Below are 57,671 nucleotides of genomic sequence, written 5' to 3'. Positions count from 1 at the left end.
ACGAGGGATCCTGAATTACGTTATACGCCAACTGGAGTAGCAGTTGCTAACTTTAACATTGCTGTTAATCGACCTTTCACAAACCAACAAGGTAATCGTGAAGCTGACTTTATTAATGGTGTCGTATGGCGCAGACAGGCCGAAAACCTAGCTAATTACATGAAAAAAGGTAATTTAATAGGTGTCGATGGCCGTGTGCAAACACGTAATTATGAAGGACAAGATGGCAAGATGGTTTATGTAACAGAAATTGTTGCTGAAAGCATTCAATTTCTAGAATCAAAAGGCTCCTCAGGGGGCGGACAAAGTTCATTAGGCCAAAATCAGAACCAATTTAATCCAAATCAAAACCAAAATCAAAATCAAAATCAAAATCAATTTAACCAAAACCAATTTCAACCAAATCAGAATCAACCAACCGAGGATCCATTTAAAAATAATGGTGAACCGATTGATATATCAGATGATGATTTGCCGTTCTAATGGTTTAAAAAGACAGTGCAACTGACTTGGGCCTACAGGATGTAGGTCAGTTCGGTGTTGCGATAGGACGTCGCGTTTTTAACCGAACTTCCCCTAAGGCTATCACCGAAAGGCTTGATGACAGCCAAGTCTTCTAAATAAATTTTATAAAGGAGTGTTTCGAATGGCAGCTCGTCGCGGACGTGCAAAGCGTCGTAAAGTGTGTTACTTCACAGCGAACGGAATTACACACATTGACTACAAAGATGTTGATTTATTAAGACGTTTCATTTCAGAACGTGGAAAAATTCTTCCTCGTCGTGTAACTGGAACATCTGCTAAATACCAACGCAAACTTACAATAGCTATTAAACGCGCTCGTCAAATGGCATTATTGCCTTACGTAGCAGATTGATTAAAAACCTCTAAATCATGCCTAATGGTCGATTTAGAGGTTTTTTGTATTATTATTTAACGATTTTTTCTTCTTATAGGGTAATGGTGAATCATCTTAATGATTAGAGCAATCGAATAGATGAAGGAAAATAGTAAATAAATATCATTTACGGGGAACACAAGTGCAAGAATCGTATATAAAAGAAACGGAATCGTTGTTGTAAATGAACTGATTTTCCATAAAAGAGAGTAGTGTAGTTTCCTTTTTGTTAATCTAGCAATGATCTTACCTATGTATGCTATACCAGAAAGGATTACAAATACAATAATTGTAATTGGGAGATAATAAAACATGAAGAAATATATCAGTGTAAATATAACATTCATGTCAGCTCCAATTGCATTTGTATCGGTTAATCGTTTGATAAGTGATGGAAGAGAAACAATAAATAGTAACAAAAAGTTATAAAAAACTGCATGATCAAGCCCAACACGATTTAATTTGAACATTGCCTGTTTATTTGGCAATTTAATACTATTAACAAAGATATTCCAGACAATCATTTTCTTCAGTCCTTACTAATAAAAGTTATCTCTAACCATAATTAGAATAAGTATTTACTTGATGGAAATATTCCTTACCAAACTATTATAATAGATTATCTAAGTAAAAGCTTTCAAAATGAAATGATGTTTCTTCAATTTATAACAAAAAATGACAGTCCTATAGCGGCGTTCTATCAGTTATAATGGATTAGAGACTAATGAGGATTGATATAGCGAATAATGTAAACTGGTAACATTATACCTATTATTCATGGTATGATGGAATATGTTAAATCTACTTTTTAGATACTTTGGACGAGGTGCTATAGCTATATGAATCAATCGAAAAAAATTACAGATGGTGCATTAATATTAGCGATATTTATGGTATTGCTTGTCATTTCATTAATTATTCCTTTTTTATCATCGATCATCCTGTTCTTATTGCCAATACCGTTTATTATCTATGCATCGAGATATGGATTTAAGCCGTCTTTACTCATGTTTATAGCTGCCTGTATCTTAACAGCTATATTTGCTACAATCATGTTATTGGCAACCATTGTAATGGGAATTGGTGGACTCATGATTGGGAGTGGGATTCATAAGCAACGCTCTGCTTATGAAACGCTAGCTGGAGGAACACTTGGTTTTATTGTTGGTTTGTTACTGTTATTTGTGATTACACAAACGCTACTGGATATTAATTTTAATTTTCAAGATATCGTAACAGATTCTGTTGAGATGAGTGCAGGCCTTTTTGAACAATTCGGTGTGGAAGAACAAGCCGGTCAAATAGAGGAGATTATCGAGTTACAGATTAGTTACATGTCGATGTTAATTCCAGTATTTCTAGTTGCAGTCGCATTAGTAATGGCATTTATTAGCCAATGGATAGGTTATAAATTCTTAAATCGAGTGGATAAGCAGAAACTGAAGTTTCCACCGTTTCGAACATTACGTTTTCCATCGTCAATCATATGGGTTTATTTGATGGCATTGATTCTTTCCTTCTTGATAACCGACCCATCAAATTTCCTATATATTGCGGTTCAAAACATGTTAATCCTTACTGAATTGATCGTATTAATACAAGGTTTTTCCTTTATTTTCTTTTATACGCATCATAAGAATATCTCGAAATTTATAGCTGTACTGATTACTGTTATTGCATTATTTATTCCTATCATGCTTTTTTTCATCACATTCTTAGGTATAATGGATATAGGCTTTAAATTTAGGGATAAATTGATAGAGAAAAAATAATAGGCAAAGCTGGTGCTTTATAGGAGCTGAAAAATATGCCAGATATTCAGAGAAAGCCTACACTTAGCAGGCATTTATGGGTAATTTACATCTTATCCATTATTCTCTTAGCGTTTATATGGTATCTTGAATGGGTGCTAGGGATTATTATGACACCTCTCTTAGCAGCATCTTTTTATTATACTGTGAAAACAGAAAAAGCACTACTTGATAAAACAGAGGCATATATTTCTGCAATTTCACATCGAATAAAAAAAGTAGGCGAAGAAGCGTTATTAGAAATGCCCTTTGGAATTATTTTATACAATGATGATTATCAGATTGACTGGTCAAATCCGTATATGAATAAATTTACTGGGGAAGATTCCCTTGTTGGTGAATCACTTCATATTCTATCTGAAACGTTAATTCCAATGATAAAGGAAAATAAAGAGGAAGTATGGATAGAAATTGATGATGTTAAATTTCTAGTCCTCGTAAAAAAAGAAGAACGTCTATTGTATCTCTTAGATCGTACAGAACAAATTGAATTAGAGACGTTATATGAGAATGATCAAACGGTTTTAGCTTTTATATTCCTAGATAATTATGAAGAAATCACGCAAAACATGGATGATACAGCTAAAAGCCAGTTGAACTCAGAAGTTACATCGGTACTAAATAAATGGGCGAGTGATTATGGTTTATATTTAAAACGAACATCACAAGAAAGGTTTCTCGCTGTAGGTACCAAGAAAATTTTACAAAATCTTGAAAAGGTAAAATTTGATATTCTTGATGAAGTTAGAGAAATGAACGGCGAACAGAATAATCCAGTCACACTAAGTATTGGTGTTGGGACAGGGGAATTGCAACTTCCTGCATTAGGTGAACTAGCGCAAACAAGCTTAGATTTAGCGCTAGGGCGTGGTGGTGACCAAGTCGCAATTAAGAATGATAATGGTAAGGTTCGTTTCTATGGTGGGAAAACAAATCCAATGGAGAAACGAACCAGAGTAAGGGCAAGGGTTATTTCACACGCGTTAACAGAGCTTATTAGGGCTAGTGACAACATTATTATTATGGGACACAAGTCACCTGATATGGATTCGATTGGTGCTGCAATTGGTATTTTAAATATTGCAAGGACGAATAATGTAAATGGTTATATCGTTGTAGACCCAGATGATATCGATACGGGTGTGTATCGGCTTATTGAAGCACTTAAGGCTGATAGTGAGGTATGGCAGCACTTTATTGAACCGTTTGAAGCTGAAGAAATAGTGACGAGTCAAAGTTTGGTGGTCGTTGTTGATACACATAAACCAAGTATGGTTGCTGATGCCAGTCTTTTAAATAAGACAGATTATAAGGTTGTCATTGACCACCATCGCAGGGGAGAAGATTTTATTGATAACCCCACATTGGTATACATGGAGCCTTATGCATCATCTACTGCTGAGTTAGTAACGGAATTACTAGAATATCAACCTAAAGGATTAAAGTTAAAAATGCTCGAGGCAACAGCATTACTAGCTGGAATTATCGTTGATACGAAAAGCTTCACATTGCGTACTGGATCAAGGACATTTGATGCTGCTTCTTATTTGCGATCTAAAGGTGCGGATACCGTACTTGTACAGAAATTTATGAAGGAAGATTTAGACCTGTATATCAAGCGGAGTAAGTTAATTGAGCGTGCCGAAGTGTATAGGGATTCTGTTGCCATTTCAAAAGCTGATTCTGGTATAACGTATGGTCCTGTACTTATTGCACAAGCAGCTGATACATTACTTACGATGAGTGGAATAAATGCCTCATTCGTTATTTCTGAAAGAGAAGATGGTAAAATAGGAATAAGTGCAAGGTCACTTGGTGAAGTGAATGTCCAAGTTGTTATGGAAAAGATGAATGGCGGAGGACATTTAACGAATGCTGCCACACAAATAGAAGATACAAGCCTTGTCGAGGTAGAAGTCTTGTTAAAACAAATTCTTGAAGAGTATTTTGAAGGGAGAGAAACGTAATGAAAGTTATTTTTCTAAAGGATGTTAAAGGCAAGGGGAAAAAAGGCGAAGTTAAAAACGTTTCTGATGGATATGCTCGTAATTATTTATTGAAAAATAAATTAGCGGAAGAAGCAACTACTGGAAGCCTAAAAGTATTAGATGCAAAGAAACGTAAAGATGCAGAACTCGAACAAAAGGAAAAAGATGAGGCAATCCAATTAAAGGAAAAGTTAGCTAGTCTTACTGTAGAAATTAAAGCAAAAGCAGGTGATGGTGGACGTTTATTTGGTTCCATTACAAGTAAACAGATAGCCGAAACACTTGAGAAACAACAAGGAATTAAAATTGATAAGCGAAAAATGGATTTAGCACAACCGATTCGTGCATTAGGTTTTACCAATGTACCAGTGAAGCTCCATAATGAAGTATCGGGAGTAATTAAAGTTCATGTTGAAGAGAAATAAGTATTTTAATAGATGTAATATGTAGTAAGGAATCGGTATGGGAAATTGCCGATTTCTTCTACTTTTCAGGTCGTAGTTACGCTTCAATTCATAAACCTTCATGTAAACCTCAGACTATTACTCGAGTCCTTCTTAGGCAAAGGGGAGATATAAATGAATCAATCATTAAATGATCGTACACCACCGCATAATTTAGAAGCAGAGCAGTCCGTTATTGGTGCCATATTTTTAGAACCTGAGGCGTTCTCTACTGCTTCAGAATTATTAGTTGCAGAGGATTTCTATCGTGCAAGTCATCAACGGATCTTTGCAGCAATGATGAAACTATCTGACCGTGGTGAACCAATAGATGTTGTTACCATTACAACCTATTTAAATGATGTGAAACAACTTCCAGAAGTTGGAGGGGTCGCATACCTTACTCAAATTGCAGAAAGTGTGCCTACTGCTGCTAATATTGAGTATTATTGTAAAATAGTAGAAGAAAAGGCATTGCTCCGAAGATTAATTCGTACAGCAACAGATATTGTTACTGCTGGTTTTGAAAGAGAAGATGAAGTAGAAGATGTACTAAGTGAGGCAGAAAAGGGAATTTTAGAAGTATCTGGAAAGAAAAATTCTGGAGCTTTTAAATCCATTAAAGATGTACTAATTGATGTTTATGATAAAATTGAGCAGCTTCATGAACAAACTGGTGATGTAACGGGTGTTCCAACTGGTTTCCATGATTTAGATAAAATAACGTCTGGATTCCAGCAGAATGACCTCATTATTATCGCAGCTCGGCCATCTGTAGGTAAAACAGCATTTGCACTTAATGTCGCACAAAATGTTGCCGTAAATACAGATACGAATGTTGCTATTTTTAGTTTAGAAATGGGTGCTGACCAACTCGTTCAACGTATGCTTTGTGCGGAAGGGAATATTGATGCACAACGACTTCGTAATGGACAATTAGAAGCGGAGGACTGGAGTAGGTTAACAATGGCGATGGGTTCTTTATCGAATGCTGGGATTTACATTGATGACTCACCAGGGATACGTGTAAACGAAATACGCTCTAAATGTCGTAGATTAAAACAAGAGCATGGTTTAGGCATGATTTTGATTGACTATTTGCAGTTAATACAAGGAAGTGCCAATTCAAAAGAAAACCGCCAACAAGAAGTTTCAGAGATTTCTCGTCAACTAAAAGGATTAGCTCGTGAATTACAAGTACCACTAATTGCATTATCACAGCTTTCACGTGGAGTAGAACAACGTCAAGATAAACGACCAATGATGTCTGATTTACGTGAATCAGGAAGTATTGAGCAGGATGCTGATATTGTTGGATTCCTATATCGTGATGACTACTATGATAAAGAATCAGAGAAACAGAATATTATAGAAATCATTATATCAAAACAACGTAATGGTCCAACAGGAACTGTGGAGTTAGCTTTTGTAAAAGAATATAATAAATTTGTAGATTTGGACCACCGCTATCAGAATAGTGATGTACCGCCTGTACCTGCCTAGAATGAGAACAGCCTAAATTTGGGCTGTTCTTTTTGTGTCTATTTTTAATAGATATTTATCTTTTACAAGATTGAGCTGTGACGTAAAAGATATAAAATGCGCAGTAATTGAGATAGTACATCTTCGACCGTTCCGGCAATACACTTCGCTTTTCGCGGGCGGCTGGTGAGCCTACTCCGTGCTAACGCACTACGTAGTCTCACCTAGGCCTGTCCTCCCGCAGAAGTCTACGTGTATTGCCTCCACTAGGATTGTGCTATTCAACTTACTAATAATGTTATTGCTAGTATGTGGTTGATTGGAGCGGAGGGCCGCCAGTCGACTCCTGCGGGAAAAGCACGTGTCCGAAGACTCCAGAAGAAGCGCTCTTTGCTTCTTTGGAGGCTGAGGCCGTGCCCGCGGAAAGCGTACTGGCTGCTCGGAGCGGAAATCAACAAAGCACTTATTGCGCATTTTATATCAATAGCGACAATCAATTCGATAAGAGCCTATTTACAGTCCTTTCATCATTATCGGATATAAATTCCCTCCAAGTGCAAAGGAAGCTTTCCCAGTTTCCTCTGAAACAATTAGAACAAGCGCATCAGTTTGCTCAGATAATCCGATACCAGCACGGTGTCTTGTTCCAAGCTTTTTCATACCAACTTTATGATCGGATACTGGCAAAACATTAGAAGCAGAGATGATTTTATCGTTACATATTAATACAGCACCATCATGTAATGGACTATTCCTATAAAAGATGGTTTCTAGAAGTGGAAAGGTTAGTTTAGCATGAATAGGAATACCAGAATGAACGAAATTTTCAAGGTTGTCTTTACGTTGAATAACAATTAAAGCTCCATGATTCCGTTCAGATAAATGTTGGATAGCGATAGATATTACCTCAAACTGTTCTGTAAACGGTGCTAAGTAAGATTTTAAGTAATAGGATGCAGTGCTTACCTGAACATCATGAAAAAGATGATGGATCTCTTCAAATTCATTGAGTAAATTAGATTTCTTCTGATCCACCGTATGTACTAATTGATTTATCTCAAATGATAAGTTCTCTAGATTGCTTTTTAATTTATTCGCTAATGCAATGGATAGTCTAGGTTCATTTAAAGACATTCTTTCACCTCGTATATCTAACACCGTTTAAGCTTTTAACCTATTATTTGTTTAACGGCTTAAATTATTCTGCTTCGTATCACCTAAATAAGGAAATAAAATATTTATCCGTACATTAACAATCTTTTTGAGATAATCGTTCGTCTTTTGTGTTGACATCTGTTTTAGCCATTGTTAAAATTATTGTAGTTATTAATAAAATCATACTTTAAAAATACAGTGGAGGTGCACAATGTCCTCAGTAGTTGTAGTTGGAACACAGTGGGGCGATGAAGGAAAAGGGAAGATTACTGACTTTCTATCGCAAAATGCTGAAGTCGTTGCTCGTTATCAAGGTGGTAACAATGCTGGACATACCATTAAATTTGATGATGTTACGTACAAACTACATTTAATCCCATCTGGAATATTTTTTGAAGATAAGATTTGTGTATTGGGTAATGGAATGGTAATTGATCCAAAGGCTTTCGTCCAAGAAATATCGTACTTACATGAACGTAATATTCGGGCGGATAATCTTCGTATTAGTAATCGTGCTCACGTTATTTTGCCTTACCACTTGCAGTTAGATATGTTACAAGAAGAAGAAAAAGGCAGAAATAAGATTGGTACAACGAAAAAGGGAATTGGACCTGCATATATGGATAAGGCAGCACGGGTGGGAATTCGTGTTGCAGATTTAATGGATAAATCCGCATTTCGAGAAAAATTAGAGCAAAATGTAAAAGAGAAAAATCGTTTATTTGAAAAGGTTTATGAAGCCCAGGCAATGCAAGTAGAGGACATCCTGCAGGAGTATTTTGAATACGGTAGGAAGATGGCACCTTATGTTTGTGATACTTCGGTCGTACTAAATGATGCACTTGATGCGGGCCGCCGTGTATTATTCGAAGGTGCTCAAGGTGTTATGCTCGATATTGACCAAGGAACATATCCGTTTGTAACTTCTTCAAACCCAATTGCAGGTGGTGTTACTATTGGTTCTGGGGTAGGCCCAACAAAAATAAATCATGTTGTTGGCGTGTCAAAAGCATATACAACTCGTGTTGGAGATGGCCCATTTCCAACTGAATTACATGACGAAATTGGGAACCAAATTCGCGAAGTTGGCCGTGAGTATGGAACAACTACTGGTAGAGCGCGTCGTGTTGGCTGGTTTGATAGTGTTGTAGTAAGACATGCACGTCGTGTAAGTGGCATTACCGATCTATCTTTGAATTCATTGGATGTACTAACTGGTATTGAGGCGTTAAAAATTTGTGTAGCATATCGTTATAAAGGGGATATCATAAAGGAATTCCCTGCTAGCTTGAAAGTGTTAGCGGAATGTGAACCTGTATATGAGGAAATGCCTGGTTGGACAGAAGATATTACAGGTGTGAAAAGTATAAATGAATTACCTGTAAATGCTCGTCATTACTTAGAACGTATCGCACAATTAACAGAAATACCTTTATCAATCTTTTCTGTTGGTCCTGATCGCACGCAGACAAATGTCGTTAGAAGTGTATATCGTTCGTAAGTATAATATGTATCTGTAAAGGCGCTTCGATTCTAGGCGTCTTTTTTTGTTTGAATTGCTTGTATTTTAGAAAACATTGTTAAAAAATGGAGACAATAATACAATTTTATTACATTTCTAGGTAAGTTATTTCTAATTAAATCTACCTATGTTAGGATTTAATAGGTGGAAAATGAATCTGTTAATAGATACAAAGGAGTACAATTTATGTCTTATTTACATACCAGTGGAGAAAAAACTGCGGGAAATATGCGAAAAATGACGAAATTTGGATTCGTAAAGACGATTGCTATGACGACATGTTTAGGGCTTGGATTAACAATAAATACTGCTTATGCAGAGGAAGTATCTAATCTTGAGACCATTTTTCATGTATATGTAGATGGTGAGCATATTGGAAAGGTGAATAATCAAGATATTGCTGAAAACATAATGACAGATAAGCTTGATGAAGCGAAGGAAAACTATGAAAATACTAATCTAATTATCGGAGAAGATATAGATTTAATTTCTGAAAAGGTATTTAACCCGTCATACAACAATGATAAGGTAGCAGAGGCTTTAAAGCAAGAGGTCACCGTGATGGCGGATGTATTTGAACTGAAGATAGCAGATGAAACGATTGGCTATTTCCATGATAAAGAATCTGCAGATGAGGTCATCAGATTATATAAAATGAAATATGTAGATGAAGCGATACTCGAAGAAATTGAAGTAGACAAACAGCAAGATGATGTTTCTCTTGAACCTGGCGAAACGTTAGTTAAAGATGTCATTCTTTCTGAGGGAGTATCTATAAATAAAGGGAAATCACTACCTAGTGAAGTTATGTCAATCGAACAAGGAATAACATTGCTTGAGAAAGGAACACTTGAAGAAAAAGTCCACACCGTACAAGAAGGAGAAGTTCTTGGTGCTATAGCGGGTAGCTATGACTTATCAACGGATAGACTTTTTGATTTAAATCCGGAGCTTACAAAAGATTCGGTAATACAAATTGGTCAGGAAATTAATGTAATGGATTATAAGCCATTTGTTCATGTAATTGTAAAGGAAGAAAAACGTGCGAAAGAGACGATTCCATACGAAACGGAGATTATAGAATCGGATGACCTTTACAAAGGAGAAGAAGAAGTTAGACAAGAAGGACAAGACGGCACCAAAGAAGTTCTTTATGCAATTGAAAAAGTAAACGGAAAACAAACAAAGAAAGATATTATAGAAGGAAATATTGAATCAGAAGCGGTAAAGAAAGTTATTGTTAAAGGAACGAAGGTAATCCCATCTAGAGGCACAGGTGAATTTTCTTGGCCAGCTGTTGGAGGCTATATTTCTAGCCATGTAGGTGAGCGCTGGGGAAGAATGCATAAGGGGATTGATATAGCGAGGCCATCAAATCGGAATATATTAGCTGCAGACAACGGTGTGGTTGAATCAGCTGGTTATCTAGGCGGTTTTGGTAATAGAATCGTTATAAACCATAATAATGGAATGAAAACCATCTATGCACATCTTTCATCAATTGATGTTTCAGTGGGCCAAACCGTTGAAAAAGGGAAAAAGATAGGAATAATGGGTTCAACAGGCAACTCAACTGGAATCCACTTACATTTTGAATTATACAAAGATGGTGTATTACAAAACCCATTAGATTATCTTTAATAAATTCAGGTAACACGAAAGAAGGAAGGAATTATTTGCCTTCTTTCTTTTTGTTATAGGTACAAATTCCGTTATTTGGGGGAATATACAAAAAAGCAGGATTTCCCATCAGCTTTGGCGAATTATTGCAGGTAAAGACAGATTGATTAATTTACGATAAAATAGAAGTAGCAATGGTGAAAAGGAAGTGACGATAATGAGTCAGAAAATCTTAGTTGTAGATGATGAACAACCAATTGCAGATATATTGAAGTTTAATTTGGAAAAAGAAGGGTATCAGGTGATTTGTGCTTATGATGGTGATGAGGCCATTCAACTAGCTCAAGGTGAAAAGCCTGAATTGATCTTATTAGATGTCATGCTCCCTAACAAAGATGGGAATGAAGTACTCAGAGAAATAAGGAAAACGCAGACGATGCCGATTATCATGTTAACTGCAAAGGACTCTGAGATTGATAAGGTGTTGGGGCTGGAACTCGGAGCCGATGACTATGTAACTAAGCCTTTTAGTAACAGGGAATTGATTGCAAGAGTGAAAGCTAATCTACGGAGACGACAAGTTCCTGAAGAGTCTACGAAAGAAACAAAGGATATTGTGATTGGCAACTTGACAGTTCATCCGGATGCATATGTTGTGTCGAGAGATGGTGTCCAAATTGAACTCACACACCGTGAGTTTGAACTACTTCATTATTTGGCCCGTCATATTGGACAAGTAATGACACGTGAGAACTTACTTGAAACGGTGTGGGGTTATGACTATTTTGGAGATGTTCGAACGGTAGATGTTACGGTACGAAGGTTACGTGAAAAAATTGAAGAAAATCCAAGTAACCCTACGTGGATTGTAACAAGACGTGGGGTCGGCTATTATTTGCGTAATCCTGAACAGGAGTAAATTTGGATGAGTAAAGTCGGTTTTTTTCGTTCGATCCAATTAAAATTTATTATTATTTATATTTTATTATTAATCTTAGCAATGCAATTAATTGGTTCATTTTTTATGTCAGAGTTGAGAGATAATCTAATGGAGAACTTCACCGATTCGATAGATGATCGGATGGAGTTGCTAAGTTACAATTTAGAACAAGCCTTTAGTAGAGAACATAATGACGTCTTGGAAGGATTGTCATTAGGAGAAGAGGTCCAGCAAATCGTTGATGAAATTAATATAAATTCCACAACGACGAGTATACAGGTGATTAATAATCAAGGGAGGATACTAGCCACAAATGATATTAATGACCGAGGAGATGTTGGAAAGAAAGCAACAAGGAAGATTATTGAAAATGCTCTCTTCTTCAATCCACCTGACCCAGACGTTAAGTGGGATCAAGAAAATGAAGAATTATTATATATACAAGCTTTGCCGCTTTATAATGATGGCGATATTGTTGTTGGTGTTATTTACGTTGAAGCCCTCATTCAAAGTGTTTATGATCAATTAGAGGAAATAAGTGGAATATTCCTGAGAGGTTCCATATTGGCTATAAGTGTTGCGGCATTTTTAGGTATATTGGTAGCTAGAACCATTACAAAACCAATAAAGGAAATGCGAAGGCAAGCACAGACCATGGCTAAAGGGGATTTCACGAAAAAGGTTAATATATATGGTAAGGACGAAATTGGTCAGCTTGCAGAGACTTTCAATGATTTAAATGGACGCTTGAAACATTCCTATGCAACGATTGAAGAAGAACGAAGGAAACTGAGTTCGGTCCTATCCAATATGTCAGATGGGGTAATTGCTATCGATAATTCAGGGGCGATTACACTCATGAATGAAGCAGCTGGAAGACTGATTAGCCAAAACCCAGATGATCTAATTGGAGATTACTTATTAGATGTATTACAACTAGAAGATCGTATCGTTGATATTACAGCTCTTCAAGATTCGGGATCCATGATCATTGATTTCAGTGAAGATGATGAGCTATTTTTATTACGCGCAAGCTTCTCGAATGTTCTAGACGATGAGGAAGAGATTACCGGGTTTATTGCGGTATTAAGTGATGTCACAGAACAAGAGAAAATTGAACAAGAACGACGGGACTTTGTATCGAATGTCTCACATGAACTTAGAACACCACTTACAACAATGAAGAGCTATATAGAGGCACTGACTGACGGAGCTTGGGAAGATAAGGATATTGCTCCCAAATTCTTAGGGGTTGCTCAAAATGAGACAGACCGTATGATTCGAATGGTCAATGATCTATTACAGTTATCTAAAATGGATGCTGATGAATATCCAATGCACAAGGAGCGTACAGAGTTTATTGAGTATTTCCACCAAGTTGTTGATCGTCTTGAAATTAGTATCCCAGAACATATTACCTTAAAACGTGAATTACCAAAATCCGGTAAATTAAACGTTTGGATTGATAAGGATAAAATGACACAAGTGCTCGATAATATTATTTCTAATGCCATTAAATATTCTCCAGAAGGTGGAGAAATCCGATTAAAGGTAGAGAATAAACGCCACTTCCTTTTAGTAAGTGTTCAGGACCAAGGAATAGGTATAGCTTATGATAAGCTGGAAAAAATATTTGAACGATTCTACAGGGCGGATAGAGCGAGAACAAGAAAGCTCGGTGGAACAGGGCTAGGATTAGCCATTACGAAAGAATTAGTAGAAGCGCATCACGGGAAGATATGGGCAAAAAGTAAAGAAGGTAAAGGGACTACAATTCTCTTTACACTTCCGCTTATGAGTCAAAAGCGGAGGGGGAACCGATGAGAATGGAAAGAGCAAAATCCTTTATTCTAGTTTTATTAATTGGTATTAGTTTTATTCTTACATTTGGGCTATGGAATTATCAACCTAATATAGCTGACATATCAGATGGGGATGTTATTGATGAAGCGGATTTAGGTGGGATTGAAGAAACAACACGAACACTTATCCAGCCTAGCAAAATTATCTTCCATACCGGACAGAAATATTATGGTTTTATAGATCCCAAGGAACAAAAAAACTTGTATGAAGAGATGATTGGTTTTCGTTTATATGACTTTAGGATGGAACAGTATGATGCTAATGAAACAGCCTCTCATGATGTTGAGGTGATTTTCCCAACAGAACTGCCAATGGAAATATTAAATAGTCTTTTCCATTTTAATAATGCAGAAGTACAGTTACCAACATGGTCATTCCAGCGTATTTACTTTACCTTTAATAACCATACATCATCCATAAATTTAGAGATTGTATCCATCGATGGTAGTAAGAAGGCAACAGCGGTTATAAATGACTCAAGCCACTACGAGTTTCTAAAATCTTATATGGATGATGGCAGTAATTTACAAGAATATGTGTTAATTACCGAGTCGGGATCAACTATTTATATACCGAAGGACCCAGCAAATATCAAGCGCCTTAGGACAACATATCGATTTATTGATGAAGAAACGGCAAAAAATGTTTTATTTAATGACCCGTCTATTGTAAATCAATCAAACTCTTCTATTCGGGGGATTACTTATTTCACCGATAGTAGCCAGCTTCGTATTTTACAGGATGGTTCTAGAATGCTATTTGTCAGTCCAGATTCAGAGGATACAAGATTACTTTCTTTTGTGGAATTATTGAATAGAAGTATTGTGAATATAAATGGCCATGATGGATGGACAAATGACTACAACTTAATGGAATTTAATATGGCAGAAAATATGATTCGATATCAAATGTATTATCAAGATTATCCAGTATTTAGCTCATCTAATCTAAGTATCATTGAACAAAGGTTTAATAGTCAACGGTTGGTTGAGTATAACCGTCCACTTATTCGTCTGGATTCTAATTTCCCTGGAGATGAAGTGGATTTAGAATCAAGTGAAGTAATTATTCGTTTCTTATCTGAACAAGGTTACTTAGAGAATATTACGGATATACGGATAGGATTTCGATTGAGTTATCAAACCCAAGCAGATGATGAATATATCCTTGTTTTTGAGCCCGGCTGGTTTATGAAGTATAACGATTCCTGGACAGAAATTAATCTAAATGATGGTAATTCATCACATAAAGGAGGGGACTAGAGGATGCAGTGGGGGCACATAAAAACACTATTTATCCTTAGTTTCCTTTTATTAGATATTTATTTGTTATTGCAGTTTATTGATAAGACAAAAGAGGCTGATTTTGGAATATTAGATAGGCAAGAAGCATCGATTGAAGATCAATTACAGGCTGAAAATATTTCCATAAATGCAGACTTAGAAATGAATAATGTTACAGAGGAAACGTATATACTAGCTTCTCAGGAAAGCTTTGAAGAAGTAGAAATTGCCCAACTAGAAGGGTTAAAGGGTCAAACATCAACAGTTATTAGTAACAAATTTATTGTTTCTCAATTTGACAGGCCAATTGCTGTTGATAAAGATATTTCGCAAGAGGGGGTCAATCAGCTTTTAGTTGACAAAGTCTTACATTATGATGCTTATACGTTTTGGGATTGGAATAAGGATTTAAATATTATGATTTTCTTCCAAAAGCAAGGCATTAGACCAGTATACTTCAATGAGAATGGAATATTGCTTGTTTACTTAAATAGTGATAATGAAATGACACATTATACACAGACCCTCTTAGGTGAACCAAAGCCCCAAGGTGGAGGGACAAAGGCTCTTATTCCACCAATAGAGGCAATTGAAGTACTTTATAACAATAATCATTTAAAACCAGATGATGCGATAACAGATGTTGGAATTGGGTATTATTCAAGGTTCACCTCTGAAGTTGAGCAGGTTTTTGCCCCAACGTGGAGGGTAACGGTTAATGAGGAAAGAAATTACTTTGTAAATGCAATGGAAGGTTTTGTCTTTTCTAGTAATGATATGACGTTTTTACAGGAAACAGTTAGTGATATAATGATGAAGCTACATGCGTTGAACGATGAGAATGAAGTGAAGGAACCATTTTTAAATATACTTCAGCAGATGCTAGAGACAGAAAATCGGAGTGAAGAAGAATGACATTACGCTTTAGTGTATTGGCATCAGGCAGTACAGGAAATGCATTTTATATTGAGTCTGAGCAAGAAAAAATTATGGTAGATGCTGGCTTAAGCGGGAAGAAACTAGATACTTTATTTAACAAAATTAATGTTGATCCTTCAAAGCTTTCAGGAATATTAGTTACACATGAGCATAGCGATCATATAAAGGGGTTAGGTATATTTGCGCGAAAATATAATCTACCAATCTATGCAAATGAAAAAACATGGAAAGCAATGAATGGAAACATTGGAAAACTATCCATTGATCAGAAGTTTGAATTTAAAATGGAAGAAGTTAAAACATTTGGAGATATGGATATCGAATCATTTGGTGTTTCTCATGATGCAGCAGAGCCAATGTTTTACACTTTTAGGCAGGGTGAACAGAAAGTTGCGCTCGTAACGGATCTTGGTTATGTATCGGAACGGATAAAGAAAACAGTTGAAGATGCGGATGCATATGTATTTGAAGCAAATCACGACGTGGAAATGTTGCGAATGGGACGTTATCCTTGGAGTGTGAAGCGTCGTATTCTGGGAGATTCAGGTCACGTATCCAATGAGGATTGTGGACTAGCCTTATCTGATATAATAAGCAATCGTACGAAGCGAATTTATTTGGCTCATTTGAGTTTAGATAATAATATGAAGGATCTAGCACGTATGTCCGTTCATAATGTGCTGCATGAAAGAGGAATTGATATAGATTTATATGACACGGACCCAGAAGAGCCTACCCCTTTATTTGAGGTAAGCTAATATATAGAGTGATTTTAATTTCGACCTTACAAATTTATTCAATTGTAGGGTCATTTTTGTTAAGGTTGATATAGAAATGCGAGGTATACTACCGGAGTGATAGAACATGTACTATTTCAAGTTTATGTTACAGTTTATATTTCAGATAAATGCAACCTTTGTTTATGACATTTTTTCTTTTATTTTCCCTAAAGAAGGTAATACTATCATGGACATCAATTTGATAAGGGGAAAATAATAATGGGATATTACCGAGATCGCAAAAGTAGTAAAGGGAAATGGATTCTGTCGCTATTATTAGTTGTTACATTAGGCATTTTTATTGTTACTGAAGTTATCCCGTCTTTCCAAGGATCTAATGTTGCAAATGACAGTACGAACAAGATAAGTGGGACGAACAATAAAGAAGTAGGACAAATCATTAATACTTCGGTAAATGTGGATGTATCAACACAGATTACAGAAGTTGTGGAAGATGTAACACCAGCAGTTGTTGGTGTTACAAATATTAGGCAGCAAACGAATTACTGGCATCAGGAAGAAGGCTACGAAGCAGGCACTGGGTCAGGGGTTATTTATAAGGTATCCGATGGGGTAGCCTTTGTTGTGACAAATCATCATGTAATTGATGGGGCAGATACAGTTGAGGTTATTTTATACGATGAGACCTCCATTCCTGCTGAAATTGTGGGGAGTGACATATTTACCGATTTAGCAGTATTACGTATGGATGCTAGCCAAGTAGATAAAGTAATTGATATTGGATCTTCAGAAAATGTAAAGGTAGGAGAGCCTGCGATTGCAATTGGAAACCCGCTTGGCCATATGTTTTCAAGTACGGTAACACAAGGTGTCATCAGCGGTACCAACCGGACAATTCCCCAGGATTTTGACCAAGATGGGCGTGCTGATTGGCAGGCAGAAGTAATCCAAACAGATGCTGCAATAAATCCAGGCAATAGTGGCGGTGCATTAATTAATATTTATGGCCAGCTCATTGGTATTAACTCCATGAAAATTAACCAAGAGGCTGTAGAAGGGATTGGTTTCTCCATACCGATTGATTATGCATTACCAGTTATTTCTGAACTCGAGTCAACAGGTGAAATGGTTCGACCATATTTGGGTGTTGAGATTTACTCTCTTGATGAAGTACCACATGTAGAGTGGGGTAAAACGTTAAATCTCCCAAATGACATCGATGGTGGTGTATATGTGTGGAGTGTTGAGCCTCTATCTCCCGCAGACCAAGCTGGATTACAAAGATTAGATGTTATTACAGAGCTTGATGGAAAGGGCATTATGAATATGATTGATTTACGTAAAATCCTTTATCAGGAAAAGGAGATTGGTGAGGAAGTAGAAGTTACGTATTACCGGAATGGTGAGCGGTATGATACAACAATCATATTAGGAACACAATGACGAAAAGAGCTGTTTCCTCTTTGAAGGAGATAGCTCTTTTTGTTTATTTTCCACAAATCTTGTACACAGCATGTGGATAAAATTGTAGATAATTACAATATATAGTGTAGAATATATATTCTATAACAAAATACCTGCGAACATTTGTGCATATGTTGATAACTTTGTGGATAAATTGAATATTTGTTGACAAAAAGGAGAGTTATTCATAATTTATCCACAAATTTACTTTAGTCTAAGATTCTTCCAAACAATGACTAGTAAAATAAGCATGACAATATCTAGTCTTGCTTCAAAAGCAAACGTGAGAAATCCTCCATTTGCCAGGATAGGAAGTTTAGTTAGAAACAGTGCTCCTAACATAATTATAATGAGTGGTGGTGTTGCATGTTTAATATACATTCCTGCAGCAATAAGCATCCCACATGCTACTTCAATCATTGCTATCACATATAACGTAAATTCCGGAAAAGGTATTCCTAAATTAATAAATATTCCTATAAAATCATGATTAACTAATTTCATAATACCAGACGTAATAAAAACATAGCCAATTGCATAACAGACCCATTTGTGTATTTGAAAATGCATGTATTTGTCCACCTCCATATTGTACTTTATTAATACATATGCAATGGGAGGGACAACTTTGACAAGCAGTTTTTTAAAGTTTAACTTATTGCTAATTAAGTCTATACACCTTATAATTTGCTTTAGACTTAAGAAAAGGGGAGTGCAACACTTGATTCGTCGTTTTTTGTCCTATTACAAACCACATAAACGTTTATTTATTGTAGATTTTACTGCAGCAGTAATTGTTGCAATTCTTGAGCTTGCTTTCCCTGTTGCTGTTCAATGGTTCATTGATGATTTACTTCGGGGCGATGATTGGAACATCATTGTTACGGTAGGTGTGTTGCTTCTACTTGTCTATATCGTAAGTACGTATTTGCAATATGTCGTTACCTATATCGGTCATAAGCTTGGTGTAAACATTGAAACAGATATGAGAAAAGACTTATTCCATCATGTTCAAAAGCAATCTTTTCGTTTTTTTGATAATACAAAGACAGGTCATATTATGAGTCGTATAACTACAGACTTGTTTGATTTAGGTGAGCTTGCCCATCATGGACCTGAGGATTTCTTTATATCAATTATGACCTTTCTAGGTGCATTTGCTATTATGTTTACGATTAATCCAGTATTGGCTTCTGTTATTTTAATAGCAATACCGATTCTAATTTTCCTAATTACATTTGGGAACATTCGCATGAACAAATCTTGGAAGACAATGTATGAGAATATTGCTGGAGTAAATGCCCGTGTTGAGGATGCCGTGTCGGGTGTTCGAGTAGTACAATCCTTTACAAATGAGAAATTTGAAATGGAACGTTTTGGAGTGGATAATAACCACTTCCGTAAGGCGAAAATTGGTGCCTATAAGACAATGGCCGTGGTTCACTCTAACATCTATTTATTAATGCGTCTTATTACATTGGTTGTATTAGTGGCAGGTGCATGGCTCACGTTTAATGGGAGATTGTCGTACGGGGAACTTGTTAGTTTTATCTTGTTTGTTAATGTATTGACAACCCCAATTAATAAAATTACAGCCCTTTTAGAAATGTATCCAAAAGGAATGGCTGGATTCAAACGCTTTACTGAATTAATGGACGTTGCCCCAGATGTTCGTGACAAGGATAATGCAGTAAGTATAGAGAACCTACAAGGAGATATCGCGTTTCACAACGTAACATTCGGTTACGAAGATACGCAAAAGCCTGTACTTAACAATATAAGCTTTGACATTCATGCAGGAGAAACGGTTGCTTTTGTTGGTCCATCTGGTGCTGGTAAAACAACCATTTCATCACTTATTCCTAGATTCTATGATGTGAATGAGGGAAGTATTAGAATAGATGGAATTGACATTCGTGATATGAAGAAAGATTCCTTAAGAAGACAGATTGGCGTCGTGCAGCAAGATGTGTTCTTATTTACTGGTACTCTAAGAGAGAATATTGCTTATGGCAAATTAGATGCAACCGATGAGGAAATTGAGTTAGCAGCCCGTCGTGCCCATATGGAAGGATTTATTCGTGAATTACCGAATGGGTATGAAACACAAGTTGGAGAACGGGGCTTGAAACTTTCTGGTGGACAAAAGCAACGTATTGCTATTGCGCGTATGTTCTTAAAGAACCCACCAATTTTAATCCTAGATGAAGCAACATCAGCTTTAGATACAGAAACAGAAATGATTATTCAGCAAGCATTAAATGAGCTTGCAAAGGATCGCACAACACTCGTGATTGCGCATCGATTGGCAACCATTAAAAATGCAGATAGAATAATGGTTGTAACCAAAAATGGTATTGAAGAAGAAGGCAGCCATGATGAATTAATCAAGCAAGACGGATTGTTTGCACATCTTCATAATGTACAAATGAACTAAGTAATGAGAGAAGGTATAAGCTTACATGTAAGCTTATACCTCTTTTTTTAATTCCTTATCCACAGTCTGTTTATAAAATGTTAATAATTCCAAAAATTTACATATATCTTACTTTTGGAAGGTAAATGTTGTAAAATATTGTCGATATTCCCCAGGAAATGAAATTTAATCATAAAGATGGTCAACTAAGTTGAAATTTTTAATAGACCATCTATCCTTTGTATATTGAATGTTACTAATACATGCATTCATTAAGGCTGTCTTTCCGTAAGCTATTTCACCATTTGATAAGTTATGTAAGATTGTCATAATAACTGCACCATGTGCTACTAGAAGGACGCTTTGGTTTGGATATGCTGCATTTATGTTTTGTATGCCTGATAATACTCTATCCGTAAAAGGCTCTATCTTTTCCTCGTTAGGGAAATTTCGATTTTGATATTTTTCTTGTCGTTCCTTTAAGGTCATCCCCTCTGCAACTCCAAATGAGCGTTCGGCAAAGTCAGCCATTTCAACAATGGGTAGGTTTAGTTTGTTATTTATAATATCTGCAGTTTGCCTTGCGCGCTTTAATGGACTAGAAATAAGTAAATCAAAATCAGATGGGTTTAAGTATGCTGCACATTGTTCTGCTTGCTTTATTCCCATTTGATTTAGCGGTATATCCGTTTTTCCTTGAATCTTTCCTAAAGCATTCCATTCCGTTTCACCGTGTCGAACGAAACAGATTTTAGTCATAAAATCTTCCTCCCTATTTTTAGGCATACGAATAATTTTTAAATAACCAACACATTCTATAAAAAAGGGGGATATATGATGTCGTCAAAATTTTTCCTTGCAATTGGAATTTCAATCCTTTTAACTTCAAGTAATTTTAACCCAATCATTTCCCAGGAATATATCAATAAACAGAATGAAGGTATCCCATCATATGCAAAATGGGGACGACTTGCAATGCAGGAAACAAAAGCAAAATATCCGAATGACCAAATTGTTGACTATTTGCATATTGGTAGTGAAAGAAAAGGTGAAACAACCATTGAAAAGTTTAAATTATGGCTTAAAGGTACAGATAAGGAATTTGGTGTTTTTATAGATATTGAATTTAATACGAAAACAGAAGAAGTCTTATCTGTTACGTTTACTGAAACCGATCGTTGAAAGTTCGTTATTAATGAGATGCTTGGTGTGCTCTGGTATTTCCTGAAGAGCATTTCGTAATACGACAGGGTACAATTCACATTCTTTTAAAGAATCTATTGGGAACCATCTGTAAATCAGGCGATTTCCTTCCATGCCAAAAAAATCTCTCTTATTCATGAAGGAAGTATCTTCTGTCGTGATACCGTAGTAAAATCCTATCTCATGAAAATCTTTCTCGTCGTAACGAAAGAAGTTCTCAATAACCCAGTAAAGCTTATCAATCGTTATTTCTACATGAAGTTCCTCTTGAAATTCCCTCTTTAGACTTTGATATGTATCTTCCATCGTAACGACACGTCCCCCAGGAAGAGACCAGTTTGTATCGTTTACATCCCTGTGTAGAAGAACATAGCCATCATTGATCCAGATTCAAGCAACTCGGAAATTAAATATGGCGTGATTAGTATCAAATGTGATATCCATTATCAATCACTTCTTTTCCCAGTCGTTCTTCAACATGCCGTAAATGACATGGTCAACATAGTGGTCATATAACCACTCCGTCTGTCTAATACGGCCTTCTTGGATGAAACCTAAGCGTTCTGGGAGTGCACGACTCTTGTTATTTTCGTAAGCAGCACGAATATCAATGCGATTTAATCCTAAATCATAAAAGCCATAATCAATTAATGCACGTACAGCGTCCGTCATCAAACCAAGACCCTGATAGTCTTTAGAAAGCCAGTAACCAATAAAACCGATTTTGTTTGTCCAATCAATGCTGTTATAACTAATTGATCCAGTTAATTGTTCCTTATAGAATATTCCAAACGTTATTCCTCGCTTAGCTTCAAAAGATTCCAGCGTGTGTTCGATAAATGCGAGTGAGTCTTTAACGGTAGTTGTACCATCCACCCATGGTAACCATTCACGCAAGTAATCTCGAGAATCATCTGTGCGTTGGAACAATTCTTTGGCATCTGTCTTTTCTAATTGCTTTAAAACAATATGTTCATTTACTTCGATACGAATCAATTTGTTCATGCCTCCTTTTCTAGTACTAAATTTGTAAGAATACTATAACATATTTATGTTCAGAAAAAATAAAATATTGAGTGATAATCATAATAATGCTATATTTAAAATAAAATTCCTAATATTTTAAATATAGGAATCAAAAGTTTATGTTTTTGGTGTCTATGAATCGTCGTATCGGACAGAATGTTTTTATATGTTAAAAAAGGTGGAAAAGAAAATGTTTAATAGAAACTATATATTTCCTATTCTTCTACTTGTTCCTTTGATCATATTTATTGTGCTATCTATGGGAAATAGTGAGCATGATACATTATTGACGTCCCCGCAAGTAGATGAGTTAAAAAGTACAATAGTAAATGCAGAGGAAACTACTACAAGCACGTTAGAGGATAAGCTAGATAAAATCGTAAATGATGAGCGGTTAAAGGGTGCAATGATAGGTATCAGTGTTCGAAAGGCTGATACTGGTGAAGAGATTTATCATAATCATGGAGATACACGCTTGCATCCTGCCTCAAATATGAAAATCTTAACCGTAGCTGCTGCACTTGATACGCTTGGTCCAGAGTACCGGTTTATAACGGAAGTATTGACAGATGGAGAAATAAACGGAAATGCTCTAAATGGAAATCTTTATATAAAGGGTAAAGGTGATCCTACGCTTTTAAATGAAGACCTAAATCAACTTGCTGGTGATTTAAGGGACCAAGGAATTGAAGCCATTGAAGGAAATTTGATTGGGGATGACAGCTGGTATGATGCTATTCGCTTATCCCAGGATTTAAATTGGTCTGACGAACCCTATTATACAGGTGCACAAGTGTCGGCGCTTACGCTTTCCCCTAATTCAGATTATGATACTGGAACAGTAATTGTAGAAGTTTATCCTGGAAACGAAACGGCTATAGATGCTCAAATAAAGGTGATACCAAATACGGATTATGTCAAGGTTATCAATAAAACAGAGACGGTTGCTGCTGGTGGATCAAGAGATATATCAATTGAGAGGGAACATGGTACCAATAACATTGTTGTGGAAGGAACAATACCATTAGATGGGAACATGTATCGCTCATGGGCTTCAGTATGGGAACCTACTAAATATGTATTAGATGTTTTTAAAACAGCCTTAAAAGAAAATGGAATAAGTGTGAAAGGGGTGAAAACAGGCGTAACACCAGACGGGGCCGAGCTATTAACCTCAAGGAAATCAATTCCATTGAAAGAGATCGTTATTCCTTTTATGAAATTAAGCAATAATGGTCTTGGAGAAGTATTGACAAAGGAAATGGGGAAGGTCGTACATGGAGAAGGAAGCTGGGATAAAGGGCTAGAAGTAATTCGTGATGTTGCGGCTACATTAAATGTTGACCCTAATACAATTCTCCTACGTGATGGTTCGGGTATGTCGCATAAAACATATATTCCTGCCAGTGAAATTACAAGCCTTCTTCATACGGTGCAGGGAAAAGAGTGGCACCCAGTGTTTGAATCATCCCTTCCTGTAGCGGGGAACCTTGAGCGTTTAGTCGGTGGAACATTGCGAAATCGGATGACATTCCCACCTTTAGCTGGAAATGTAGTGGCAAAGACTGGCACATTAACTGGAGTACTTACTCTATCCGGTTATGTAACAACAGTGAATGGAGAGAAATTAATCTTCTCTATTTTAAATAATAATCATATTATCGATAATGCTGAAGTTGCAGCTTTACAGGATGAGATGGTAACAATTCTAGCTACCCATGAATTTAAGTAAAGAAGGGATTTAATAATATTATTTTCCTCCTATGTAGTTTAGAATAGAATTATCAAAGTTTTTAGGATTTGTAAGTTATTGTAAAAGGAAGGTACATATGGCTGAAGATAATATAACAAGGCTACACCTTAATGGAAAAGAAATTATCCTAATTGGTACGGCACACGTATCGAAACACAGTGCAGAGCAAGTTAAAGAAGTAATTGAATCGGAAAAACCAGATTCAGTTTGTATTGAGTTAGATGAAGGTAGATATCAATCTATTATGGATGGAAACAAATGGAAGGATATGGATATTTTTAAGGTAATTAAGGATAAGAAAGCATCATTGTTATTAATGAACCTTGCTATTTCATCCTTTCAGAAGAGGATGGCGAATCAATTTGGTATAAATGCTGGTCAGGAAATGATACAGGGAATAGAATCGGCAAAGGAAAATAATGCAGAATTAGTACTTGCTGACCGCAATATCCAAGTGACCTTTTCAAGAATATGGGGAAATCTAGGGTTAAAAGGGAAGGCAATGCTTCTAACACAGATTATCGCAAGTATATTTAGTAGAGAGGATATTTCTGAAGAAGAATTAGAGAAGATGAAGCAGCAGGATACAATTAATGCAATGCTGCAAGAATTTACAGAGCATTTCCCAAGATTAAAGAAACCATTAATTGATGAACGTGATCAGTATTTGTCACAAAAAATAAAGAATGCACCAGGTGAGAAAGTTGTCGCAGTTTTAGGGGCGGCTCATGTACCAGGTATAACAAAACAGATTCATAAGGATCATGATTTAAGGAACTTATCAAAGCGACCTCCGAAATCGAAGGTACCTAAAATTATTGGTTGGTCAATCCCGATTATTATTATCGCTATGATTGCTTATACTTTTATTTCTAATCCAGAAGTTGGCATGCAGCAAGCATTAAGTTGGCTATTATGGAATGGTGGACTATCAGCAATTGGTACGTTGATAGCATTTGGACATCCATTAGCTATTCTTACTGCTTTAATTGCAGCACCAATTACATCATTAAACCCATTACTAGCAGCGGGGTGGTTTGCAGGGGTTGTGCAAGCATATTTTAGTAGGCCAACTGTTAGAGATTTCGAAACGATTTCTGACGATGTTACGAGTGTGAAAGGTTTCTGGAATAATAAGGTAACGAGAGTGCTCTTAGTTGTTGTGTTAGCAAATTTAGGAAGTTCACTAGGAACATTTATTGGTGGAGCAGATGTAATAAGATTGTTTATTAGTAACTTATTCAATTGATAAGTTAGTCTGATTCAAAAACTTTTCTATACTTATAAAATACTCTATAATTAAATATAATTCGCCCAAAGTACAAGGAGGAAATTTTAGTGATCATTGCGATCATCTTGTTATTATGTGTTTCATTTTTCTTTTCAGGGAGTGAGACCGCACTCACAGCAACAAATAAGATGAAGTTACAAACAAAGGCAAAGGGTGGAGACAAAAAGTCTGAGAAACTTTTGGATTTGGTTTCCAAGCCTAGTCAGTTTATTACATCAATCTTAATCGGGAATAATATTGCAAATATTGTTCTACCAACACTCGTAACAACACTCGCCATTCAATATGGGTTTGATGTTGCACTTGCAACGGCAATTCTTACGGTTGCCATCATTATCTTCTCAGAAGTTATCCCTAAGTCTGTGGCTGCTGCCTTTCCAGATCGGATTTCTTATCTAGTTTATCCTGTCATACGAGGAGTAGTTGTTGTTTTAAAGCCAATTACAATTGTTTTGAATTGGCTAACTGGGATTATCACAAAAGCACTTTCTAAAGGGCAGCCGAACGATGTATCCATCTCCAAAGAGGATTTCCGTGCAATGATTGATATTGCCGATTCGGAGGGAACATTTCGTAAAGATGAATCATTTCGAATCAAGGGTGTTCTCGATTTTCATAATTTAAATGTAAAAGATGTACTTAAGACACCACGTGTTGAGATTATCTCTCTACCAAGTACAGCAACATATGATGAAGTTAGAGATATAGTTATACATAATCCCTTTACGAGATATCCTATTTATGAAGAAGATATCGATAATATAATTGGTGTTTTTCACTCAAAATATCTAATCCAATGGTCTACCGAACCAGAGAAATCGCTTCAATCATTTAGTGATATGGATCCATTAATTGTGTACGAATTTCATTCCATTGAATGGGTATTCCGCCAAATGACGAAAGATAAAAAGCATATGGCAATTGTTCTAGATGAATATGGTGGAACAGAAGGTATTTTAACCCATGAAGATGTTATTGAAGCAATGATTGGTCTTGAAATTGAAGATGAAATGGATTTAGAAACCGATACAATGGTTGAAAAGTTAACTGATACAGAAATTATCTGTGACGGCAAAATAACGTTACATCGTCTGAATTCCATCTTCCATACGGAAATACCTGAGGAAGAAGATGTTCTTGCGGGCTATCTGTTAAAGGAATTTAATGATTTTCCAGATGCAGAAGCTACAATTGAGAGAAATAATCTAACCTTTAAGATTATGGAAGTCGAAGGTAGAATGATTCGTAAGGTACAAATTATTAAATAGACTTAAATCGACTCACCTATTCTTATTGGGTGAGTTTTTTAATGTGGTGTAGTTTGGTAAACTAGTAGGTAATAAGTTTGGGAAGGAATAGACGGATGAAAATATCAATCGTTACAGTAGGAAAGTTAAAAGAGAAATATTTAAAACAAGGAATACAAGAATATCTAAAACGTTTAAGCGCTTATGCAAAAGTGGAAATAGTAGAGGTTGCAGATGAAAAGGCACCTGAAAACATGAGTGAAGCGGAAATGCTAGACGTGAAACGGAAAGAAGGAGAACGTATCCTATCGCATATCAGCCAGGATACCTTTGTAATCACACTTGAAATAAACGGAAAGATGCTGAGTTCTGAGCAATTAGCTGCAAAGATGGATGAACTTGCAACATACGGCAAAAGTAAAATTGCCTTTGTTATCGGTGGTTCCCTTGGAATAAGTGAAGCGGTACAGAAGCGGAGTAATATGGCGCTTTCCTTTTCAAAAATGACATTTCCTCATCAGTTAATGCGATTGATTTTGGTTGAGCAGGTTTATCGGGGGTTTCGGATTATTAGGGGAGAACCGTATCATAAATAAGGGTAAAATATTAAGGGAAGATAAGACTTCCCTGAAGTTTTCATCCCTTGAAAATTGTTCTTCCATGAAGGTTCTATCGAGCGGTGCAATACAGTTTATTTCAGACATTTTGTTAATTAAAATACTAGAGCTACCTTGTAAAGCCTCTATAGTGAAGTCAAACATCAAGTTGATACCCTTGATTTGTCGCCCTTCTTTGTGGGACACCTTTTCTTTGGTTATTTGGATATCCTTTATAAAGAGTGAAAGCAGCTCCTTCTTTTCTGTAGCATCTGCTTTATCCAGAAGAGTATCAATGTTTTTGAGAAGATGAGTCAGTGCTTCAGCATCGATGGGATCTTTACTGATAGTTTGTAACTCTTTTTCAACCTTCTCTATATGACTCTCAATGGTAACCAGTTGTTTTTTCTGTTCTAGCATTTTCTTACTATAAATATCCCTTAAATCGGGATCATCCATTAGCAATGTAACTAAATTGTCTAACTGCTTCTCAGTTTTCTTTTTGTTTTTAAACAGCCGTTTTTTCTCATCTAGTAATGGAGATTCAGCATTCAATCTCTCGTTATTCATTTTATTGACTAACTTCTCAATAAAATAGGGAAGTGTTACAATATGCTTTAATTCATTGATTACATATTGTTCAGCCTTGTCCGCATTTATGGTATGGGCTTGGCATGCAGTTCTACCTTTGTTTTTATACTGACCACATTGATAAAGTCTATATTGCTTGCCATTTTTACCCCTGGACTTTGCTGCTGTCATTCCATATCCGCATTCGGGACAACGAAGTAATCGACCTAAGAAGTATGGTTTTGACGATTGTGCTGGACGGAAGGAGCGTGTTTTCAATTTTTGCTGCACTTGATTCCAAAGCTCCATCTCGATTATTGGAGTGTGTATACCATCTCTTATAATCGGATTATCATTTTTACCTTTTCTTCTTTTCTCAGACCAATTCTCATGCTGATTATAACGAATTTTTCCTATGTATAATGGATTCTCTAAAATACCTTTAATAGTAGCAATGGAGAAATCCTTCTTCTTTTTTGTTTTATAACCAAGCTTGTTCATTTCATAAGCAATTTTCTTATAGCCATGGCCTTTACTTGCTAAGATAAATATCTCTTTTACAATCTTTGCTTCATCTTCATTGATGATAAGTTCCTTGTTAATCACATCATAACCAAGCACTATTCCACCATTCCACATTCCTTGATTAGCTCGTTGATTCATTCCCATCTTAACACGGTCAATTATTGTTGCTCGCTCCATTTCAGCAACAGAACTCATTACTGTGTAGAACATCTTTCCGCCAGGTGTAGTAGTATCAATGTTCTCTGAATAACTCATTAGTTGAACATTATGACGTTCAAGAGTTTCAACAATTTCAAGTGAATCCCTTGTTTTACGAGCCAATCGGTCTAGTTTATATGTTATAACAGTATCAAATTCTCCATTTTTTGATTCCTTCAGTAGACGCTGCATTTGTGGTCTACCCTCAATACTTTTTCCACTTCTTCCCTCATCGATATATTCATCAATGATCTGAATGTCACGTTGTTTTGCATAATCGTAGAGAAGCTGTTTCTGTGCTTGAATACTGTAACCTTCTGTTGCTTGTTCCTCTGTACTTACTCGTGCGTAGATTACCCCTTTTAACATCTAAATTCCTCCTTAATTAGCAATTCCCTTTATTATCAGGTAGATCATTCTTAAATAAGCTACTTTCAATTATTGAAGCCAGTTGATCTAAGAATGCTTCTCTCTTTTTTTCATCAACTTTAATTGCTTCATTGATACCTTGTGTAGAGTTACTTTGCATATTTATCTCCTCCTTGAAAACATTTCATTTACTTGTTGTTATTACTAACAAGAAGACTTAATAGTTCTTCAGCGGACAGAAATTTGTTATAACGTTTTATAATTTGATGTGCTTCTTGTAAAGGGTGAATGGCCTTTGTTCCATCAAATTTTTCCTTCGTTAGATTTGTGGATTCAAGTAAAAGTCGTGAAATAAAATGCTTCATTTCGTCCTCAGAAATGTCATCTTTAAAATGAGTGTGATGTAAAGGCTCAAATTCATTACTGTTCACGCAGTGATAGATTAAGACCCCTTTTTTATCGTTGAAATTAAAATAGTCATCATCTTCTTCGTCAACGATTGTGAAATCACCTGATTCTTCAATATCAAAATCAACATATATAGTTTCAGGTATACCAATTGAAAATAACTTTTCCTTGCCCAAATAGAATTCATCCGTAACAGATTCAAGCGGAACCCTAAATTCCTGTGTAAGTTTATAAACTAAGTGAAAAGATGGATTTTTTGAATCACCTCTTTCTATTGCTGAAATTGACTGTGGGGTAACTCCAATCCTGGATCCTAATGATGTAATGGTGTAATCAGAACCATGATACTTTATCATTTGTTGTCTAAAGAAACGCAGTCTACCACCTAAGCTACTATCTTTTAAATACTGAAATTCCGAAGAATCGATGTGTTTTGCTGGCATAATTGTCCCTCCTTAACTAAAAACTCCTTGCATCAATAATATCATTGATGTAGAATTTATGCAAATGTATTTTAATTTATATATATAAATACAAATATATTTTAATTGGGGGGATAATCATGACTTATCAAATATCTACTAATACATTTCTTGTTGATAGAACAATCTTTACTAATATCTATCCAGACCTTAAAGGGAATCGTTTGAGGATTTATTTACTTATGTGTAGGGTAACAGGCGCAAAACAAAATGGATCATGTTTTATGGGCATTAACACTATTGCGAAAGAAGTTAATTTATCGGAGTACCATACAAGAATAGCTATTGAGTGGCTTTGTAATAACTACTTTATCCAAAAGGTTATGAAGCCTTATCAAAGCAACCGGTATCGTATTCTCGTCACTCCCGACTATGATGACGTCAACAAGAAGTATTATTCAAATGAGGGTATAATTAGAAATCGCTTTAATATGAAGGATTCCTTAAATGGTTATGTCGAGTTACCCGTGGAAGTAATGAGGGGTTCAATATTAAGAGACAAAACATTGTGGAGTGACCGCAAAATAAGGATATTTGGACAGTTATATCTGTTTCATTGGATAGATGAATTTGGAGGCGTTGATCCTAGGACTATTCATTTTAAAAACAATTCGATATATATAAATGATCTTTTGAGCTATACATTGGGTTGTTCGAAAAATGATATTGAACGTTCCATACGATGGCTCATAAAACAGGGCTATGCTACTGAAGTAGAAGCGGTTTATCGTACAAACAATAATTCATTCTATAAAGAACAACAATATGTTGGAGATGCAACAGAAATAAATATCTTACCTACTGATAAAATAATTAAAGTAATCAGGATGAACTGTATACCAAGCCTTAAGTTGCAAAATGCAATAAATCGTACAGGAGGAAAAATTGCACTATGATAAAGAAAACTACTAATCTACCTAAAGTAACTGCATCTGAAATTGGACACAATGTAATAATTCAGATTTATGATAAGCCAAGAGCAAAAATAAGACCGCAATTTCAAAATAAGGTTATTCAAAATCACTCGATGATGTTTTTCCAACAACTGATTATGAAAGAAGCAAGAGCTGCTTTGAGGAGGGAATCGTTAAATCTATTTCATGATCCAATAAATGTTGAAATAGTGATTACTACAATACAATCTCCTAGTCAAATCCATTTAGAAAGAGTTCTGAAAGCTACTTTTGACGGGTTGAATAGACATGTGATTTCTGATGACAACATTATAAATAATGCACAAATATGGCTGAATAAGGGGACTAAGCGCTATCCAAAAACAGATATTGAAGTTAGAGTTGAAGATAGCCTAAGCAAGCAATCAATTGTTTTTAATTGCCAGCTACCATGTGTAGAAAAGATAGAAGCAGTTCCCTACGATGTCGGAGGCAAGATGACATTGTCTACACAAGCAGCTGCTGAACAACAGGTAATAGAGCAAGCCCTTCTTTCAACAATCAATAAAGCAACAGTTACCGGGCAATACGATATATGTCATATGCTGTTTTGCACTAACGATGATACGAAGGACTTAGACAATATGTTTCTAAGTTATATTCACGTTATACGTAATGCAGGATTGCTTGATATTTCTAGAAATATAGGTATTGGAATGTATAAACGTCATGCAGAACAAGGTAATGAGAGAACGATTATTAATCTACTATCCAAATGAACTGCGTGCTACATAAATCTATTTGTAGCAAGGGTTATATATTCTTTGTGCACATACACAGTCTCAGGTAATGATAGAGTGTTTTTAGTTGTTAATTAAGAGTATCCTGATAAAAGTACGTAACATAGATGTTTAGATTTACAAATTCAATGTTACAATTATGGCTTTTTACGGATATATACATAGTGATTGAGATTATTAGGTTATTTTTGTAGATTGTAAGATTTATATGTGATTAGTAATAATCCCTTTGTATCAAAGTCTACACTGTGATATAACGGTGGTACTTAACAAGAAAGTATTGATTATGGTTAACTTTAGCCCATAATTTGATAATTATAAAGAAAAGCCAGTGTTGGCGCTATCTCTAGCACCTTCACTGACTTTCTTGAAAAAACTTTTTTATAGATATCCCTTTTCTTTCAAACTAGTATATTTCTCATGGCCCACAATGATATGATCCAAAATCTCAATACCCATCATCTTACCAGCTTCACCTAGACGTTTTGTTACATTAATGTCTTCCATGCTTGGTGAAACGTCTCCACTAGGGTGGTTATGCCCAACAATTGCACTAGCACAACTGCGGCGAACTAAATGATTAAACACCTCACGTGGATGAACGATACTAGCATTAAGTGAACCGATAAATACTGTTTCTCGGAAAACTATCTGGTTCTTTGTGTTTAAGCCCAGAACCACAAAATGCTCCTGCTGCAAATATTGCATATCCTTAAGGTAATCATAAGCATCTTGGGGTGAACGGATTGTAAATCGTTGTTCAACAGGGCAAGGGTTCATACGTGCAAGTTGTAATGCAGCAATGATTTGTTTAGCCTTTACTTTTCCGATTCCCTTGATTTGTAGCAACTCATCCTCAGTTACAGCTAATAATTCCTGAATGGATGGGTAGCGGGTGAATAGTTCTTTCACTACATAACTATCTTCCTTTTCTCGAGTTGTTGTTGCTAATAGATTTCTAAAAGTGATTTTATCGATTGAATTGTTCATTATAAATTCCTCCATTATTTGTTTGATTGAATTAAAAAGGAGAGACGATGAGCGTCCCTCCAGATTGAATAGGTATTAACTTTTCGATATACTGTTGTTGATTGATTACCTGAAGATGAGTTCATGTGCCGATGAGCTCATCTATTTTTGTGCATTAAAAAAGCACATCGGACGCAATAGCAATCCATGTGCTTTCAATCAGTATTGTTTTGTTCATTTATTGTCCTCACCTCCTTAAGCACCAGTAAATCTTGAATAAAGTCTGATGCCTGTTTCTTGGTTAGCTGTGTACTACGCTCAACACCAAAAGTCATCTTCATCAATTCTTTCGCAACATCCGTCGGCATGTCCATTTCGTCGACGATACGGAAAATCGTCTGTAATTGAGCCATTGTTGCTTGTTTACCACCTCCTTTACTATCCTTAGTTTTTGCTTGTGGAAAATCTTCAATGTCCTGAGTGAAGATACCGCTTGAACGTGTTGCAGATAGAACTGCATCAATCAACGCTCTCTTTTTTGCCATCTTCAATACAGTGTTAACGATTGTATAAGGGTCTTGTTGCTGAAAAGATGACTCTTTGCTATTACAGCTACCCAGGCCTTCTGCCTCAACAAGACCATTGTCTTTGCGTATAAGAGTCATCTTCACTTCATAAGCAAATATACCTGATTCCCATTTTTCGATACGATTGACGACATCTGCTGTTTTCGAAAACCCAAATACATCGCATAGTTTTTCAGCGCCTGGTTTAAGTAATGTAGGCTTTGAAAATCCATTCACTAAACCATAATCAACACCTTTCACCATTACTTCTTCAACGAATGTTTGTAGTTCTTCTACCCTTCGTTTTGATTCGGCAGTCGATACGATAATATTAGGTAGTGAAACAATCTCAGATTCAATATTGTTAGAAAAGGGTACTATATTGTTCCTTTTTGAATGCATACCTGATTTCATATATTTCTCACCTCCTTTCAATGGATTAAGATTTTTTATAAATTGCATCTGCAATTTTACATAATCCTTTAGATGTCTTCTCGACAAGAAACTTTCCTGCTTTATGATTTAGTTGATTACCTTTACTAAATGCCCTAAATGAAATATCTAAGGACTTAGTTACCAAGCTGTGTGCTAATTGATTCAATTTCTCTAAGCTGTTTGAAACATTTAACAATACATCTTCACCGTTTGCCTCCATAGAATTTGCAGCATTGCTAAGTACTTGCGAAACTCGCTTTTTAGTAGAAATATAATCTTTCAAATCGTCTTCATGTAACGATTCAACGTCTTTTATAGCAGATTGGATCTTACTTCTACTAACTAATAAATGAGATAACCTTACGTAGTCATTACATTCAATGGAAACAACTATCTCATCTTTAATTTTTTCATTTTCATTTAATAAAGATAGATAGATTGTTTTAATCTCTGGAATAGGAACTCCTTTCCCATCAATCAATTCATGATCCAACCATAAGTTCTTCCCCATAATAAAATTCCTCCTAAATGTTATTGGATAATCCTAATTATTTGTTGAAGTGGTGATAACCCTTGAGTGTTAGCTTTAATACCAATCCATCTGACTTACTTTTCATAGTCAGAATGAGTCCATCATCCTCAAGTTTTGATAGATTAACCTTTTGAATGTCATACTTCACTAGAAACTTTGCAGGGATCCATTTGTTTAATTTCTTAGCTTCGATTAGGATCTTGACCAATGAGTTGTTCATCTTCAATCCTCCTTTCATAGTGCGCTCCTCTCACCACGCATGTCGTCTCTGTAACGCAAAAAAACCGTTATCTATCCATAGGGATAAACAACGGTCTATATAAGGGGGTGGGGCATGAAACGGATGGGTACCCCCTTTGTTTATATAACTGTGGTGCTGAGGGAAAATATGTATGGAATTCCCTTCTCATATGTAACTTTTACTTCTTGGGGAAGAAATCATAGGTAATTTTACATATATCCTTTTATTTACAATGATTTAAGGATATAATTTAATAAGAAATTTACTAAAAAATGATAAGAAAAATACAAGACATGATTTGAAGGTGATCTATATTAATACGTTTTGTAGAAATCAAAAGGAAGTTTCATCTGTAATCAATGCAGTTATTGATCAGTATTGGGAAAAGCTTATTAATGAACAGGAAATGATTAAAATGATTGAAACGATCGTTGCCAATAATGAATCGCTAGTTTTAAAGGAAAAGTCGTTTACTACGACGGTAAAGCAAGTATGTGGTAAGCGTCGTCTTGAAATTGTCGCTAGAATTATTGATTTATAGTTTGGATTTCCATAATTAATTATTTTTTGAATTCATGGAGGGAAAATGATGAAAACTTTGTTGGAGTATTGTAAGCCACGGGGAAGTGTGTTTGATGAAACAAAAAGAGATGATGTATTAGATTTGACTGATTTAGTAGAAAACAACATAGATCCAGGCAGATTTTTTGATGAAAACTTCCCTACACAAGGAATGAAGTCATTAATGGATACTGCTTTTAAACGTTTCCATAGAAAAGGATCTACAGGTGTTGTAAAGCTTACTCAGTCAATGGGTGGCGGTAAAACACATAATATGATAGCACTTGGATCAATATTAACTAAATAAAAGGACTGAAATTCAAATGTCAAAGAAATATTTATTATCTATCACAGAAATTGAAGATAAAGTTAGAACAATAATTGAAAATTTACATGAAGAGACTTTTATTGAAGAGTTTTTAGGGCTATTTGATATTCCTAAAACTAGTATCACACGTGCAAAATCGAGTGAAGGAGATTTTTTGATACGAAATAAAGTTCGTTATCGTAAAGTTGAAAACAATCCACTACAAGCTATTGATAAAATGGAGCAGGAAATTGTATCTCAAAATCAAAAGCCTCGCTATATTATCACAACTGATTTTGAAATGCTTTATGCAAAAGATACAAAAACAAACGATTCACTTGCCATTAACTTTGAAGATTTACCAACTAATGCAGAGTTTTTCCTTGCATGGAATGGGATTGAGAAAGTAGATTACCAAAAAGAAAACCCAGCAGATATTAAAGCTGCTGAGCGTTTCACAAAACTTTATGATGAATTGGTTAAAATCAATACCGAGCTTGCAAAAAAAGAAGCTGACGGCAAATCCTTTAACCTCTTTCTAATTCGTTCACTTTTCTTATACTTCTGTGAAGATACAGAAATTATCACTAAGGGCTCTTTTACTAATGTCCTTAAAACAAGAACTGAAAAAGATGGAAGCAATCTAAATTCAGTCATCAAAGAATTGTTTTTAATTTTAGATGTGCCTGAAAACCAAAGAAATAATACACCTGAATGGTTGAAAAAGTTCAAGTTCCCATATGTTAATGGTAAACTTTTCAAAGAACCACATCATGACTTATATTTCAGCACTTTAACTCGAAAACTACTTATCGAAGCAGGCGAATTGCTTAACTGGAATGAAATCAACCCGGATATTTTGGGGGCAATGATTCAAACTGTTGCAAACAAAGAAGAACGCCAAGTTTCAGGTATGCACTATACTAGCGTACCAAATATCTTGAAAGTAATTAAACCTCTATTTTTGGACGAACTTCAAGCGGAGTACCAAAGACTTTCTGACCGTGCAGATGATTACTTAGAACGTGAAATCACCGAAAAACAAAGACGAGAACAACAACGAAACATTATTAAAGATCTTAATAGATTGCTTGAGCGAATGAGTAAAATTAAGTTCTTAGACCCTGCCTGTGGATCTGGTAACTTTTTGATTATTACTTACAAAGAACTTCGCAGACTTGAAATCCAGATCCTTGTTAAAATCCGTGAAATCCAGGACGCTTTAAAGGAAAAGAATGTTTATCAGGGAGAATTTCTTAAGCAATCTAAGATTAAGTTAAATCAATTCTCAGGCATTGAGCTTGATGATTTTGCACATGAGGTGGCTAAACTTTCTCTTTATATTGCTGAACATCAAATGAATGTAGAAATGATTGAATCTCTAGCAGACTATCAACCTAGAATACTTCCACTTCAAGAATCAGGGAATATTGTACACGGTAATGCCTTACTCTTGGATTGGAATGAAGTTGTCACACATGAGGTAAATGATGAAGTGTATATTATGGGTAACCCCCCTTATATTGGTAGTAAACGGCAAACTGAAAATCAAAAGCAAGAACTAGACGCTTTGTTTTTAGATGTTCCTAACCATCGACAATTAGATTATATATCTGGTTGGTTTATCAAAGGGGCTAAATTTATTCACCAAGCCAATGCAAAACTTGCATTCGTCACAACTAACTCTATTAACCAAGGCCAGCAGGTTGCTGTACTTTGGAATGAAATTTTTAAATACAATGTAGAAATAAATTTTGCTTATACTTCATTTAAATGGGCTAACAGTGCAAGCAATAATGCGGGTGTTACAGTTGCAATTATTGGCATGTGTCCAATTGGGAAAAGTGAGTTTAAATACTTATTTGATGAAACTGAGATTGCTAGAACTGTAAAAAGTATAAATGCTTACTTGGTAGATGGTGAAAATATTCTAGTTTCAGAAAAGAGTAGCCCTATATCTGATATACCTATAGTTGTTTTTGGAAGTATGGCGAATGATAATGGAAATCTGATTTTTAGTATTGATGAGTATTTTGATGTTATTGATAAATACCCTGATTTGAGAAAAGTTATCAAAAAATTCATTGGTGGGAAAGAATTTATAGATGGTAGTTATAGATATGCTTTATGGATGACCAAAAAGGACTATGAAAAGCACGCAGATAACCAATTAATAATAAAAAGAACAACTGCTGTAAAGAAGTATCGCCAGAATAGTAAAAGAACTTCCACTCAAGAGTTATCGAAATATCCTTATCGCTTCGGGGAATGCAGACATGAAGAGAAAGATTATATACTAATCCCACGGACATCATCAGAGTCTCGTGAATATGTGCCGATGGGATATTTCACAGATCGATCAATAGTTGCAGACTCTGCGATGGCTGTCTACGGCGCCCCAATCTGGCTCCTTGGCATCCTAGAATCTCGCATGCATATGACTTGGCTTCGATCAATTGGTGGTAAATTAGAAACTCGGTTTCGTTATTCAGCAGGTATGGTTTACAATACTTTCCCAATACCTAAACTTTCAACAAATCGTAAAAATGTGCTTGAAGAAGCCGTTTTTGAAATGTTGGATATCCGTGAAGAAGAAGGAGGTACTCTTGCTGAGCTTTATGGAGGTGCGAATAAACCAATGAACGTAAGATTACGCGAAGCACATGAAAAAATTGATGGCATTGTGGAACGCGCCTATAAACAAGAACCTTTCAAGTCCGATGAGGAACGTTTAAGTGTATTGTTGAAACTTTATCAAGAAATGGTAAGTGAGGAGAGAAAATGACATCCAATATTTTTGAAATTAATTATAATGGTACTGGACAAAGCCAAAATATAAATGCATTAGGTATGCGTGAGATGCAGGCACGTGTCTATGAGAAACGTGCCTCACAATATCTATTAGTTAAAGCTCCCCCTGCATCAGGTAAATCAAGAGCTTTAATGTTTGTGGCTTTGGATAAGCTTATAAATCAAGGTATAAAAAAGGCAATTATTGCAGTTCCAGAACGTTCAATTGGAAAATCCTTCAAAACAACAGACCTGATAAAGTTTGGATTCTTTTCTGATTGGGTTATTGATCCCAAAAACAATCTCACGGATCGTGGAACAAGTAAAAGTAAAGTGTCACAGTTTGTTGATTTTATTCGATCAACGAACCCTGAAGATAATATCATGGTTTGCACTCATGCGACTTTACGTTTTGCTTTTGAGCAATTGAATGATTCAGACTTTGATAATGTTTTACTTGCTATTGATGAGTTTCATCATGTTTCGCAAGATGATAATTCTGTTTTAGGAAATGCGTTACGTAATATTATGGGAAACTCTACTGCTCATATTATGGCAATGACTGGCTCTTACTTCCGTGGTGATTCAGTCCCAATTCTAGAGCATGCTGACGAGCAAAAATTTGATAAGGTAACTTATACTTATTATGAACAACTAGAAGGTTATAAATATTTAAAGAGTTTTGCGATGGGCTATAGCTTCTATCAAGGTCGCTATACTGATGCACTTTCAGAAGTTTTAGATACTACGAAAAAGACTATTATTCATATTCCAAGTCCAAATTCTGGTGAATCAACAAAAGCGAAATATGATGAGGTTGATCGTATTCTTGATGAACTTGGGGAGGTACAATTTGATTCTGAAACTGGTATCTATTTAATAACCGAGCCATCGGGGAATATTTTAAAAGTAGCAGACTTAGTGACTGAGGATGGTGTGGAAGGCCGGGAAAATGTTGGACGCGGAAAAGCACAAGAATATATCCGAAATATGTCTGAACTTGATGACTTGGATATTATTATTGCGCTTGGTATGGCAAAAGAGGGATTTGACTGGCCTTTCGCGGAATATGCTTTAACAATTGGGTATCGTAATTCATTAACTGAAGTTGTGCAAATTATTGGGCGCGTCACTCGTGATAGTTCAAATAAAGCTCATGCACAATTTACAAATTTAATTGCTCTACCAGATGCTCAGGATGATGAGGTCATGTTTGCGGTTAATAATGTCATGAAGGCAATCACTGCAAGTCTTTTAATGGAATCTGTATTAGCCCCAAACTTTAACTTTAAACGTAAAGATAATGATCACCAAAAATCAAAAGGAACAGATATTTTCATCAAAGGCTTAAAAGAGCCAAGTACTGAGCGTTCAAAAGATATTATTCGAAATGATTTGAATGATTTGAAAGCAACTATTTTACAAGACAGTCAAATTCAGCAAGCTATTGCTGCTGGCGTTGATGCAAAAGTGATTAATAAACAACTTATACCTCGTGTGATAATGACTACCTATCCTGATTTGTCAAATGATGAGACTGAGGAAGTTCGTCAGCACTTAGTTGCAAAAGCTGTCATTCAGTCGGCGGAACGTGAAGATGGAACAGGCGGAAATCAATTTCTTAGAATGGCGAATAAGTTTATAAATATTGATGAAATTGCCATTGATTTGATTGATGAAGTGAATCCTTTCCAGCGTGCTTATGAGGTTATTTCTAAGGAAATTGATGCACCTACTTTACGATTTATTCAAGATTATATGGACGGTATAAAATTCACATTTACTGAAGATGAATTAGTTATGCTGTATTCTCAAATAGTTCAATTTAAAAATGAAAATGGTAGAATTCCAGATAAGTCTAGTTCAGACTTGTATGAGCAAAGATTAGCTTATGCTTTACTACGATTAGAACAATTAAGGAGAGAAAGACAAGATGGACAAGCTTAATCTTGATGATATTTTTTCAGACCCAATTTTTGAGGAACTAATAGCTGAAACTCCTAAGAAACAAGTTAAGCGAATTGACCCAGAATTTGAGAAATTTCAAGAGATTATCGAATGGATAAAAAACCATGATGGAAAAGAACCAGAAAAATCTCGTGATATGACTGAAAGAAAGTTATTTTCAAGACTTAAAGGCTACCGTGACAAGCCAGAAATGATAAAGAAGCTTGCTGAGATTGATGAACTTAACTTGCTTGATAGCCAGAATACAATTTTAGAAAACCCGATAAAAAATCCTGAATCTCTTGATGATATTCTTAATGATGACACACTTTTTGAGAAAAAAGATAAGGTTGATTCACTACTTGATTTGTCTAGATATAAGAGAACAATTAATGCTGCTGATAAGTATAGTGTTCGGAAACGTGCTAGCCATTTCGAACGATATGAGCCTCTATTTAAACTTGTTCAAAAAGAAATTGCAAATGGCACTCGAAAAATAATACCTGTAGATACTGAAAAAAATATTATACCAGGTAAATTCTATATTGATAATGGAATTCTACTTTATGTTCTATCCGTAGGTGATTATTATATAGATAAAAATGGTTATCGTAACGCGAAGCTTCATCTTATTTATGAAAACGGAACTGAAAACAAAGGCATTTTACTTAGATCATTTGCATCCAATCTCTTTGATAATACTCGTCATGGTAGAATGGTAACGGAAGTAATGAGTGATGTTATGGGAGAAACTACTGTTGAAGAAAGAGCTGCTGAATATCTGACTACTGGTTATATTTATGTAGTAAAATCACTTAGCTCTAATCTTGAAATATCAAAGTATCAAAATCTTTATAAGATTGGTTTTGCTAGTGGGAGTGTTGAAAAACGTATTAGTAATGCCGAAAATGAAGCCACTTATCTTTATGCACCTGTGAAAATTGTCGCAACATGGGAAGTTCAAAACTTTAGTGGTCGAAAATTAGAAACAGCCATGCATCATATATTTGCAGATAAGCAATTACAAATTTCTGTTCCAACAGCAAATGGGAAAATTGAAAATCCGAAAGAATGGTATATAATTTCTTTGGATGAAATTGAAGAAAATATAAATGATATTATTGTGAAATTGAATATTTAATTTTAAATTAGGTTAGTTGTTAAAGTATCTTCGTCATAAACACTATTGAATTTTATTCTTTGTAATACAAAAACCTAATAGTAGCGTCTAGTTTTTTTGTATACTGAAGTTAATACTTGAGCCCCTGACCTCTAAATTTTCAAGCGATGGTCAAAAGACGTGAATTAAAAGTCTTATTTGGAACAGATGTTGCAAGCGAAGGATTAAACCTTCAAACTCTTGGAACATTGATTAACTTAGACTTACCTCGGAACCCTATCCGTCTTGAACAGCGTAAAGGGACGTTTCAACGTATAGGATAAGGTTTTTATATACAATATGCTTTATAAAGGATCTGTTGAAGATAGGGTTCATTCGATTCTTTCTTCTCGATTAGAGAGCATCCATGGACTATTTGGTCAAATTCCTGATGTTTTACAAGATGTATGGGTAGACATGGCGCTTAATGATGTTCAAGAAGCTCAACGTAAAATAGATTCAGTGCCTACCCATCAACCCTTTGAATTACGTTATCATGTAAATGTTGGTAAGGTTAATTGGGAAACATGTATAATTGTTTTAGATTCAACCGAAAAAAGAAAACACTTAATGACTGGGTGGAAATAACTGACCCAAAGATTTCATAACAACATTGCCCTAGCATCATGATTTATTAATTATTGTGATATAGGGCAATTTTTATATTAGGGGGAAGTACATATGACAAAATGGTGGATGATTCGCGCAGGAGATCATAATGAGTTAATTCCGGTATGGAAGGATAAGGGTATTGCATCGATAGGGTGGCCAAAATTGGGAAATCCAAAACAGTATAGGACTAAGGATGAAATGACAGCTAAGGCAAATACTGTTTTTGCAGAAAGTAAACCTAATTCCAGGATTAGCTGGGTTAGCCAGGTATGGCGCTTTAGTAGAGAAATTAAAAAAGGCGATCGAGTAATAACTTACTTTAGGGAAAAGCGGGAATATATGGTTGGAACTGTTTTGGAGCCGCATTTTTATGATGATTCTGTAGGTGATCCAGCCTATCCAAATAACATTAAAGTGGACTGGGAGGAAATTACTGTTGAAAGAGACTCATTATCACAGGCTGCAAAAAATAGCCTAGGGTCAGTTTTAACAGTATTTCGTGTAGATGAGTGGGGGAATGAAATTGAAAATTTAATAGAACATCCATTTTCCAGCCCCGAACCTATAGATGATGCGGAAGAGGATGAAATCATTGAAGATCTGGTGAGTAAGGCAACTGTAATGATACAAGATAAAGTGGACAAACTTGATCCATGGCAAATGCAAGAACTAGTAGGGGGGCTTCTCCGTGCAATGGAATATAATGTTCAAGTAAGTCCTAAAGGCCCAGATGGAGGCGTTGATGTTTTAGCATATAAAGATGCCTTTGGATTTGAAAAGCCTATTATAAAGGTACAGGTAAAACATCGAAAATCATCAGCTGGTGCACCCGAAATTCAACAATTGCTAGGTGCTAATCCTATAGATGCTAATAGTTTATTTGTATCTACAGGTGGATTTACTTCACAAGCTGAAGCGGTTGCTAAACATAACGCTGTAAGATTGGTAGATTTAGAAGAATTAGTTGATTTGGTTGTGAAGTGGTATGAGAATATGCCTAATGATGTAAGGGCTTTGTTGCCGTTGCAGAAGATGTATGTGCCAGAGTGAAATATTTATATATAGATTACAAAAAATGAATTTAATTACCTATTAAATTGGGGGAAAACCTTGGGGGAGGGTTTACTGTGGGAAATAAATTTTCAGCTCATGCTCAGGCCTTAGGCTATTTCTATCAAGTAAGATATGCTTTACTTTTGCTATTAAGGCCAAAGGATTATAATTCACAAATATTCATTGAAAAACTAGATGATATTTCATTTGATCAAAATGGTTCTCCTACAGAGTTAATTCAAATGAAACATCATCGAAGAAAAGGATCATTGACAGATGCTAGTAGTGACATATGGAAAACTTTAAGAGTCTGGAGCGAGGCTGTTCTCGATGGGGTGGTCGACACACAATCAACAACATTTTCTCTTATAACAAATGAAGTTGCTTCTACAGGCTCTGCTGCTAGTTTACTAACCTATGATTCAAAGAAAAGGAATGTTAATCAAGCCTTAGAAATATTAATACATACAGCAAGAAATTCAGAAAGTAATAATAACAGCAAAGCATATGAAAAGTTTTTGCAGTTAACAGAACAACAACAAAAGGCATTATTAAACAATACTTATATATTGGATTTTAGTGAGAATATCATTGAAACAAAAGAAAAAATATTTTATGAATTACGACTTACCACTCGCCCCGAAGTCATAAGTGCTCTGTTTGAGCGGTTAGAAGGTATTTGGTTTGATAAGGTTATTAAACATCTAATGATTGAATCTAGACATCCAATAACATTTAGGGAAATCCAAGATCATATAAACGACCTTCAGGAACAATTTCAACGCGATAACTTACCAATTGACTTTTTGGATCTAGTAGCTCCTCAGGAGGATGAGTTGGATGAAAAAGATAAGATTTTTATAGAACAACTTAGGTTGGTAGCAGTCGGAAATAAACGTATTGAAAAGGCTATAAGCGATTATTATAGAGCCTTTCATCAGCGATCCAAATGGGTTAGAGATGAATTGTTAATGATTGATGAACTTGACAAGTATGAGGAACGACTTATAGATGAATGGGAACGGAAATTTGAAATCATGAAGGAAAACGTTGAAGATGATACTTCAGAAAATATTTTACAAAAAGAGGGAAGGAAACTGTTTAATTGGATAGATGAAAATAACATTTTCCCAATACGCCCTAACTGCGATGAGCCCTATATAGAAAGAGGTAGTTATCATATGTTATCGAATCAATTACGGGTTGGATGGCATAGTCAATTCTACGAAAGATTAGATTATTTGTTGAATAAAACTATGGAGGAAACCTTATGATTCCATGGGAGAAACGTCCAGATGAAGTAGCCAATTTATTAAATCCTGCTTTCTGTGGAGAGGTTATTCGTCGATGTATTAAAGAGTATCAGAAAAGAACTGAGGAAACATTCGAATATTCACTGTTATATTTAATATTACCAATTGCATTACATCGAGAGACTAGAGATAAAATTAATCCTCGAAGTAAGAATAAAATGCACACATGGTTACAGGAAAACCAAGATCTAAGAATTGGATTTGCTAATCGGGCTAAGCAACTTGTACCTATAACAAGAGAGGCTGTACAGTTTTTGGTTTGTCAAAATGCTTTGGAAATTGACTCCGGGGGAGGCGTAATAATACCTTCTTATAGACGTAAAAAAATCGAAGGACACAATTATGGGGAAATAGCAGATATATTTAAAAAAGCAGAAGTAGTTGGTAAATGGTTCTCAAATTCCGGTACAACGTCAACCATTTATACAATGTGGGGAGTGAAACCTTAAATTGCAGATTACTGAGATTGTTTTATATAGTAAAAAAGGTGATAAAAGAACCGTTCCTTTTAATAAAGGGAAAGTAAATATTATTACTGGAGGTTCAGGTACAGGCAAATCAGCTTTAATTGATATCGTAGAGTACTGTATGGGAAGAGGGACTTGTGGCGTTCCCGAGGGAATTATTCGTGAAACAGTATCATGGTTTGGAGTACTATTAGAATTAAATACAGAGAAGATCTTTATTGCTCGAAAAAACCCTGTTAACCAACAAACCTCAGGTGATGTATATATAGAAGTTGGAGAAAATGTATCAAGTCCTGCAGTTCCACCTAATCCAAATACTAATGCAGAATCATTAGTTGAGTATTTAACACAAAAGGTAGGGATTTCACCAAATTTACATCAACCACCGGAAGGACAAACTAGAGATGCCTTAGAGGCTAATATAAAGCATGCGCTTTTCTTATGTTTTCAACAACAAGATGAGATAGCAAGTAAACGTATCTTATTTCACCGATCTACAGATGGATTTATAAATCAATCAATTAAAGATACCTTACCTTATTTTTTAGGGGCAATACAGGAAGACAGATTAGTAATAGAACAAAAATTGACTCGTTTGAAAAGAGAATTGAAAAAGGCAAAGAGAAAATTGAATGAAGTTGAAAATATTAAAGGAGATACAGCAACAAAGGGCACAGCATTATTAGCAGAGGCAGAACAAGTAGGTCTAATTAAGATGACAGATTACCCATCAGAATTAGGCAAAATAATAGCGTTATTAAGCGGGATAGTTCATTGGGATTCTGGCGATGATTTAAGTATTCCTGGATCTGATAAACTAAGCGAATACCAAACTAATCTTAGAAGACTTCAAAATGAATATAATGAGATCACGGATCAAATAAATGCGGCAAAGACTTTCCAATATGATGTTAATGGTTATACTAATGAAGTTCATCATCAAGAATTGCGTTTAGAATCTATTGGTTTGTATTCTAATAGTAATTCTGACCATTCTAAATGTCCAATTTGTTCTAGTACTTTAGAGACATCAATACCAACAGTTATTGAAATAAATAATTCATTGGCTAAGGTAAAATCAAATTTAGAGATGACCTCAAAAGAACGACCAAGGTTAGTAGAGTATATTAATAACTTAATAGAGCATCGAGATCAAATATATGAGAATATAAATAAATTTAATCAATTAATTGACGGCTTATATGAGGAAAGGAAAGCTGCTAAAGAACATAAAGATATAAATATTCGTAGAGGTAAAGTTGTTGGAAGAATTAGTCTTTGGCTTGAAAGTGTAGATAAAGAAGATAATATTACTCAACTACAGTCTCGAGTTGAGAGTCTAAAAACAAACATTGAGGAGCTTGAAAAAGAGCTTGATACAGATAAAAAAGATGAACACCTTAATTCTATTCTAAATAGAATTGGTTATAAGATGACAAGATGGGCTGAAGAACTAGGGCTAGAACATAGTGGAGATCCTGTACGATTAAATCTTAAAGATACAACTGTGGTTGTAGATAGAGAAGATAGACCCATACCACTCTATCGTATGGGGAGTGGGGAAAATTGGGTAGGTTACCACCTTATTGCTCATCTAGCGCTACATTCATATTTGACGGAGCACGAACGACCAGTTCCTAGATTTTTATTCCTTGACCAGCCAACGCAAGTCTATTATCCGAGGGATAAAGACACATTATTACAAGGATCAATTGATAATTTAAAGGATGACGATCGAGAAGCAGTGAATAAAATGTTTGATTTAATTATGGATGTTGTGGAAATGTTAGATCATAAGTTTCAAATAATAATCACTGACCATGCGGATATAGCAAATGATAAATTTCAAAATGCAATAATAGAAAGATGGAGAGGACAAGCATTAATTCCTGATTCATGGAAGGAAAATAATTAAAGTAATAGACTGAATTCTTTTCAAAATCGGATAAAAATTCTATTACAAAAAATTTAAGAGTTAAATTCCTCTACAGAATACCAATCCTTGTATTAAAGTCTCTAATGAAGCGGGCTCAAGTCCCTCCGAGAGAAAAGATGATTAATAATATATGTAACGTTCTAGGGAGAGGTAATTAATGATTAACATGGAGTACGATACCTGGAATAATGTCTGTGAAGGGATTTTTAAACAAAGTAAGCAATCTCTAAACAAATATCTACAATTGTATCCTTTTTCTATTTTAACTGATGATGAAAAGGAGTTAATTAAAAGTGAAGAGTTCTTTTATAAGTTTATTCATAATGGCGCTCTTTTTAAGAATAAACTAGTTTTTGATTTTCCAAAACATTATATTCAAAAGAATAACAGCTCATTTCGAAATTCTAAATTAGTATCTCCAATAATATACGTTTATATGGAATGTATAGGGTATCATGTATGCAAGGCCTACACTAAAGACTCTAATACAACAAGGTGTTACTATGCAGGAAATATACAGGAACTAGATTTTCATTACAAAAAGAGCTATGAGCGTTATTATGCTGATATTAATGAGAGTTCTCAACGATTCCAGTATTACTATAAGTTAGATGTTACTAATTTCTTCGATAGTTTAGATATTAACATCTTATTCGATCTCATAAATAAAAAATCTACTATTATAGATTCGAGGACGGCATTGGTCTATAAAAGATTGCTGCAATCCATTGGAAACGGAAAGTATCCCACTATAGAAAAATCATGTTCACTATCATTTTTAGCAACAAATGTCTACTTGGATTTGTTTGATAGTAAACTAGAAGGATTTTTAGGTAATTTACATGAAATAGAGGACTTTCAAATTATAAGGTATGTTGATGATCTCTTTATATTCTTTAACACAAGCGATGACTTATTAAACGAAGCTGTTTCAATTATAAAAAACTTTGTTATTCATAATTATAGGGAGATTGGCCTGAATTTAAATGAACAAAAAAGTAACTACGGAGTATCTGAAGATATAAGCGAAGAACTAAGTGCTGCCTTATATAACCACTACGTTAATGAGCAAGATATAGATATATCGAGCATGTTTGATGAAAATAACATGAAAGTCTTTGTAGATAAATTGTATGACATTGCTAGGGAAAGGTCACATAACCACGATAGGTATAAAGAAATAAAAGATGAGGTTTTTTCCATATCTGGTGTACAGTATTCTTCTGATGAGGTATTTCGATATTTAATTTACTATAGAAAAGGAATATTTAATGATGCAGAACTCATTAGTAAATTAAAAAGGTTGTTAAGACGGGATTACAAGATAATTAAGTATGATACTAAAAATCTAATTAATATGATATTAAACACATCTGATGGGGATTTGATAAGGTTTTTCTTGAACGAGATATTTCGAAATGATAATTTAGATTCATTTGACATTGCTATGATTATAAATTATTTGATATTGAGGAATTTCCAGCACCAGGATCTCTTAAATAAACTTGCTGAATATGAACCTAATATTTATAAATACATTAACATGTATTGTAAGAACTCCTTTGTAGAATCACTAATTGAGGAAGGAAACAACGGTTACATAAACCTAATTCTTGAGGATCATTACGATTTTAATAATGATTTAAAAGTCTGGTATATATATTTTATGTACCGACATTACAAGAATAGTAACGATATATTAGAGTCATTTTCATATTATAAATCATATTTTGACAGGGTTACTGCACTTTTAATGCATTTTAAGGGTATCGAACAGACTGGAAAAGGCAAACCTAATTACAAAATGTATTATAAACAAGGCCCGATAATAAAAAGTTATAAAAGAATAAAATTCAATCAGGAGATTACTAATATTGAAGATTTAATAGAGAAGGCCCACGATTTAAGAAATCACAATCCAATAAATCATTCAAGTGCAGAGGTAATGGATGATGAAACACTAAATATTGAGGAAATAGAAAACATTATTATTGAATTAGAATTTTTATTGGAACAAGGCTTTTCGGGAGAAGTTATTAATGAATAGGGAAATAAAGTTATGGTGAGTAGTATATAAGTGTAGAAGACAAGGTTTGTTTGAGGGAATTATCATTTTTAAAATAATTGTTTGTTGGGAAGGTGCATCACATGATATCCAAAGAGGAAATTTATCGTCTATTAGATAAGTTAGAAACAAATATTGCTGATGACCTAGAATCACAACAATTAGATTTTAAGCAATGGATTACAAGGAGTTTTGATGACAACATTAAATTGATGCTGAAAATGGCTGTTTGTATGGCTAATGGTGGTGGAGGAAGTGTTGTATTTGGTGTTGCGGATAAAGTTAAAGGGAGATCTAATTCAATATTAGGCGTTCCGCAAGATTTGGATACCACGATACTTCAAAAAAGGATTTATGAAAAGACAGACCCGCATCTAACACCAGTATTTGAGGATATGGAAGTGCCAGAGGGATCCAAGCGCTTACTGTTAATGAATGTGTATCCAGGAATGCCACCCTACACTACAACAGATGGCTCAGCGACAATAAGACAAGGCAAGGATTGTATTCCATATACAGGTTCATTAAGGCGTAAAATGATGGATACTTCATCTCAAATGGATTATACAGCTGAAATTATCCATGAAGATTGGAAAAGCCTTTTCTCACATTCAGCAATGGAAAGAGTACGTGAAATTATGTCTAGAGAAAGGGTTGATGGAGGTCTTTTATCATTATCTGATGAGGATTTATTAAGATCAATCGGAGCTTTAAAGGATAATTATCTTACAAAAGGTTCTCTGTTGCTTATTGGGAAACCTGAGGCTATTTCCAAGTTTATACCACAGCATAGATGGTCTTATAGAAAGATGATTAGTGATACAGATTATTCTCACAGGGATGACGGAACCCATGCTATACCAGTTGCCCTGTACGAATTGGAACGATATATTGCTGTTGATAATCCAATGGTAACTGTTGAATCTGGACTTGTGCATCCGGAATTTAGCACATATCCAACAATAGCACTAAGGGAGTCGTTACTTAATGCATTTGGTCATCGAGATTATCGAATGATTGGTACAATTATGCTGAAGCAATTTAGGGACAAGCTAATATTAACTAACCCAGGAGAATTTGTTGGTGGTATTACACCTCAAAATATACTCCATCATCCTCCGGTAGCGAGGAATAATCACTTAATGGATTTGTTAGATAGATTAAAATTAGTAAATCGTTCAAACTTAGGTGTATCAAGAATCTTTCGGTCTTTACTAGTTGAAGGTAAAGAGCCACCTATTTATAGGGAAGTTGGCAGTAACATTGAGCTTACCTTTATTTCTTCACCTTTGAATAAAAACTTTAAAAGCTTAATTGATCAAATGACAAAAGAAAATCATCATATTGATGTTGACTACTTGCTTATTTTGCAATATTTAATAAGACATGAAGAAATTGATACTTCAATAGCTGCGGATGTCTCACAAAGAAGTATTGACCAGGCACGTGAACTACTTAGCAGGATGCATAATGAATTTAACTTACTAGAATCCATTGGTCGTGGAAAAGGGAGATACTTTACTCTTTCACGTAATGCCTATGAAATGTTAAAAGGTGAAATGAAATATGAACGGCAACAAAGTTTGGATAAAGAAGCAGTTAAGATCCGTATTCTATCTATTTTAAAAACAGACCGAAGTTTAACGAACAAGGAAATAAGACAGTTAACGGGGATGAACCGTAAACAAGTACAACGTTTAATACAGGAATTGGAACCCGATGGTGTTAAAGTTATAGGAAGAGGAGCGGGAACAAAATATATTTATTCACCCTAAAATAGGGACAAAATGGGACATTATTGGATTTAATTTCATTAATATTTAAATACTAATCCGATAATGGGGACAAAAATAGGGACAAAATGGGGACATTATTAGAACAATAATAAGACGAGGTAGACCGTTATAGACAATTTAGTGGTTGTACCTCGTCTTTTTAATTCAGGAAATAATATTAGTTTACCCTACAAACCGGTACGGTGAACCGTATCACAAATAAGTTCCTTGTTAAATCTTATAAACATACCTTTATAAAGACTTAACAAAGGAGATGTTATGGTCTCCGGATAGAAAATATAATCCCTACTATTCTCCATTAGCTCCCAAGAATATAATACACCAATGGGTAGATTCGTACGAAATTCCATTTTCTGATATGGCACAGCTATAGGCACCTGTGATAAACTTCGGTCCGATTAGGAAAGATGTTCATAAGAATGCAGAAAGATTGCATATCGAAAGTGCGTTTGTTCAATTTCCTTCAATGTTAGAACAACTAATACGTGACATATATGTAGTGGAAGTGAGATTGTTCTTTACACATACTAGCGATAGTTACTAGTCTTTTAAATTCAAGTTTAAATAAATTCAACATTTATTACATCAATTAGACAGAAACATAAAACTAGATGTAAGATAAAAGAAAGGGAATGAAGAGCACTTAGAAACTGGAGGAGATCATATGAACAAAATATCTATAAAGGTGAAGAGGCCTACTTTACTATTCATCGCTATGATTCTTTTCATTGCAGGTCTTGCTGATATTAAATATAGAGGGTTATTCTTTCGATTATTGCCAAGATCGGCACAATCGTTTTTGACAAGTGTTATCAAGTAAAGAAATAGAGTCTTGTATCCATTTTTAGTAAGTATCTCCCATCTAAGCAAACGCTGAACAATATATCGATTTAATTGAAATGTTCTGTTAAATATTTTAAACTTTAAGTTAAATCAAGTGTTAAAGGAGTGGAAATGTAGATGGCAAATGTATGCTTTTTACTTGCTGATGGTTATGAAGACTCTGAAATGAAGAATCCTTATGAGGCGATGAATGAAGCTGGTCACAACACGGTTATTGTTGGGTTAGAAAAAGGAGTAGAGCTGAAAGGGAAAAAGGGAACGGTATCTTATGTTTCTGATATTTCCATAAATGAGGTTAGTGTTTCAGAATACAATGCAGTTATTATTCCTGGTGGGTCTGCTCCAGAGGCACTGCGTGTAAATGATGAGGTAATCGATTTCGTTAAACAAGCAAATGAAAAAGGCAAGGTTATTGCAGGGATTTGTCATGGTCCTCAAGTAATGATTAGTGCGGGTATCCTGAAAGGGAAAAATTCAACATCCTTTATTGGTATACGTGATGATGTGAAAAATGCTGGAGCTACCTTTTCTGACGAAGAAGTTGTTGTAGACGGAAACATCATCACTTCCCGTACACCGAAGGACGAGCCAGCATTTATTAGAGAAATTTTAAATAAATTATAACGAATAAATACGAGTAGTACACCAAAAGGACCGCTTCCAGTGTAGGGAGAGGTCCTCTCAAAAAGGAAGTTTTCGGTGTACCATCAAACTACCAGTACGTGCGAATTCTAGTGATTACACTTGTGCTGTTTAAAATCAATTACCATACGACCTTGAATCTTTCCTTGTTCCATCTCTTCGAATATATCTTGTACGTCATGCAAGCAGCGAGTTTGCACAACTGGCACTACCTTTCCTTCTGCACCAAAATGGAATGCTTCCTCTAAGTCTTTACGTGTACCAACTAATGATCCAACGACTTCAATACCATCAAGTACTAGTCTTGGAATATTTAAATCCATTGTTTCTGATGGTAAACCAACTGCAACTACCTTACCACAAGCGCGCACTGCATCAACCGCTGAATTAAATGCTGTTTTAGAAACTGCTGTTACGACTGCGGCATATGCCCCGCCGACCTGCTCTTGAATAATCTCATCAGCATCCCCTTGTGTAATCGGGTTGATTGTCATATCTGCACCTATTTCTTTGGCTAGTGATAATTTATCATCATTAATATCTACTGCGATAACTTTCGCATTAAAAACATGTTTAGCATATTGGATAGCAAGGTTTCCTAATCCACCACAACCATAGATTACAATCCATTGACCAGCCTTAACATCGGAAACTTTGATTGCTTTATAAGTAGTAACCCCAGCACATGTGATACTACTGGCTTGTGCTGGATCTAGTCCATCAGGTACTTTAACTGCGTAATCGGCAGTTACGATGCATTGTTCAGCCATTCCCCCATCAACACTATAACCAGCATTCTTAACGTTACGGCAAAATGTTTCTCTGCCTGTAGTGCAATACTCGCATCTACCGCAGGCTTGGAACATCCATGCAATACTAACTCTATCACCTATTTTTAAGTTAGTAACGTCAGCTGCTACTTTAGAAACAACACCAATACCTTCATGACCAAGGATACGACCGTCAACTTTACCAAAGTCACCTGCAGCTACGTGTAGATCCGTATGGCATACGCCACAATATTCTACATCTACTAATGCTTCACCTGATTTTAATGGTCGTAATTCCTTTTCAATAACCTCTATGTTAGCTTTACCTTTTGGATTAACTACTACTGCTTTCATAAGTTATCTCTCCTTTTAGCGTGTTTATATTAGTGAAGTAATTCACATATTTAAACGCTTATGTTATAGATAGTTTGAATTACTATTACATTATATCATGTACTTCGAATAATTTATTGTGAAACATTGAACAAAGTTTGAATTATTAATTATGGGATTTTATAGGATGAGGTTTTGTGCACAAGGGTGTGATTCACTTTTTGCGCAACTGAGGAGATGTTTCAACTACTCCACCTACAAAGTAAATCACATAAAAAAGCCTAATTCCTTACTATATCTATAGTAAAGGAATTAGGCTTATAATCTTCTACACGTCGTTTTAACCCAGTTCAACAAAATCTTAACGAATCACCACAGATATCATTAACATGACGTATATACTTACGACCATGAAGCAACTCAATAAAAAAGGGATAATAATCGATGCTTTTTTATAAATCGATAATATAATCAATCCTAGTAATAGTAGGAATAGGAAAAAGAAAAATACGATGTTTATGTTCACAACAAAGTCAAGTGTACTACCAGAATCGATGATGCCATCGTGAAATAGACGGAATAAAGGTGAAACTGCATCATTCGTTACATTACTGCCATGAGGTGGCGATTGTTGTGTGAAAATAGCTGTAATCGTAAAAATGGTAAATAGAATGAAGCCTTCTAGACGAATCCAAGGAATTGGATTGAATGTATCATCTCTTGATATAAGATATTTCACGATTAAACCATTAAATAGAGCATAAAAAATAAGTGGTATTAGGAATAAGTGTTTGACTAATAAACCTTGTCCATACGAAACCGTCCAAGAATCGATATACCCATCCACCAATACATTCGTTAATAGCACACCACTAATGGCTGTAGCAGTTAAACATCCAATAGCAACTTTTGAAAACCAGCTTAAAAATGGAAGCCAATTATTATGATTGATCGCACACCAACCAACAACAAGTACAACACCAACCCAAATGCTGATCGCTGTTAAATGGATAAAGTGGTTTATTATTCCTTTAAGTGGAATCATAGCGCCGGCATGGCTTGACCAAGCAACGGTTAAAATTAACCCAAATGTTAGTACGATCCCTATAAAAGCTGACATACGCTGTTCATTAGACCTCGTCAAGGCAATTACGAATATTAACAGAACAGAACAGATAAGGGTGAAGCACCATGCATTACCGACTGTATAGGTGGTTAAAACAATTGTTAATGATTCGAATAAACCTAGGCGTGGAGTAATAAATAATGTTATATCGAGAACAGGAGCGAAAGCAAAAATTGGTAGCAGAATAGTACTAATAAGTAAGAGATACTTTGGGATTTTTACATCGGGTCGATAGTTGCTTGGGATGAGTAGAAGGAGAAAACTCCCTGCTAAAATTGAAAAGCATACGTATAAAAGCGCCTGGCTAATAATCACTAATATGTCCATTAATTATTTCCTTCTTTTAGAAAGTAAGAAGATACCAACGACTACAATGGCAACTAAAGCAACAATTACAATGACAAGTACAGAAGATGATCCTTCCTCTTCAGCATCTTCAGTCGGTTGCTCAGCAGATTCCATTGATTCTTCATTCTCAACAGTTTCTATTACTGATGGTTCTTCCGTATCTTCCTCTTCGATAGTTTCTGTTTTAGCTGATTCTCCCTCTTCCACAGACTCAGGAACTTCGGCGTCGACCGTAAATGAGAACTCTCCTTCTAATGGATGACCATCTGCACTAATAATACTCCAAGTTACGTGATATTCATCATTTACTGGCGGCTCAGCGAAAGTACCTGTTAATGTACCCTCACCAATAATGATATCTTGTATTTCAACAGCTTCTCCCTCTGTCGTCGTTACATCTATAAAGCTACCTTGTTCGATTTGACCATTAAATTCAAGAATAATTTCATGGGGTGGATCCGTTACAACGTCACCGTCTGCTGGACTTGATCCATGAAAATGTGAGTGGGCAAATGCACTAGTAGAAAAACCTGTTACTAGTATGGCTGTTATTGCTACGATAAATATATGTTTCAAAATAATTCCTCCCTTACATGTCTCGGCAACCGTATCCTAAATATGGTTATCGTAAAAACATTATAATTCTATAGTAAATATTCCATAATACCTCTAAAGAGTGATTTTTAAACAAATTTACTGAAAAGGTTTGAGTTAATGATAAAATATAGACACATTTCATATTCGGAAAAGTGGTGAAGACTTGAAATATAAACAAATTAAATGGCTTATTTTATTTATTCCAACCCTTACAATCGCCATATGGGAATATATTCGCCATGAATTTCTCCTTTCGTACATTTCAATGGAGATGGGGAACTTTCTTTCTCCTATATTAGTCTTTATCGTTACACTCATCTTTTTACGGCATTTGTTTTCTATATTAGAAAGGATGCAAGAAGAGCTAAGGTTGGCAAAGGCTAAGAAAGCTGCACTTATTGAAAGAGAAAAGCTAGCAAGGGAACTCCATGACGGAATTGCCCAATCTATATTTCTATTATCTGTAAAAATGAATAAATTCGGGAGAAAGAATCATCTGGAACATGATGCAGATTTTCAAAAAATGAGGCAAACGTTACAGCACGTTCACGAAGATACTCGTCAAGCGATTACAAACTTGAAATACTTACCCAATGAAGATGCATTTAGCTGGACAGAAACGATTTATCAGTTTGTAGCAGAACTGAAGAATCATCATTTAATAGATGTTCAATTAGACTGGAAAATAAAAGAAAGTACGTTATTACCAAAAGAGAAAGTAGAGCTATTTGCCTGTATAAAAGAAGCCGTTATGAATGTTATTAAGCATGCAAAGACAAATGAAGTATGGATTCATGCTAGGGAAATAGATAATGGGTGGTTATGCCAAATTAAGGATCAAGGAATTGGATTCACAAATGAAGCAATCCAATCTAGTAAAGGCTATGGACTTCAAATTATTAAAGACAGGGCCAGAGATATGGAATGGGAATTTTCTATGAAGCAAGTAGATAATGAAACCATTATTGAAATAATAAAGGAGGGCAAGTAGATGCAACCCTTTCGAATACTAATCGTTGATGATCACGCGCATGCAAGGGAAGCAATACGGGAAATTTTAGAAGAACATGAAGACTTTGTTATCTTAGGAGAAGGAAGGAATGGGCAAGAAGCGATAAATCTTACGGAAGAATTAATGCCTGACATTATTCTAATGGATATTCAAATGCCAGTAATGGACGGACTAGAAGCTACAAAAAGAATCAAACTGATATTCCCTTACGTAAAGATTGTGATGATCACCGTATCAGATGATATCACTGATTTGTTCGATGCATTAAAGAAAGGGGCTCAAGGCTATTTATTAAAAAATATTCAATCAGACGCATGGGTTGACCATTTAAGAGCCTTTGCTTCAGATGAAGTCCCGATGTCTAAAGAGATTGCCTTTCAAATTTTAAAGGAATTTCCGCAAAGTAAAGCAGTAACGAAAGAGAATACACCTTTATCTTCTAGGGAATTAGAAGTATTGCAATTGGTAGCTAAAGGATTATCCAATAGGGAAATTTCAGAGACCCTTTTTATTTCAGAACATACGGTTAAAAGCCACCTGAAAAATATATTAAGTAAACTTCATTTAGATAATCGAGTGCAGCTGACAAACTATGCTTTTCAACAAGGGCTGATTAATTAGTAAAAATGATGGTCCTGTAAAAGAAATGCGTAATGTTGAACAATTTTTTGCTTAGTCCAGGTTGCATCATCTTTGTTTCAGTAAAGCTTGCTTTTCGTTAGTAACCTTCTGTGATCTTTCTTGTAGAATTGCTATAAGTGGTTTTCTAACAGTACATTTTAATTAAGAAACGCCTATTTTATAATACAATAAAAAACTTGTTGACTTTTCCTTTTAGAAATTATACAATGTAATTCCGCCACAAAAATACTTCTTAAAAACAGTTTAAAAATAAATTAAAAAAACTGTTGACACAGAAGTTGGTGGTATGTTATATTAATAAAGTTGCTGCTGAGAACGCAGCTAACGAAATTGCTCTTTGAAAACTGAACAAAACAACCAGTATGATTTATTATACAAAAGAAACGCTAGTTTCTTTCTATAGAAGGTAACACTTCTAAAAGCTAAGACTCGTCTGATTAATTGGTGTTAATCAGATACAAACTTTTTTGGAGAGTTTGATCTTGGCTCAGGACGAACGCTGGCGGCGTGCCTAATACATGCAAGTCGAGCGCGGGAAGCAAGCAAACATCCTTCGGGATGTGCGCTTGTGGAACGAGCGGCGGACGGGTGAGTAACACGTGGGCAACCTACCTATAAGACTGGGATAACTCGCGGAAACGTGAGCTAATACCTGATAATACTTTTTATCGCATGATGGAAAGT

General features: G+C 35.3%; 55 protein-coding genes and 1 rRNA gene (1 of these 56 running past the window's edge). 40 read left to right on the top strand and 16 right to left on the bottom strand.

What is annotated here, in order from left to right:
* Both ssb and rpsR read left to right on the top strand, forming a co-directional pair.
* Nucleotides 1–483 carry the 3' portion of a single-stranded DNA-binding protein gene (ssb, locus tag D8M05_RS10820; protein WP_121131670.1) on the top strand. It extends 33 nt beyond the left edge of the window, so 483 of the gene's 516 nt are visible here — the last part of the coding sequence; its start codon lies off the left edge, out of view; it ends in the stop codon at nt 481–483.
* Between the two features lie 163 nt (nt 484–646).
* Nucleotides 647–877, top strand: a complete 231-nt coding sequence (gene rpsR, locus D8M05_RS10815; RefSeq protein ID WP_121131668.1) for a 30S ribosomal protein S18 — start codon at nt 647–649, stop codon at nt 875–877.
* A gap of 56 nt (nt 878–933) precedes the next feature.
* On the opposite strand, the gene D8M05_RS10810 is transcribed toward rpsR, so the two are convergent.
* Nucleotides 934–1,422 (bottom strand): hypothetical protein, encoded by a 489-nt coding sequence (locus tag D8M05_RS10810; protein WP_121131666.1) that lies wholly within the window; start codon nt 1,420–1,422, stop codon nt 934–936.
* A gap of 315 nt (nt 1,423–1,737) precedes the next feature.
* On the opposite strand from D8M05_RS10810, the gene D8M05_RS10805 reads away from it, so the two are divergent.
* The 4 genes from D8M05_RS10805 (at nt 1,738) to dnaB (ending at nt 6,643) form a co-directional block, all read left to right on the top strand.
* Nucleotides 1,738–2,670, top strand: a complete 933-nt coding sequence (locus tag D8M05_RS10805; RefSeq protein WP_121131664.1) for a YybS family protein — start codon at nt 1,738–1,740, stop codon at nt 2,668–2,670.
* A gap of 35 nt (nt 2,671–2,705) precedes the next feature.
* Nucleotides 2,706–4,676: a DHH family phosphoesterase gene (locus D8M05_RS10800; RefSeq protein ID WP_121131662.1), complete on the top strand. Its 1,971-nt coding sequence runs from the start codon at nt 2,706–2,708 to the stop codon at nt 4,674–4,676.
* Nucleotides 4,676–5,122, top strand: a complete 447-nt coding sequence (rplI, locus tag D8M05_RS10795) for a 50S ribosomal protein L9 (RefSeq protein ID WP_121131660.1) — start codon at nt 4,676–4,678, stop codon at nt 5,120–5,122. The genes D8M05_RS10800 and rplI overlap by 1 nt, the downstream gene beginning before the upstream one ends.
* A 153-nt stretch (nt 5,123–5,275) precedes the next feature.
* Complete coding sequence (dnaB, locus tag D8M05_RS10790; protein WP_121131658.1) at nt 5,276–6,643, top strand: replicative DNA helicase; 1,368 nt, start codon at nt 5,276–5,278, stop codon at nt 6,641–6,643.
* A gap of 492 nt (nt 6,644–7,135) precedes the next feature.
* On the opposite strand, the gene cdaS is transcribed toward dnaB, so the two are convergent.
* Complete coding sequence (gene cdaS, locus D8M05_RS10785; protein ID WP_121131656.1) at nt 7,136–7,756, bottom strand: sporulation-specific diadenylate cyclase CdaS; 621 nt, start codon at nt 7,754–7,756, stop codon at nt 7,136–7,138.
* Nucleotides 7,757–7,988: 232 nt separating this feature from the next.
* Between cdaS and D8M05_RS10780 the strand changes: the two genes are divergently transcribed.
* The 8 genes from D8M05_RS10780 (at nt 7,989) to D8M05_RS10745 (ending at nt 18,127) form a co-directional block, all read left to right on the top strand.
* On the top strand, nt 7,989–9,278 hold the full coding sequence (locus tag D8M05_RS10780; RefSeq protein ID WP_121131654.1) for an adenylosuccinate synthase: 1,290 nt from the start codon (nt 7,989–7,991) through the stop codon (nt 9,276–9,278).
* A 207-nt stretch (nt 9,279–9,485) separates the two neighbouring features.
* Nucleotides 9,486–10,940: a peptidoglycan DD-metalloendopeptidase family protein gene (locus D8M05_RS10775; protein ID WP_245985300.1), complete on the top strand. Its 1,455-nt coding sequence runs from the start codon at nt 9,486–9,488 to the stop codon at nt 10,938–10,940.
* A 196-nt stretch (nt 10,941–11,136) separates the two neighbouring features.
* On the top strand, nt 11,137–11,838 hold the full coding sequence (gene yycF / locus D8M05_RS10770; RefSeq protein WP_121131653.1) for a response regulator YycF: 702 nt from the start codon (nt 11,137–11,139) through the stop codon (nt 11,836–11,838).
* Between the two features lie 6 nt (nt 11,839–11,844).
* The gene (gene walK / locus D8M05_RS10765) at nt 11,845–13,683 is read left to right on the top strand and encodes a cell wall metabolism sensor histidine kinase WalK (protein WP_121131651.1); all 1,839 of its coding nucleotides are present in this window, start codon (nt 11,845–11,847) and stop codon (nt 13,681–13,683) included.
* The gene (locus D8M05_RS10760; RefSeq protein ID WP_121131649.1) at nt 13,680–14,984 is read left to right on the top strand and encodes a YycH family regulatory protein; all 1,305 of its coding nucleotides are present in this window, start codon (nt 13,680–13,682) and stop codon (nt 14,982–14,984) included. The genes walK and D8M05_RS10760 overlap by 4 nt, the downstream gene beginning before the upstream one ends.
* 3 nt (nt 14,985–14,987) lie before the next feature.
* Entirely contained in the window at nt 14,988–15,920 is a 933-nt protein-coding gene (locus D8M05_RS10755) for a two-component system regulatory protein YycI (protein WP_121131647.1), read from the top strand.
* The gene (locus D8M05_RS10750) at nt 15,917–16,702 is read left to right on the top strand and encodes an MBL fold metallo-hydrolase (RefSeq protein WP_121131645.1); all 786 of its coding nucleotides are present in this window, start codon (nt 15,917–15,919) and stop codon (nt 16,700–16,702) included. The genes D8M05_RS10755 and D8M05_RS10750 overlap by 4 nt, the downstream gene beginning before the upstream one ends.
* A 240-nt stretch (nt 16,703–16,942) precedes the next feature.
* On the top strand, nt 16,943–18,127 hold the full coding sequence (locus tag D8M05_RS10745) for a S1C family serine protease (RefSeq protein WP_121131643.1): 1,185 nt from the start codon (nt 16,943–16,945) through the stop codon (nt 18,125–18,127).
* Nucleotides 18,128–18,352: 225 nt separating this feature from the next.
* Here D8M05_RS10745 and D8M05_RS10740 read toward each other — a convergent pair whose 3' ends face one another.
* A complete protein-coding gene (locus D8M05_RS10740; RefSeq protein ID WP_245985298.1) occupies nt 18,353–18,718 on the bottom strand; it encodes a DoxX family protein in 366 nt (121 codons plus the stop codon).
* Nucleotides 18,719–18,869: 151 nt separating this feature from the next.
* Here D8M05_RS10740 and D8M05_RS10735 point away from each other — a divergent pair, with 151 nt between their 5' ends.
* The gene (locus tag D8M05_RS10735; protein WP_121131639.1) at nt 18,870–20,585 is read left to right on the top strand and encodes an ABC transporter ATP-binding protein; all 1,716 of its coding nucleotides are present in this window, start codon (nt 18,870–18,872) and stop codon (nt 20,583–20,585) included.
* 165 nt (nt 20,586–20,750) lie between these two features.
* Here D8M05_RS10735 and D8M05_RS10730 read toward each other — a convergent pair whose 3' ends face one another.
* On the bottom strand, nt 20,751–21,323 hold the full coding sequence (locus tag D8M05_RS10730; protein WP_121131637.1) for a histidine phosphatase family protein: 573 nt from the start codon (nt 21,321–21,323) through the stop codon (nt 20,751–20,753).
* A 75-nt stretch (nt 21,324–21,398) separates the two neighbouring features.
* On the opposite strand from D8M05_RS10730, the gene D8M05_RS10725 reads away from it, so the two are divergent.
* Nucleotides 21,399–21,746 (top strand): YqzG/YhdC family protein, encoded by a 348-nt coding sequence (locus tag D8M05_RS10725; protein WP_245985296.1) that lies wholly within the window; start codon nt 21,399–21,401, stop codon nt 21,744–21,746.
* Here D8M05_RS10725 and D8M05_RS10720 read toward each other — a convergent pair.
* Nucleotides 21,714–22,151 (bottom strand): NUDIX hydrolase, encoded by a 438-nt coding sequence (locus D8M05_RS10720; RefSeq protein ID WP_245985304.1) that lies wholly within the window; start codon nt 22,149–22,151, stop codon nt 21,714–21,716. The two genes, D8M05_RS10725 and D8M05_RS10720, sit on opposite strands and share 33 nt — an antisense overlap.
* Nucleotides 22,152–22,217: 66 nt before the next feature.
* Nucleotides 22,218–22,772 (bottom strand): GNAT family N-acetyltransferase, encoded by a 555-nt coding sequence (locus D8M05_RS10715; RefSeq protein WP_121131631.1) that lies wholly within the window; start codon nt 22,770–22,772, stop codon nt 22,218–22,220.
* 211 nt (nt 22,773–22,983) lie between these two features.
* Between D8M05_RS10715 and dacB the strand changes: the two genes are divergently transcribed.
* The 4 genes from dacB (at nt 22,984) to rlmH (ending at nt 27,680) form a co-directional block, all read left to right on the top strand.
* Nucleotides 22,984–24,525 carry a D-alanyl-D-alanine carboxypeptidase/D-alanyl-D-alanine endopeptidase gene (gene dacB, locus D8M05_RS10710; protein ID WP_245985294.1) on the top strand — a complete coding sequence of 514 codons (1,542 nt, stop codon included), beginning with the start codon at nt 22,984–22,986 and terminating at the stop codon, nt 24,523–24,525.
* A 97-nt stretch (nt 24,526–24,622) separates the two neighbouring features.
* A complete protein-coding gene (locus D8M05_RS10705) occupies nt 24,623–25,795 on the top strand; it encodes a TraB/GumN family protein (RefSeq protein WP_121131627.1) in 1,173 nt (390 codons plus the stop codon).
* Nucleotides 25,796–25,884: 89 nt separating this feature from the next.
* On the top strand, nt 25,885–27,105 hold the full coding sequence (locus D8M05_RS10700) for a hemolysin family protein (RefSeq protein ID WP_121131625.1): 1,221 nt from the start codon (nt 25,885–25,887) through the stop codon (nt 27,103–27,105).
* Between the two features lie 95 nt (nt 27,106–27,200).
* Nucleotides 27,201–27,680, top strand: a complete 480-nt coding sequence (gene rlmH, locus D8M05_RS10695; protein ID WP_121131623.1) for a 23S rRNA (pseudouridine(1915)-N(3))-methyltransferase RlmH — start codon at nt 27,201–27,203, stop codon at nt 27,678–27,680.
* Here the strand turns inward: rlmH and D8M05_RS10690 are convergent.
* The 3 genes from D8M05_RS10690 to D8M05_RS10685 are packed head-to-tail and all read right to left on the bottom strand — an operon-like array spanning nt 27,606 to nt 30,193.
* Nucleotides 27,606–29,342: a recombinase family protein gene (locus tag D8M05_RS10690; protein WP_121131622.1), complete on the bottom strand. Its 1,737-nt coding sequence runs from the start codon at nt 29,340–29,342 to the stop codon at nt 27,606–27,608. The two genes, rlmH and D8M05_RS10690, sit on opposite strands and share 75 nt — an antisense overlap.
* A gap of 16 nt (nt 29,343–29,358) precedes the next feature.
* Nucleotides 29,359–29,502, bottom strand: a complete 144-nt coding sequence (locus D8M05_RS20205) for a hypothetical protein (protein ID WP_183072771.1) — start codon at nt 29,500–29,502, stop codon at nt 29,359–29,361.
* A gap of 28 nt (nt 29,503–29,530) precedes the next feature.
* Nucleotides 29,531–30,193: a helix-turn-helix transcriptional regulator gene (locus tag D8M05_RS10685; protein WP_121131620.1), complete on the bottom strand. Its 663-nt coding sequence runs from the start codon at nt 30,191–30,193 to the stop codon at nt 29,531–29,533.
* Nucleotides 30,194–30,312: 119 nt separating this feature from the next.
* Between D8M05_RS10685 and D8M05_RS10680 the strand changes: the two genes are divergently transcribed.
* On the top strand, nt 30,313–31,128 hold the full coding sequence (locus tag D8M05_RS10680; protein ID WP_121131618.1) for a hypothetical protein: 816 nt from the start codon (nt 30,313–30,315) through the stop codon (nt 31,126–31,128).
* Nucleotides 31,125–31,904 carry a RusA family crossover junction endodeoxyribonuclease gene (locus D8M05_RS10675; RefSeq protein WP_121131617.1) on the top strand — a complete coding sequence of 260 codons (780 nt, stop codon included), beginning with the start codon at nt 31,125–31,127 and terminating at the stop codon, nt 31,902–31,904. Before D8M05_RS10680 ends, D8M05_RS10675 begins: the two co-directional genes overlap by 4 nt.
* A 402-nt stretch (nt 31,905–32,306) precedes the next feature.
* Here the strand turns inward: D8M05_RS10675 and radC are convergent, their stop codons facing one another.
* The 4 genes from radC to D8M05_RS10655 all read right to left on the bottom strand — a co-directional run bounded on the left by radC (nt 32,307) and on the right by D8M05_RS10655 (nt 34,647).
* Nucleotides 32,307–32,915, bottom strand: a complete 609-nt coding sequence (gene radC, locus D8M05_RS10670; RefSeq protein ID WP_121131615.1) for a RadC family protein — start codon at nt 32,913–32,915, stop codon at nt 32,307–32,309.
* Between the two features lie 194 nt (nt 32,916–33,109).
* Nucleotides 33,110–33,874, bottom strand: a complete 765-nt coding sequence (locus D8M05_RS10665) for a hypothetical protein (RefSeq protein ID WP_121131613.1) — start codon at nt 33,872–33,874, stop codon at nt 33,110–33,112.
* A 25-nt stretch (nt 33,875–33,899) separates the two neighbouring features.
* Nucleotides 33,900–34,406, bottom strand: a complete 507-nt coding sequence (locus D8M05_RS10660) for a hypothetical protein (RefSeq protein ID WP_121131611.1) — start codon at nt 34,404–34,406, stop codon at nt 33,900–33,902.
* A 37-nt stretch (nt 34,407–34,443) separates the two neighbouring features.
* Complete coding sequence (locus D8M05_RS10655) at nt 34,444–34,647, bottom strand: hypothetical protein (RefSeq protein ID WP_101728992.1); 204 nt, start codon at nt 34,645–34,647, stop codon at nt 34,444–34,446.
* A gap of 325 nt (nt 34,648–34,972) precedes the next feature.
* On the opposite strand from D8M05_RS10655, the gene D8M05_RS10650 reads away from it, so the two are divergent.
* The 15 genes from D8M05_RS10650 (at nt 34,973) to D8M05_RS10590 (ending at nt 52,141) form a co-directional block, all read left to right on the top strand.
* Nucleotides 34,973–35,209: a TIGR04540 family protein gene (locus D8M05_RS10650; protein WP_245985302.1), complete on the top strand. Its 237-nt coding sequence runs from the start codon at nt 34,973–34,975 to the stop codon at nt 35,207–35,209.
* A gap of 45 nt (nt 35,210–35,254) precedes the next feature.
* Entirely contained in the window at nt 35,255–35,536 is a 282-nt protein-coding gene (locus D8M05_RS10645; RefSeq protein ID WP_220667583.1) for a hypothetical protein, read from the top strand.
* A 16-nt stretch (nt 35,537–35,552) separates the two neighbouring features.
* Nucleotides 35,553–38,321, top strand: a complete 2,769-nt coding sequence (locus D8M05_RS10640; protein ID WP_121131607.1) for a class I SAM-dependent DNA methyltransferase — start codon at nt 35,553–35,555, stop codon at nt 38,319–38,321.
* Complete coding sequence (locus D8M05_RS10635; RefSeq protein ID WP_121131604.1) at nt 38,318–40,273, top strand: DEAD/DEAH box helicase; 1,956 nt, start codon at nt 38,318–38,320, stop codon at nt 40,271–40,273. Before D8M05_RS10640 ends, D8M05_RS10635 begins: the two co-directional genes overlap by 4 nt.
* A complete protein-coding gene (locus D8M05_RS10630) occupies nt 40,260–41,414 on the top strand; it encodes a GIY-YIG nuclease family protein (protein WP_121131598.1) in 1,155 nt (384 codons plus the stop codon). Before D8M05_RS10635 ends, D8M05_RS10630 begins: the two co-directional genes overlap by 14 nt.
* Nucleotides 41,415–41,560: 146 nt before the next feature.
* Nucleotides 41,561–41,716 (top strand): C-terminal helicase domain-containing protein, encoded by a 156-nt coding sequence (locus tag D8M05_RS20920; RefSeq protein ID WP_220667582.1) that lies wholly within the window; start codon nt 41,561–41,563, stop codon nt 41,714–41,716.
* A 16-nt stretch (nt 41,717–41,732) separates the two neighbouring features.
* Complete coding sequence (locus D8M05_RS20400; protein ID WP_220667581.1) at nt 41,733–42,020, top strand: hypothetical protein; 288 nt, start codon at nt 41,733–41,735, stop codon at nt 42,018–42,020.
* Nucleotides 42,021–42,113: 93 nt separating this feature from the next.
* A complete protein-coding gene (locus D8M05_RS10620) occupies nt 42,114–43,094 on the top strand; it encodes a restriction endonuclease (protein WP_121131596.1) in 981 nt (326 codons plus the stop codon).
* A gap of 77 nt (nt 43,095–43,171) precedes the next feature.
* Nucleotides 43,172–44,371 carry an ABC-three component system protein gene (locus D8M05_RS10615; protein ID WP_121131594.1) on the top strand — a complete coding sequence of 400 codons (1,200 nt, stop codon included), beginning with the start codon at nt 43,172–43,174 and terminating at the stop codon, nt 44,369–44,371.
* Nucleotides 44,368–44,859 carry a three component ABC system middle component gene (locus tag D8M05_RS10610; RefSeq protein WP_121131592.1) on the top strand — a complete coding sequence of 164 codons (492 nt, stop codon included), beginning with the start codon at nt 44,368–44,370 and terminating at the stop codon, nt 44,857–44,859. Before D8M05_RS10615 ends, D8M05_RS10610 begins: the two co-directional genes overlap by 4 nt.
* Before the next feature lies 1 nt (nt 44,860).
* Nucleotides 44,861–46,792, top strand: coding sequence for a DUF3732 domain-containing protein (locus tag D8M05_RS10605; protein WP_121131590.1), 1,932 nt, complete (start codon nt 44,861–44,863; stop codon nt 46,790–46,792).
* 178 nt (nt 46,793–46,970) lie between these two features.
* Nucleotides 46,971–48,860 (top strand): AbiA family abortive infection protein, encoded by a 1,890-nt coding sequence (locus D8M05_RS10600; RefSeq protein WP_121131589.1) that lies wholly within the window; start codon nt 46,971–46,973, stop codon nt 48,858–48,860.
* 101 nt (nt 48,861–48,961) lie between these two features.
* Complete coding sequence (locus D8M05_RS10595) at nt 48,962–50,653, top strand: RNA-binding domain-containing protein (protein ID WP_121131587.1); 1,692 nt, start codon at nt 48,962–48,964, stop codon at nt 50,651–50,653.
* Nucleotides 50,654–51,338: 685 nt separating this feature from the next.
* Nucleotides 51,339–51,494 carry a hypothetical protein gene (locus D8M05_RS20200; RefSeq protein WP_183072769.1) on the top strand — a complete coding sequence of 52 codons (156 nt, stop codon included), beginning with the start codon at nt 51,339–51,341 and terminating at the stop codon, nt 51,492–51,494.
* A gap of 140 nt (nt 51,495–51,634) precedes the next feature.
* A complete protein-coding gene (locus D8M05_RS10590; RefSeq protein WP_121131585.1) occupies nt 51,635–52,141 on the top strand; it encodes a type 1 glutamine amidotransferase domain-containing protein in 507 nt (168 codons plus the stop codon).
* 107 nt (nt 52,142–52,248) lie between these two features.
* Here D8M05_RS10590 and adhP read toward each other — a convergent pair whose 3' ends face one another.
* The 3 genes from adhP to D8M05_RS10575 form a co-directional block, all read right to left on the bottom strand.
* Nucleotides 52,249–53,283, bottom strand: a complete 1,035-nt coding sequence (gene adhP, locus D8M05_RS10585; RefSeq protein ID WP_121131583.1) for an alcohol dehydrogenase AdhP — start codon at nt 53,281–53,283, stop codon at nt 52,249–52,251.
* Between the two features lie 340 nt (nt 53,284–53,623).
* Nucleotides 53,624–54,715 (bottom strand): copper resistance D family protein, encoded by a 1,092-nt coding sequence (locus D8M05_RS10580; RefSeq protein WP_121131581.1) that lies wholly within the window; start codon nt 54,713–54,715, stop codon nt 53,624–53,626.
* A 3-nt stretch (nt 54,716–54,718) separates the two neighbouring features.
* On the bottom strand, nt 54,719–55,312 hold the full coding sequence (locus tag D8M05_RS10575) for a copper resistance CopC family protein (protein ID WP_183072768.1): 594 nt from the start codon (nt 55,310–55,312) through the stop codon (nt 54,719–54,721).
* 184 nt (nt 55,313–55,496) lie between these two features.
* Between D8M05_RS10575 and D8M05_RS10570 the strand changes: the two genes are divergently transcribed.
* From D8M05_RS10570 to D8M05_RS10560, 3 genes are all read left to right on the top strand, one after another.
* Nucleotides 55,497–56,324: a sensor histidine kinase gene (locus D8M05_RS10570; RefSeq protein ID WP_121131577.1), complete on the top strand. Its 828-nt coding sequence runs from the start codon at nt 55,497–55,499 to the stop codon at nt 56,322–56,324.
* Nucleotides 56,325–56,966: a response regulator gene (locus tag D8M05_RS10565; protein WP_121131575.1), complete on the top strand. Its 642-nt coding sequence runs from the start codon at nt 56,325–56,327 to the stop codon at nt 56,964–56,966. It abuts the gene before it with no gap.
* Between the two features lie 485 nt (nt 56,967–57,451).
* Nucleotides 57,452–57,671, top strand: a 16S ribosomal RNA gene (locus D8M05_RS10560); the annotation flags it as partial.

Origin of the sequence: Oceanobacillus bengalensis (assembly GCF_003628445.1) — a bacterium.
In the GTDB taxonomy this organism is placed as follows: domain Bacteria; phylum Bacillota; class Bacilli; order Bacillales; family Amphibacillaceae; genus Oceanobacillus; species Oceanobacillus bengalensis.
This window is presented reverse-complemented; position numbering and strand designations above follow the sequence as displayed.

What these genes read in the sequence shown, in the direction of transcription:
- rpsR (WP_121131668.1), top strand. Translation starts at nt 647, where the DNA reads ATGGCAGCTCGTCGCGGACGTGCAAAGCGTCGTAAAGTGTGTTACTTC.
- D8M05_RS10810 (WP_121131666.1), bottom strand. Translation starts at nt 1,422, where the DNA reads ATGATTGTCTGGAATATCTTTGTTAATAGTATTAAATTGCCAAATAAA.
- D8M05_RS10805 (WP_121131664.1), top strand. Translation starts at nt 1,738, where the DNA reads ATGAATCAATCGAAAAAAATTACAGATGGTGCATTAATATTAGCGATA.
- D8M05_RS10800 (WP_121131662.1), top strand. Translation starts at nt 2,706, where the DNA reads ATGCCAGATATTCAGAGAAAGCCTACACTTAGCAGGCATTTATGGGTA.
- rplI (WP_121131660.1), top strand. Translation starts at nt 4,676, where the DNA reads ATGAAAGTTATTTTTCTAAAGGATGTTAAAGGCAAGGGGAAAAAAGGC.
- dnaB (WP_121131658.1), top strand. Translation starts at nt 5,276, where the DNA reads ATGAATCAATCATTAAATGATCGTACACCACCGCATAATTTAGAAGCA.
- cdaS (WP_121131656.1), bottom strand. Translation starts at nt 7,756, where the DNA reads ATGTCTTTAAATGAACCTAGACTATCCATTGCATTAGCGAATAAATTA.
- D8M05_RS10780 (WP_121131654.1), top strand. Translation starts at nt 7,989, where the DNA reads ATGTCCTCAGTAGTTGTAGTTGGAACACAGTGGGGCGATGAAGGAAAA.
- D8M05_RS10775 (WP_245985300.1), top strand. Translation starts at nt 9,486, where the DNA reads ATGTCTTATTTACATACCAGTGGAGAAAAAACTGCGGGAAATATGCGA.
- yycF (WP_121131653.1), top strand. Translation starts at nt 11,137, where the DNA reads ATGAGTCAGAAAATCTTAGTTGTAGATGATGAACAACCAATTGCAGAT.
- walK (WP_121131651.1), top strand. Translation starts at nt 11,845, where the DNA reads ATGAGTAAAGTCGGTTTTTTTCGTTCGATCCAATTAAAATTTATTATT.
- D8M05_RS10760 (WP_121131649.1), top strand. Translation starts at nt 13,680, where the DNA reads ATGAGAATGGAAAGAGCAAAATCCTTTATTCTAGTTTTATTAATTGGT.
- D8M05_RS10755 (WP_121131647.1), top strand. Translation starts at nt 14,988, where the DNA reads ATGCAGTGGGGGCACATAAAAACACTATTTATCCTTAGTTTCCTTTTA.
- D8M05_RS10750 (WP_121131645.1), top strand. Translation starts at nt 15,917, where the DNA reads ATGACATTACGCTTTAGTGTATTGGCATCAGGCAGTACAGGAAATGCA.
- D8M05_RS10745 (WP_121131643.1), top strand. Translation starts at nt 16,943, where the DNA reads ATGGGATATTACCGAGATCGCAAAAGTAGTAAAGGGAAATGGATTCTG.
- D8M05_RS10740 (WP_245985298.1), bottom strand. Translation starts at nt 18,718, where the DNA reads ATGCATTTTCAAATACACAAATGGGTCTGTTATGCAATTGGCTATGTT.
- D8M05_RS10730 (WP_121131637.1), bottom strand. Translation starts at nt 21,323, where the DNA reads ATGACTAAAATCTGTTTCGTTCGACACGGTGAAACGGAATGGAATGCT.
- D8M05_RS10725 (WP_245985296.1), top strand. Translation starts at nt 21,399, where the DNA reads ATGATGTCGTCAAAATTTTTCCTTGCAATTGGAATTTCAATCCTTTTA.
- D8M05_RS10715 (WP_121131631.1), bottom strand. Translation starts at nt 22,772, where the DNA reads ATGAACAAATTGATTCGTATCGAAGTAAATGAACATATTGTTTTAAAG.
- dacB (WP_245985294.1), top strand. Translation starts at nt 22,984, where the DNA reads ATGTTTAATAGAAACTATATATTTCCTATTCTTCTACTTGTTCCTTTG.
- D8M05_RS10705 (WP_121131627.1), top strand. Translation starts at nt 24,623, where the DNA reads ATGGCTGAAGATAATATAACAAGGCTACACCTTAATGGAAAAGAAATT.
- rlmH (WP_121131623.1), top strand. Translation starts at nt 27,201, where the DNA reads ATGAAAATATCAATCGTTACAGTAGGAAAGTTAAAAGAGAAATATTTA.
- D8M05_RS10690 (WP_121131622.1), bottom strand. Translation starts at nt 29,342, where the DNA reads ATGTTAAAAGGGGTAATCTACGCACGAGTAAGTACAGAGGAACAAGCA.
- D8M05_RS20205 (WP_183072771.1), bottom strand. Translation starts at nt 29,502, where the DNA reads ATGCAAAGTAACTCTACACAAGGTATCAATGAAGCAATTAAAGTTGAT.
- D8M05_RS10685 (WP_121131620.1), bottom strand. Translation starts at nt 30,193, where the DNA reads ATGCCAGCAAAACACATCGATTCTTCGGAATTTCAGTATTTAAAAGAT.
- D8M05_RS10680 (WP_121131618.1), top strand. Translation starts at nt 30,313, where the DNA reads ATGACTTATCAAATATCTACTAATACATTTCTTGTTGATAGAACAATC.
- D8M05_RS10675 (WP_121131617.1), top strand. Translation starts at nt 31,125, where the DNA reads ATGATAAAGAAAACTACTAATCTACCTAAAGTAACTGCATCTGAAATT.
- radC (WP_121131615.1), bottom strand. Translation starts at nt 32,915, where the DNA reads ATGAACAATTCAATCGATAAAATCACTTTTAGAAATCTATTAGCAACA.
- D8M05_RS10665 (WP_121131613.1), bottom strand. Translation starts at nt 33,874, where the DNA reads ATGAAATCAGGTATGCATTCAAAAAGGAACAATATAGTACCCTTTTCT.
- D8M05_RS10660 (WP_121131611.1), bottom strand. Translation starts at nt 34,406, where the DNA reads ATGGGGAAGAACTTATGGTTGGATCATGAATTGATTGATGGGAAAGGA.
- D8M05_RS10655 (WP_101728992.1), bottom strand. Translation starts at nt 34,647, where the DNA reads ATGAACAACTCATTGGTCAAGATCCTAATCGAAGCTAAGAAATTAAAC.
- D8M05_RS10645 (WP_220667583.1), top strand. Translation starts at nt 35,255, where the DNA reads ATGATGAAAACTTTGTTGGAGTATTGTAAGCCACGGGGAAGTGTGTTT.
- D8M05_RS10640 (WP_121131607.1), top strand. Translation starts at nt 35,553, where the DNA reads ATGTCAAAGAAATATTTATTATCTATCACAGAAATTGAAGATAAAGTT.
- D8M05_RS10635 (WP_121131604.1), top strand. Translation starts at nt 38,318, where the DNA reads ATGACATCCAATATTTTTGAAATTAATTATAATGGTACTGGACAAAGC.
- D8M05_RS10630 (WP_121131598.1), top strand. Translation starts at nt 40,260, where the DNA reads ATGGACAAGCTTAATCTTGATGATATTTTTTCAGACCCAATTTTTGAG.
- D8M05_RS20920 (WP_220667582.1), top strand. Translation starts at nt 41,561, where the DNA reads ATGGTCAAAAGACGTGAATTAAAAGTCTTATTTGGAACAGATGTTGCA.
- D8M05_RS20400 (WP_220667581.1), top strand. Translation starts at nt 41,733, where the DNA reads ATGCTTTATAAAGGATCTGTTGAAGATAGGGTTCATTCGATTCTTTCT.
- D8M05_RS10620 (WP_121131596.1), top strand. Translation starts at nt 42,114, where the DNA reads ATGACAAAATGGTGGATGATTCGCGCAGGAGATCATAATGAGTTAATT.
- D8M05_RS10610 (WP_121131592.1), top strand. Translation starts at nt 44,368, where the DNA reads ATGATTCCATGGGAGAAACGTCCAGATGAAGTAGCCAATTTATTAAAT.
- D8M05_RS10600 (WP_121131589.1), top strand. Translation starts at nt 46,971, where the DNA reads ATGATTAACATGGAGTACGATACCTGGAATAATGTCTGTGAAGGGATT.
- D8M05_RS10595 (WP_121131587.1), top strand. Translation starts at nt 48,962, where the DNA reads ATGATATCCAAAGAGGAAATTTATCGTCTATTAGATAAGTTAGAAACA.
- D8M05_RS20200 (WP_183072769.1), top strand. Translation starts at nt 51,339, where the DNA reads ATGAACAAAATATCTATAAAGGTGAAGAGGCCTACTTTACTATTCATC.
- D8M05_RS10590 (WP_121131585.1), top strand. Translation starts at nt 51,635, where the DNA reads ATGGCAAATGTATGCTTTTTACTTGCTGATGGTTATGAAGACTCTGAA.
- adhP (WP_121131583.1), bottom strand. Translation starts at nt 53,283, where the DNA reads ATGAAAGCAGTAGTAGTTAATCCAAAAGGTAAAGCTAACATAGAGGTT.
- D8M05_RS10580 (WP_121131581.1), bottom strand. Translation starts at nt 54,715, where the DNA reads ATGGACATATTAGTGATTATTAGCCAGGCGCTTTTATACGTATGCTTT.
- D8M05_RS10565 (WP_121131575.1), top strand. Translation starts at nt 56,325, where the DNA reads ATGCAACCCTTTCGAATACTAATCGTTGATGATCACGCGCATGCAAGG.